Below are 41,121 nucleotides of genomic sequence, written 5' to 3'. Positions count from 1 at the left end.
CTCTTGCGAAAGTCCCTAAAAACCGCTTTTGTTCAACACAAAAACAAGATAAAAAACACTTTCGCAAGAAGTCTAATATACAGGATGCTTCTAAAGTCAGGAGTACTAAAGGGCTTTATGTACATGTTTTTGGGAGGTTAGCAGCAGCCTGCATATCGTTAGTTTTCGATGTTTTTAACTAGAGATTCACATTATTAATAATAACCTTGTTGCCTTTTACCTGGTCTTTTTGGGTGTTTTCTATATTGACATTTCCACTCACTTGGTTGTGATTCAATTGGGTTTTTACTTTCCCTTGGTTGTGAGTGTTTCCGTTGTTTTGTTCTTGGTTAGGATTATTTGTGTAAGTACTCATAGTAAAGTATTTGGCTGTGATAGCATCATCACCCTATAGAATGAATAGAGTTGCAATCTAACAGGAAAAGCGGATATAACCAATTAAAATTAACCAATCATTTTTTTACTTTTTTTGGCAAAGCATTACTTCTTTCTACAAATTTATAACCCCTGAGAGTAACATTTCTCCTCACTACTAAGGATATGTAAAATCATATTTTTTGAGGAGAAAAAAACACTTGTTTATTAACTATTTGCGGTCAATTAATTCACTATTAACATTTACTGCAATGACAATATCATCAGGTAAAATACCAAAAGCCCAGCCCAGCGGTTGCCCTACACTTATCATTGATGAAGCATACCAGATTTGGCTCTGTTACGAAGACACCAGAGTAGAAGTTAAAATGACTCCTTTGTGCAAAGCCCTTTATCTGTTGTTTTGGCAAAACCCTCAAGGCATTATTTTGTATGAGTTACATACTTATGAAAGCGAATTGCTAGAAATCTATAAGCACTTGAGTCCGCACCATAGCTATTGGTTGATGCAAGCCAACATCAACCGTTTGGTCAATAGGTACAACAACTCTATCCACGAAAAACTGTCGCGAGTAAAGCAAGCCTTTCTGAAGTTGCTACCTGCCGATCAAGCAAAATATTTCTATATTGTAGGCAAACGAAGAGAGGTGAAAAAAATAGTGTTTTGTAGTTTGTCTCCAGGTACATCTATTTGAGAAGTGCATTATCATCTTTCAGTAAATAAATTAGGTTTTTAAAATACTGATCGTTATTTTAGTGCTATGGGCAAGAGTAAAAAGTTTTCGGACAGAGAAAAAACCAGGGCAGATATTATTCAAAAATCGGCAATCTTATTCAATAAAAAAGGTTATTTAAGCACCTCTATTGGCGATATTGAAAAATGTACTGGGTTTAGTAGAGGGAGCATTTATGGAAACTTCGACAGCAAAGAAGAAGTAGCATTGGAAGCCTTTAGGTATAACTTTCGTCAAATGTTTTCGGGTATCAAGGCAATGGTAGACATTGCCACAACTGCCAAAGACAAATTATTGGCTTACCCACGTTACCATAGGCAACACCACCCATATTACATCAACAGAGGTGGTTGTGTAGTGCTTAATACCTCTATAGATGCTGACGATACCAACCCTGCCCTTAGTGCCAAAGCTGTGCAGTATATTGGAGTATGGGAAAAGTCAATCAATTATATACTTGACTTGGGCGAAACCCAAGATGAATGGAAAGCCCCCATCAACCGAAAGGCTTTTTTTGCGCGCTTTGTTGGTTTGATTCAAGGCGGAATTTTTTTGACCAAAACCACTGGTGATGATGAGTATTTATTGAGTAACCTTGCCTTGCTTGAAGAGTACATTGAAGATATGAGTAAATAATTTTTTTTACATTTTAAAATACTGAATGGTATTTTAAAATAAAGCAAATGCATAATATTTTTTTATGCTTTAAAATAACGATTGGTATTTTAAATATTAACACATTACAAACCTTAAAAAAATAACAATGAGCAATTTAAAATTACAATTAATCAAAACCAGCCTAACTTTTGGCGCCTTGTTTACACCTCACCGAGTAATGAATTACTTTTGGGACAAAATGTTTACTACCCGTAAACGAAGCCTTAAACCACCACATACACAAATACTGGATACTGCCAAAAAAGGACGTTTTGAAACAACCTTGTTCAACAACAAACCAGCCACCATTCAGACTTATAGCTGGGGTACAGGCAAACAAACTATACTTCTGTTGCATGGTTGGGAGTCAAAGGCAGCCGATTATTATAAGTTTATTCCTTTGTTGCTTCAGCAAGGATACAAAGTGTTGAGTCTTGATTTTCCAGCGCATGGTAACTCTGACCAAATACAAACCAGTTTGCCTGAGTTTATCAAAGTTGTACGCCAGTATATGCAGGTTCATCCAGAAATAGAAGCTATAGTTGCTCACTCGTTGGGAGGAACAGCTGCTGCTACCTGGTTAGGCGAACAAACGAATGCCAAAGTAAAACAGTTGATAATGGTGGGTAGCCCCATTATACCTAAAAACTTTTTTGAAGGAGCGTTTAATTTTTTTGGAGTGCGTCATAAAGTCAGAACATTATTTTATGCCAAAGCCCGCAGTACTTTTGGTAAAGGAATAGAAGATTTTGCCCTTGCCAACGCTTTGACCACCACAAACAAAGCTACACAAGTGCACGGGGTATATGATATAAAAGATCAGGTGGTGTCAATTGATGAAGTAAAAATATACGCCAATCAAAACCCCGCAATACACATGCAGTATTTTGATGGAGTAGGGCATCATCAAATGATTAAGCACCCAGAAGTTTTACAGGCTTGTTTGGATATCCTGGCACAAGCTTAGGAATGGTGAGAAATTAAATTACCATTCTTGAGGTAGAGGTTTTGTTTTGAGACGAGGCTATTTTTTGCGCTCATAGCAGCGCTACGGGCAATAAAAATAACGAAGTATCAAGGCGAAAAATCACCCCTCAGAATGTAAATTTATTTTGGTACCGTTCCTTAGGCATAAAATACGATGTAAAGTCAAGATTGCTTTACCAATTCTTAAAATTTAATCGTTATTTTGACATTGCATTTTTACCTTGACTTTACTTTTATGAAAAAAACTTTTCTACTAGCCCTGATTTCTTTTCTGTGGTGCTTCCACCAATCTTGTCAAGCTCAGACAGGCACTCAATTGGTAGCTGCCAATCAAAACGGATTTTATTACCATGGCCGGATCAATTTTGCCAACCCTAAGGCACCAGAGTTTTATTGGCCAGGTACTTCAGTTGATTTTATTTTTCGTGGAAGTAAACTACTTAAAATCTTATTGGAAGATGAAAAGGGAAAGAATTACTTCAATGTCATTTTGAATAACCAATATGCCAAGCCTTATCTACTTAAGTGCCAAAAAGGAAAAAAGAAATATGCAGTGTATAATAACCTGGATGCTGGTAAAAGCTATTCGGTGAGCATCTTTAAGCGTACCGAAACCGATGAAGGCTACACAAAGTTTATGGGAATTGAGTTGGACAACGGGGCAGACCTTGCAATGGTGAAACGAGCGTACTCGCCTCGGATCGAGTTTTTTGGTAATTCGATTACTGTAGGCATGGGCAACGAAGACCCCACCGGGCGAGACAATATGAATCCGGCAAAAAAGAACAACTATTTATCGTATGCAGCCATTACTGCACGAGACCTGGGGCTTGACTATAGATGCACTGCCAAAAGTGGGATAGGAGTTATGGTAAGTTGGTATGATTTGATTATGCCCGAAATGTATGACCGTGTACACCCTGATAAGCCAGCATTAAAACATGACTTTAAGAGTTGGATACCCGACATTGTAGTAGTGAATCTTTTTCAGAACGATAGCTGGTTGGTAAATATGACCAGAGACCCTAACCACAAAAAACGTTTCAAGCAGGGAAAACCCACTGCACAGCAAATTGTAAAGGCATACATGAACTTTATTAGCAACTTACGCAAGGTGTATCCCAAAGCTAAAATTGTGTGTACTTTGGGGTCAATGAATGCTGTAAGCCCAGGTAAGCCTTGGAAAGGCTATATTCAACAGGCAGTAAACCTAATGAAGAAATACTATAAAGATCAGCAATTGTACACCTTATTTTTTGCTTATAATAACCGCAAAATTGGACACCCTACTGTGACAGATCATATTAAAATGGCAGATCAGCTCAAAAAATTTTTGAAACAAAACATATTAAAATAAAACTGTATGTAAGCCAATGGTAATAAGTCTATCAGCCATTAGTCTACATACAACCAGTTACTTTTGGTATACTCTTTTAGCCAAGGTGCCTCTACTACTTCTAGGTGCAATGGCTGGTCGACTTCTACCGTCAGCAACAGCATTGCTCCATAAGCCAAAGTCTCTTGTCTTTTGTACTCTAGTTCGGCTACCTTCACCGATTGAGTTACTTGGTTATTGTCTGGTTCTTGGTGAAAAGGTTTGCCAGTGTGCCCATAAAAATGGTATGATGGACGCAATGCATCCAAGGCTGGGCGTAGTTCTTTCATTCCATAGCCAGGGTCGGTCATATCAGTAGGCACATCATGCGAAATAAGTATATCTATAGTTGGCTTGGCACTAATGGTTTGTCTCAGTTGACGACGTTCGTAAGGTTGAATAAAAGTAGCATTGTCGCGATTTTTACGATCGCCAGCTCGCCCAACCCCCAATACATTCAGGGTGGCATCTTCGTGGGTAAACTGTTGGATGTGCCCCGATTTACACACAAAAACCCGTTTGTAACAATCCACCGGAAACAGTGTTTGATCAGGGTTTAATTGCTCCAACCCATCCAAAAACTCATGGTCTTCGTGGTTACCCCTTACACATACCATCTGGCAATCAGTCTTTTCTAATACCTCTTGGGCTTTTCGATGAGGAATGGTGAAATAATCGTGAAAACCCAGCTCGCTTCTGTCTCTTCTGGCAAAACGCAGGGTAGCAGTATCTAAGTGATCTAGTTCTGGAAATATACCCACATCGCCACATTGTAAAATCAAGTCAATGTTTTGCCCGGTTTCTCTTTGGTACCGTTCTACCAGCTTGAAGGCAAGTAAAAGGCGACCATGTAAATCGGCAAAAATAGCTACTTTCATAATAATTGTATTTTGTGAAGTTAATTATTTATGTGTGTTCAAATGTTATTTGCACAGCTTGGGTCTTAGAGCTTGTTTAAAAATCATTAATTAGGTCTTTTACGTACCTTTCCTGATTATATATTGTCAAATTTAGCCGTTGGCAGAGCCCCGAAACAAGTTCGGGATTTATAAACTCGGCACAGCAAAGCTGTAGCCATCGGTTATCAGCAATAGCGCTGCCCCGAATCAAGTTCGGGATTCCAGAACTATTACTTCAAAATTTGACGCATCTAATCTGAAAAGGCACGTAAAATCTCCTTAAACGACCGCTTTAAACAAGCTCTTATTAATATAAAGTGACTCAGAAAAAAAGCGCAAAATTATCATTAAAGATACCTTTGTTTGATTTAAATTAAGATTATTGTCTCATTTTAACTGTTGTAAACGTAAAGGTTTAAATAAAATGTAGTGTAAAACTGGGCAGAACAAATTGCCAAAATTTACCCTTCGGTAAAACAGTTTGAGCGAATTATGGTGAACTTATGTATAAAAAGTCCCTACTTTAGTAGTCAATCCTGCGTTTAGAATAATTGAAAAAACTCTTATTAAACCCTATACATTAGCTAATTAATTGATATATAATATGAAAAAATTTGTAGCACTAGTAGTTTTTATCGGTGTAATTAGTGGCTTTATTACGCCAACTTACGATGGCTACCGTACCATAAAAAACGATGTGTTTAATCCTGGTGAACACCTAGAGTACATAGCACACTATGGACCTATTAATGCAGGAGTAGGCATCGTTGATGTAAGTAAAAAACTGTTTTACCTGAATGGCAGACTTTGTTATAGAGTAGATGTTTTGGGTAAATCGGTAGGAGCCTTTGACGCCATTACCCGGATACGTGACACTTGGCGTTCTTATATAGACACGTCGGCTTTTGTAAGCCATCGTTTTTATCGTCATATCGAAGAAACCGATTATCGTCGAGATGAACTTACTCATATAGAACCTTCCAAAAACAGAGCTACTATGCGTTATGAGCAATGGAAGGAAAAAAGAAATGGAGCCAAGTCTAAACTTGAAAAGGGGAACAAAGTTGTTGTGATGCCAAGAAACGCCCAAGACATGATTAGTGGGTATTATTACCTGCGTATGTTAGATTTCAATTCTTTAAAACCAGGTCAGATTATCACAATTCCAGGATTTTTAGAAGACAAAATTTATGACCTTAAAATAAGGTATATAGGAAAAAGCATAGCAAAAACTAAATTTGGGAAAATTCATGCCCATAAACTAGTACCTATTATGCCTAAAAACGGGCTGTTTTCTGGTGAAAACTCAATTCGTTTTTGGGTATCAGACGATGGCAATAAAATACCTGTAAGAATAGAAGCCGATATGTTTATAGGCAAAGTAGTGGTAGAAGTAAAGAGCTTCCGCAACTTGCGTCACAAATTTAACTTTAAAAAGAAGAAGTAATATTTTACCTTGTTTTGCAAAAGCCCGGATGTTTATGATTAAACATTCGGGCTTTTTTTGTGTAGCTACAATTAAATATAAACAAAGTACCTCTGGTTTGGCAATTCCCCTGTCTTTATGATTTTACCCACAAAAGTAACCTGAGATTATGCTTGAGTTTTTGTAAGTTTGCTTGCCTTAAAATTAAGCTATAACGCTAAAACTAGAAAAAATGCAAGGATTAAAATATACCGTAGACATTGTAATGTGCATTGATGCTACTGGAAGCATGCAACCCATCATTGATAAAGTAAAAAATAATGCCCTGAAGTTTTATGAAGACCTCAACCAGGTAATGGAAGAAAAAGGCAAGGCTATAGATACCTTGCGGGTAAGGTTGGTTGCTTTTAAAGATTACTATTACGACGGAGAGGAGTCCATGAAGGCTTCAGATTTTTTTGTTTTGCCTGATCAAAAAGAGGCATTTAAAAACTTTGTTGATGGCATTGAAGCCGATGGGGGAGGAGATGAGCCCGAAACTGGCTTGGAAGCAATAGCCCTTGCTATAAAGTCGCCTTGGAATAAAGTTGGTGATAAAAAACGACAAATTGTAGTAATGTGGACAGATGCCAGTGTACATCCACTTGAAAAAGATGCAGGGGCTAAGCCCACTCACTATCCGTCAGATATGCCTGGTAATTTTGATGATTTAACTGACTTGTGGGACGGGCAGTATATGAACCGGGCAGCAAAAAGGCTGATTGTTTATGCACCAGACGCCTATGCCTGGACAGATATTGCTAATCATTGGGAAAACACAATTCAGTATCCCTCGAAAGCTGGTGAGGGGTTGAATGAAGTAGATTACCAAACAATTTTGGATGCTATAGCCAGCAGTGTATAATATGATTAAAAATGAGTACAAAACAGTAGGAGGTGTCTTTATAATTGTATAATACATCGTTGCGGTAACTCTTCTGGTGGTGATCTGTGATAACTTATAAAGTAAAAAAAGCTTTTTAAGTTTAAAAAAAACAGATTAGACACAGTTTTTGCATGTAGTAAATGGTGCAAAATTGAAGAGTTATATACAAGTATTAGTTTTTTGCTAATTTTAACCCGTAAATTCTTTTTTTTGTGGTAAATTTGCCAATGCTATTTTAAAACTGACCAAAAGTTTTCTTTTTCTTGTACATAATAAAATCAGGTACATCAAAGTAACTAACAGATCAAATAAGTAAGTTTATTATCATGTCTGAACAAGCCATTACCCAATCCAGCAATTCTATCAACACAGTTGACAGACGAAACCCGTTTCCGGGATTGCGTTCATTTAAGTATGAAGAAAGCCACCTCTATTTTGGACGCGACAACCAAATAGAAATGGTGCTGAATAAGTTAATTAAACACCGTTTTGTTGCCGTTGTCGGAACATCAGGAATCGGTAAATCATCTTTTCTCTATTGTGGATTGTTTCCCACACTTTTTGGCGATTACCAAACCGATTATAGTAACAAATGGGAAGTATGCACTTTTCGCCCTGGAGAGTCTCCTATTAAAAACCTGGCACAGTCCATCACTGACGAAGCAGTAAAAAATAACCCCGAACTAGATGCTGAAATGACATTTAATGTAGAGTATTCTACACTCATGAGTAGCTCTACTGGGTTGGTTGATGCCTTCAAAGGCAAATATGAAAAGCATCAAAAAAACTACCTCATATTTGTTGATCAGTTTGAAGAACTTTTCAGATTCAAAGATATTGATTCTAGTACTACAGAAGAAACGTTAGCATTCATAAAATTGTTGCTTACTGCCACAGAACAGAATGATGTACCTATATATGTAGCACTTACAATGCGTTCTGATTTTGTGGGAGATTGCTCTCAATATCCTAACCTTACCAACGCGATTAATAATAGTCAGTTCTTGATTCCACAAATGACCCGGAATGAGAAAAAGGCTGCAATCGAAGGACCTATTCAGGTAATGGGAGCCAGCATTGACGACCGCTTGGTACAACAAATCTTAAATGATGTAGGCGACAATGCTGATCAGTTGCCTATTATGCAACACGCACTGATGCGTACTTGGGATTACTGGGAACAAAGCTCTATTCATGGCGAACCTATCAACACTGGTCATTATGAAGCTATTGGAGGAATGAAAACTGCGTTGGAAGTCCACGCAAACGAGGCTTTCAATGAGTTGAGCGATGAGCAAAAAAGGACTTGTGAGCTTATTTTTAAGGCAATCACCCAAAAAGGAGACGATGGTAGGCGTGTACGTCGTCCAACCCAGTTGAGTGAAATAGCAGCAGTAGCTGAAAAGTCTATCGAAGATTGTATTGTAGTGATTGATAACTTTCGTCGTGCTGACCGCACCTTATTAATGCCCCCTCAGGAAGTTCCATTAGATGAAAACAGCGTGATTGACATTTCGCACGAGAGTTTGATGCGTATTTGGGGAATGTTGATTTTTTGGGTAGATGAAGAGGCTGAGTTTGTAAAAGAGTATTTGGGGTGGGCAATGGCTGCCGAAAATCACCAATCGGGACAGGGTGGTCTTTTGAAAGACGCTGACCTTAAACTAGCCCTTGCCAAAAGGGAAGAGAAAAAGCCCAACCTTGCTTGGGGTATGCGTTACCATCCGGCGTATGAGCGCACCATGTCTTTTCTCGATTTTAGTAAAAAATCTGATGAAGAGGCAATCGCCAACCGAAAGAAATTGGCAGAAAGGCGTAAGCAGATTTTCAGGGCAATATTTGCGTTTATCTGTGTAATTATGGTAGGGGCATTGATTGCTTCTTACTTTGCTTATGAAGCCAAGCAAGAAGCCAACAAAAACTTAGGAGAAGCTAAAGCCCAAAAAGAAAAGGCGGTAGCAAGTGCCAAAGCAGCAACCGTAGCTCAGAAAAAAGCAGTAAAAAGCGCTGAAACAGCAAAAAAAGCACAAGGAAAAGCATTGGCAGAAGCAGACAGAGCAACTAAAGCCCAAAAGGCTGCTTTGAGAAGTGCAAAACTTGCAAGGGCTGCCAAAATCAGGGCATTGCAAGAGAAAAAAGCAGCGGATGAACAACGACAGAGGGCAGTAGCCGCCAAGGCTTTGGCAGATACAGCCACCAAAAAAGCAGAGCAAAGTGCTATTGTGGCAACTAAAGCAAAAGGAGTAGCTGAACAAGCCAAACAAGCGGCCGATAATCTAAGTAAAAAGGTGATTGCCCAGAAAATGGGACTGCGTTCTATTCAATTAACTGATCATATAGAACAAGCCTTAGTAGCTCAACAAGCATATCATATTTTCAAAAAATCAAATGCCAGAGGTGAGACACAAGACCCTAACATTTATGATGGACTATACTATGCTATTAAAAGGTTGTCAGACCCTAACTATAATCAATTTAAAGGACACTTTTCTACCATTCGCTCACTAGAGCCCACATTTGGTAATGTGATATATTCTACAGGTAGTGATGGAACTATTCGTAAGTGTGATGTAGGAAACGATTTGTCTATTGGGGTAGATGTTCCTGCATTGGTGACTACTGGGCAAGTAAACCGTTCCTTATCATTGAGTCCTGGTAAAAAAGTAATGGCCTGTGCTGGAAACTCAGCTACTATCAGACTTTACAATGTTGCCAATGATGGAAGCCTTGGCATGGCAAGTAGAATTAATACAGGACAAAGCGAAATACGAAGGATTGTAATGGCTGGAAATAATGTATTGTATGCGCTAAGTGCCAATGGGGAAGTGACTTATTGGGAACAAAAAGGACGTAAATGGAAAAGTGAGGCTGTAGCACAAGATAAAGCTACTTTAATGGCTGCTAATAGTCAGAAAGTTGCGTGGAATAAGGCAAAAAATGTGATTGTTTATAACAACCGTGTGACAACTAAAAGTTATGAACTAACCATCAGTAATCAAGATAGAATCGTTTCTCTTGAGTTTAGTCAGGATGGAGTTTGGTTGGCAGCAGGTACTCAAGGTGGCTTCTTGTACTTGTGGAGTGTAGCCAATGGCAAGCCTGTTTCAATGGGCACAGAGCAATCACTGCCTCGTCACCTTGCCCGAATTAATAATATTGCATTTAATTATAACGATAGTGGTAAAGCAACCCTAATGGCTACTGGTAGTTGGGACAAGTCGGTACGTATTTATGAGCTAAAGAATTTGGGTAAGTCCCCCATTGTTTTAAATGACCACCGGGATTGGGTTTGGTCTATTTGTTTTAGTGGTGATGGCACCAAGTTACTCGCTGGTTGTAAAGATAACCTAATACGAGTATGGCCAACAACAGTAGAAGCTATGAAAGATGTAATAGCGTCTACTGGGAAAGTTAAAAGAAATATGAGTATCAAAGAATGGAATCGTCATGTGTCTAAAAACATCAACTATGCACGCACTTTTTCTGGTATAAAAGATGGAGCAGGAGTAAAACCTGAACATAAGCAGAGAGAAAAAGAGTAAGAACTTGTACTATATCTGCTCTGCAAAAGAAAATAACCAGGGTAAGTAAATGATATTTTTAAAATATTATTTACTTACCTTTATCTGGGTTTACCTAAGATAATAAATAACATAGTTTGGTATAATATGCTCGTATTTGATCAAGGATTGAATTGGGAATAAGGTTTATTAGAATAGTAAAAAAGAGTAGGTTGAGATGCTATAAATGATCAACGTTCGCTTTTGAATTCTGTGAACTGTATAGACTTTTAGCAATGAAGAAGAGCAGCGCTATTTTGCAAATATATCCTTAAACTTGGTCTTGACTAAATGCTAGTTTTACAGAAAAATTGAAAAAAGACTAACCAGATAATTTACAATGTTAAAACGAATTTATCTCTTACTGTTTGCCTGTTTGTTTGCTATAGCAGGATACGCCCAAAAAGAGAAAGCCTGCAAGGATAAACTGAAAGATGCCACTAGAGCCTATGATGAAGGGCGTGTAAGCGAAGTGGAAATTTTGATAAAAGATTGCTTAAAGGACTTAGATCGAGCAAAACAAAAAGAAGCCTATCGTTTGCTTACGCTTAGTGGCCTCTATCTTGACGATAGAGACATGGCCGAGCATAACATGCGTGAGTTTTTAAGAATAGAAAAAGAATACAAGCCTGTGAGAGGTACTGGTGAGAATGCTGATCAACCAGAGTTTGTAGAGCTTTTTGATAAGTTTCATACCAAACCTATTTACCTTTATGGTTTAAAACTAGGTGTATCATACAGCATTACACAATCTACTATGGCTTTTAGTGTAGATGATAACGCTAAAACTAGTACATTTAATCCACGTGTAGGTTTCTTGATAGGAGGAATGTTTGATATTCCTGTGACTGATAATCTACATTTGGGAGCAGAAGCCTATTATGCCACCCGCAACTATACACACACAGAGAGTTTACTTGGTTTTACTGATGTAGTTTTTCAAGAAAATCAATCAATGGTAGAGGTTCCTGTATATGCACGTTATTTATTTGGTAATACTGATAAGCGCTTCAGACCTTTTGTCACAGCAGGTGTTTTTGCCGATTTAGTTCTATCATCAACAGCTGAAGTTACCAGAACTGATTTAATAGGTGACACTAAGAAAGAGTTTAAACTATTGGGTGAAGACATGACACCTCAGCGTAAAAAACTGAACTTTGGAGCAATGGTTGGTGCTGGGTTTTTGCTTAAAACTAAAGGCGGCTTCTTCACAGTTGATTTTCGATATAATTTTGGTTTGACCAACATCGTAAAGACTTCGGAAAGAGGAGCAAACGTTCCACTGATTTATCGTTACGGTTATATAGACGATAATATGGTAATTAGCCCTTTTACATTTTCTCTAGGGTTTTTTATCCCAAAATACAACCCAAGGTTAAAGAAAGAATACAGGAGAGTAGTGCCTCAGAAAAGTGGAAATCGCAAGAGAAAGAGAAGGCGAAAGAAGTAGCAGTACAATGGCGTTGCTACGCTACTATTTGGTACTTGAAAAATAAGCATAAAGTCGTATAATAATCACTGTTATTTTTGGTATGACTAACAAAGTAAAAATCACAATAAGGATATGGCAGATACACCTAACAAACTAAAAATTCAGCGAAAGGCATATGTAGGGGCAACATTGAAGAAAGATAATACAATGACGGGTGGCACAATTCAGTCAGACGGTTCAATCACTGTAGCAATTAACCCTGCAAACCTAAGTTATTCTGTAAATGTCAAATATGATGAAATAGAGATTCCTGGTAGCACCCATCCAGTGGCAAGGTTTAAAAATGTTCAACCAGAAAGCGTAAGCTTTGACCTGATCTTTGATGGTACAAATATGATATACCAGAATGATGAAGGAGTGCTGGAAGAAATTGAAGCTTTTAAAAAGCTAACTTATGGTTATAGTGGTACGCATCACGACATTGGCTACTTAGAAATTTCCTGGGGTTCGTTTATTTTTGAGTGTAGACTAACTTCCTTATCTGTAAAGTATACATTGTTTGATGAAAAAGGAAATCCCATCAGAGCTACTGCATCTTGCCAATTTCGTAGTCATACTTCACCAGACGAGGAAACTAAAAAACAAAAACAAAGTTCACCTGATTTGACCCACGTAAAGGTTGTAAAAGCAGGGTATGGGTTAAGGCACATGTGCTATGAAATATATGGTGATACTAAACTAGATGTAGCAGTGGCAAAATTTAATGGTTTTACCACTCGCTATGTGTCTGAGGGTACAGAAGTAATATTACCACCTCTACAGTCAATCTAATTAAAAATGCAGCAAAAACAAGAAAGTGATGGTCAACTCATTCATTTCCAAATCACATTGGACGAAGCAAATGTCATATTCAAAGCTTTGGGACAAATGCCTTTTGCTGATGTGTATGCGTTAATAGGCAAATTAAATGAGCAAGCAAACCGACAACTTAACCATCCAAATTCTCAACAAAATCAAACACGTGACTAACCTGTAAGTTTTATGGCAGAGCCTCAATTCATAACCGACGATATATTAGAAAATAAAGGGTTTAACAGCGAATTATTATTCGAAGAAGGACTTAAAATTATCCAACAACTTACGGGTGGTTTTTGGACAGATTACAACGCGCACGACCCAGGTATCACTATACTGGAGTACCTTTGTGATGCTATAGTAGAGCTTAACAGCCGTGCTGATGCAGCAATTGAAGATCATCTCTACAATAAGGCAACAGATAAAAAAATATTTTATGAATCAAGCGAAATATTGTCTTGTAATTCATTGACAATTAGCGACTACAGAAAGCTGATTTTAGATGAATTACCAGAGGTGAAAAATATTTGGTTTTTTCCTACCGACCCATTAGAAAATTCGCTAAACGGCCTATATAAAGTATATGTAGATATTCATGACGAATTGGAAACAGAGGAGGTACAACAGAGAATAACTGTACAAATTAAAGATATATTTTGCGCAAACCGTAATATATGTGAAGATATAGATGAAGTTGTAATTGTAGATACGTTGCCTATTCATATTCAAGGTGATATTGAAGTTCGGCGTATGGATGAGGTGGAGAATATTCTGGCGCACATTTTATTTGATCTGAATGAGTACTTTAATCCTACAGTAAGTTTTTACTCTCTGAAAGAGATGGTAGAAAAAGGGTATAGCTTAGATGAAATATACAATGGCCCTTTGTTGAAACATGGCTTTATTCGCCAGGAAGAGTTGATCCCAAAGACTGAAAGAATACTTATCTCTGAAGTGATTAAGATCATCATGCAGATAGATGGCGTATCAAGTGTAAAAGATTTGTACTTGCAGATAGATGGCAAAACGCATGATAACCAAATAGAGGTAGGAAAAACGTTGATTCCAGTACTTGTTTTTGATACAAATTTAGAACAAGGGGGAAACAGCATTAACTTTTATAAAGGAGATGTTGTTTATAACTCTCTTGACTTAATGCTTACCAAGCGTAAGTACAATGAACTTGAGTCTGCCCACAAGAGAGTTTATCGTCAAAACGAAGAAAAAGTAGAGGTGCCAGAAGGACGCCCGTTAGATATACAAAGCTATAGCTCTTTGCAGTATTTATTTCCAGAAGTTTATGGTATTGGAGTACAGGGTGTCCCCAATGGAGGTGGTGAATTAAGGAAAGCCCAAGCAAAACAACTTAAGGGGTTTTTATTATTATTTGAGCAGTTATTATCTAACCACTTGGCTCAATTGGCCCATGTCAAAGACTTATTCTCAACAACTAATGGAATACAGCAGACATATTTCCATCAAAACTTAGATGTTGTTCCTGACGTAGAGCCTTTGTACAGAGAATCAGAAGGTGACTTTATAGACAATGGAGTCGATGGTGAAACCAAGATCCCATTGAATTATAAGCAAGGGTTGCCTAAACTAGTACAGGCTCGTGATAACTTTATCGACCGTCGTAACCGTATTTTAGACTTTTTACTTGCCATTCATGGCGAAGACTATATGAGGTATGCAACCTCTCAAAAAAACTATTATTTCCGCACTAAAGATTATCAAAATTACCTGATAAAAAATAAGAGTCGTTTCTTTGAACACTTGGTGAAGATGAATCAGCATCGCTCAAAAGCGTATGATTATCGCAAAGAGTTGATTGGAACGGAAAATGTTCCAGGTTTAGAAACAAAAATTAACATTTTATTAGGATTTGGGTTTACCCCAGAATCAAAACATCATGAATTGCCTAAAAAGCATCCTTTGCTAAAACCTTTTGACGATCGTAAACTACAATTATTGGATAACACTGCCCCTAACCGATTAAAGAGGCAATGGACAAATGAAACAAATATTGACCAGGTAGGGTTGAATGAAGCCATTATTGAGGAAAATTATGACTACATAGATACGAGTGATATTACTCTAGCAGAGAAAACGGTAGAGTATAGGCAGCAATTACTAGAAAAAGCCGTGTTTATGCGTACTAAAATCATAGATAGTACTTTTTTGGTGCATGGACTTAAGCTAAAAAATTATCAGGTAGGAGAACATCCAATAAATAATGAAAAGTATTGTACTGTTTTTGTGAAGCCTGATAGTCCTCAACCACTGTTAATTGGTGAGTATGATAATATAGAAGATGCTACTAATAATGTTCAGGTGGTGGTAGATTACCTGAGAAACTTAAACATACAAAGTGAAGGGTTCTATTTGTTTGAACATATATTATTACGCCCTGATGTTGAAGATAAAAAATTCGGTATATATCTGACAGATGAAAACGGAGATAACTTTCTGCGCTCATTTGAAAGGTATGAGTTTAAAGAGAGGATTACGAAGGTAAAAGAATTAGAGCCCCATTTAAATGTTTATGAACATTATTCAGTAGAAAGACGCGATGACGGTGATTTTGAAATTCATTTTCATACAGCTGATAAGAGCATGCAGTTTGTTAGTCTGAAAACGTATGAATCGGTGCAAGAGATTCACGAAAAAATGGAGCGTGTGTATAAGTTTCTTGCCAATAAAGAAGATATCAGGTCTTATGAAGAGAAAATAGCTTTTTATATTCAAAACTCTGACGATGATGATTTGGTGCCTGAAAGTTTCTTTGCTTATCAAGCTACTTTGCTTTTGCCTAGTTGGACAGCACGCTTTAGTGATTTAGAGTTTAGATCAATGTTTAGAGACACAGTAAATGAGTGTAAACCCGCAAATGTCAAAACTCAGTTGATGTGGTTGGATATTGATCAAATGAAAACCTATGAAGCCTTGTATTATAAATGGACAGATGCTAGGAGAAACGATAACAATAAGGCAGAAAATGATATTTTGAATAATCAAATGACACAATTATTGTTAGAACTTGCTAGTAAAAAATAGGTTTAATACCTAATAGATTAAAAATATTTCAGCAAGGGTGGATTATCTCCTCCCTTGCTTTTTTTATCGAGAAATTTATACCAACCATTCTACATTCATTACTTTAGGCATCCAAGGTAGTTTAATCATCCCTATCGACCAAGGTAGTTGTTGTAATAATACGTCTACTCCACTTTCTTCTATTTTCAAAAACCAGTTGCCTTCTTTTATTTCTAGTCTTCCTTCACGAATAAAGAACGAGCCACGAAGTGTGTCTGCGGGCGAATCTTTGAGGATACTCCAGTTTTGTACTACAGCCTCTAGCAATTCTTCACAAGTTTCTTTTTCTTCATCAGTAAGAATGACCTTGCCAGAAATAAAAGGTTCTGTAATTTCCATTCCACATAAGACCTTATTAAGCACCAACTCATGCTCTCCAGCTTCTTCTGTTTTTGTTGCCAAATATTGTAGTATGTATACGGCTCTTTCTTTTTCAGCATCACCTTTGAAGTTCACCTTACTTTTTTTTCTCTTTTTGTGTGGGTTTTGGGGTAAAGGTGTTTCCGTTACTGTAGTTTCAGTGAGTTTTAGCATTTCAAATAAACGCAGCAGGTAAGGGTGTAAAATTATAAGCCCTGCATTATTAACATACATTGGTTGGTCAACTACTTGCTTACGTTGTTCATTGGCAGATTTAAAGATTTCTTTTTTGATTCGCTCATAAGTTTCTTTCTCGATGGCTTCAGCTTTACTTTGTTCAACAGTATCACCTGTTTCTTGTTTCTTTTGTTTGGTTGTATGTATCCAAACATCATCTACCCATTGAATAATCTCTGGAGTTTGCTTAGCAAGTAAATCTATTTCAGCTGAAGAAAGTGAAAGAGCAAAGTGTTGAAAGTTGGTAGAATAGTTTGTTTTCAAGGCTTTCAGCCAAATGTTAATGTCTGCATTTACAATGTTTTTGGGAAGTTGTTTTTGTATTAAAAAGTAGCGTAGATAATAAATCAGTAAATCTATATCTTCTACTATTGATTCAGCATCAATAATTGGTAAAGAAGGATCAGTACTTTTACTTTGCTCCTGGTCAGTACCTTTCTTTTTTTCTTTATCATCAATGGTTTGGTCTGAGTCAGAGCTTTCCCTTTTTTCTTTACCATCAATGGTTTGGTCTGAGTCAGTACTTTCTCTTTTTTCTTTACCATTAATGGTTTGGTCTGAATCAGAGCTTTCCCTTTTTTCTTTATCATCAATGGTTTGGTCTGAGTCAGTACTTTCTCTTTTTCCTTTACCATTAATGGTTTGGTCTGAGTCAGAGCTTTCCCTTTTTTCTTTATCATCAATGGTTTGGTCTGAGTCAGTACTTTCCCTTTTTTCTTTACCATCAATGGTTTGACCCTGATCTACTTCTTGGGTTGTATCATCAGTAGTTTCCTCTTTTTGTTTAGCATCCTGTGCTTGCTGATCACTTTTTGTGTCATCATCTATTTCGTCTTTACCAGTGCTTGGTCTTTTATCATCAATTGTATGGGGCAGGGTTTTACTTTTAAACCCTAGACCTTCTGCGAAGTCCCAGTTTTCAAACGCTGGGATGCTTTGCAAAAATACGGCAAGGCGATCCGAAATATATACAGATGGGTCTATTTCAATGATTTGGGTGACCAATTTATACACAAACTCCTCTGATGTTTGTTCAATAAACCGTTGTAATATATGAACATTAAGTAGCTGAGACAAGCTATAGTATTGGTTGTTAAAAGCTGCTTCAACCAAGTTTGCAATGGTTTCTTCTAAAGAAACAACGGGTTGATTGGCAGTATGTGCCAGGCTTCTTTGTACTTGAGCTACTGCAGGTAGTATTCCTTTGGTAAAAAGCTTTTCTAGCACTTCTTGAACATCAGTAGTAATGTTTTGTTGTAAAAAAGCTTTTCTTATTTGATTAACATTTTGGTACAATGAGGCTAGTACTACGTCTTGGTCTGCTTTTACAAACTCAGGGTAATGACTCAGTACTTCTTGAATTTTTGTTTTTTTAAACTGCCAACGTTCATAAGTGTTTAGTGATGTGGTAACTTGATCTGTAATAGTAGCAAAACTATTGATAAGAAAAAGATTACGTTCAAAACCAGCTTGACGGGTTTCCCACAGGAAATCAATAATTTGTTCCCAGGCAACTTTCTCTTCAAGTTTGAACACACGAGTGATTATTTTTACATATTCCGACATCCAGCTACTTTGACCAGGTAAAACTTGCTCGATAAGCTCAATGATTTTCCCATCATCAAGTGCTTGGCTCATCTCAGTTTTTTTTATGTCTTGTGTGTTATATTTTTCCGAAGATGTTGAACTTGTCGCCTCATTGTTTGAGGGTGGTAAGTCTTCAGATGATGAAAATGCAGTTGATCCTTGTAATGTAGGCTGAGTTTTACCAGATACTACATCTTGTGTAAGTTCATTAGTTGACAGTGCTGTTGCCCAGTATTGAGCAGAAATATTTTTTACTTCTTCTATTTCTTGCGCCAGTTGTGCTAGAACAGGGGCAGGGGGGATAGTCCACATTTTTTGGCCTTGCAAAGTGGGGATACTACTAGGGATGGCAACTTTTGGAACAAGTTTTTTCCAAATTTGAGGAAAAGTCTTTTTTAAAAACCGTTGTCTAGTAAAAGTTTGCCTTCTTAGTTCCCATAAACTATCTAAAATAGTTTCCCAAACTTGAGTAGAAGTAGCATCTAATAAAGTGGTTAGAGTATTGCCGTATTTCCAAAACCACTCTACTTGATTCGTGTCTACTATTTGACTCAAAAGTTCTTTAATTCGTTCAGATGTATCAGCATTTTGAGTAGCCTCTATAATATCTTTTGAAAAATCTTTCAGAGTGAGTGTTTGGTGATCAAAAGTAATTTGTAACTGTTTAGCAGCTTGCTCCCAGTTATGGGTAAGTTGAGGCAATACTTTGGCAGAAAGCAGATTAATATTGAAAGCATTGTGTGTGCTCTCCCATAAATAGTCTAAAATACTTTCCCATATCTGTTGTTTCGACAAGTGCTTAAGTATTCCCTGAACGTTTTTAGCATAAGCCATTACAATTTCTGCTTCTTCCTCCGAAAGAAGTTGTAAAAGTAAATGGCGAATTTTTTCCTCAGAAGCATATACTTCTTTTTGTAACTTTTCTCTAGATACTGTGGTAGTGAGTTGCTGTAATGAAGATGCTAAGTAGGGATTAAGTGAGAGCTTGTCTATGCTTAATTGAAAAAAAAATGCTTCTACTTGTTGAATTGGTTGATTAGCTAAGGCCAATAATTTATCTAAAGTTTTTTGTATAATCACTTCCTCCTTGTTTGAATCCCAGTTTAGGAAAATTACTTGCCAAACTACAACCCTTACTTGCTCTTGGACTAGTGACAAAAACTTTGGAGAACTTATTTTTTCAAAGTCTTGAATAATTCGTTTTAATCTGGTACTTCTCTCAGGTGAAATAGCCTTTATTACTTCCAGTAGTTGGTAGTTAGGAATTTGGTCTGCCAGACGATATAAAACTTGCTGATCATTTTGAGACTTCTCGATGAGTTGTATAAGCAACTCTGGAGTCGATTGAAATACAATTTCAAATATTTTTGTGATCTCTAATTTTTCGTCTGTATATTCTTTATTTTGTGTTAGATAAGCTTGCCACGCATTTTTAGCCCACCAAGGCAGGGTTCCTGTTTTCAGAAAAATGCCCAATACTTTAGATAAACCTGCATCAGGAGAGCTAATTTCTGCATCATCTACAGCTGAGTAACTCACACCTTTTAATCTAAACAATAAAGCTCCCAGCGACTCACGCAATTGTCTTTCATATAATTCGGGCACGTCTCTTTCAAAGTGTTTGAGTGGAATAGTTTCCAAGTCAATAACCAGTGATTTAACTTGAATGAGTTGATGTGCAGGCACCAATTCATTTAACACTTTTTCAGTAATGTCTAATAATTTGTCTTTGATTAAATGGCTGAGGGTATATTGAAACCTAAAAGCTTCGTTTTCTGAATTAAACTGAACATCAAAAAGCATCTCTTGTATAGAATGATGTTGTTTATTTGGGTCACTCATAAGGGTTCAGTAGATTATATTTTAATTAGACAGACAAAGGTAAGGCATTTGAAATTAATAGAGACTCTTTGGCTTGACAAAAGTATGAATGGAAGAAGGTTAATTGGTTATAATTAGGTATAGCTTAGCTACATTTCAATGACATTAGTTTGTATAAATTTACTATTTTGATGTGTTATACAAATAAAAAAAAAGATATTGAGTTTTTGGTGTTATTTTTGTTAAAGTGTAGCTCGCAAAGCTGACACGATTTAGAATGTTTTTGCTAAAAAATATACATCTCATGCCTTATAAATGAAGTTAGATTTTACTAGTATATTTTATTGATTTTTGAATTAGTAAAAGTATGAATTAGCATAAGAATAAAAAAAAAAACTATTTTTGTGAGTACAAATAAATACCATCGGCCTTTAAGTAGTATAGAACAAAAAATAGTGTGAAGAACTGTAGAAAAACTGTCGAAAATTATCGTTTTTTTGCAGAAAATCTATTACCTTCACACCCAGTAAGAACAAAGCTTTAAAAACCTAAACGCAAAATGATTTTATCCACCCTTGATGCTGTTGCACAAGCGATGAGTGAATATTTTAGATCAAGCTATAGTGACAATGCTCCTGAAATAAATATTTCTAATTTGGTAAATTCTGATGGAAAATCAGCCATTGATGAAAACACTGATCAGATTGTAATCACACTTATCAATATTCAAGAAGAACGCAACGTAAATAATGGTCGTACCAGTAATCTTAGTGCTCCTTACTTTATAAACTTATATTTATTGATAACATCCTTTGCTGGTAAAGAATCAAAGTATACGGATTCTCTCCGTTATATATCAAGTGTGTTGAGCTTCTTTCAGCATAACCACGTACTTTCCCATCAAAATGCAAAGTTACCAGATGAAATTAGTCAGTTGGTTTTTGATTTTATAAATCATGAAACCCAACAAGTCCAATATATATTCTCTATGTTGGGGGCTAAGTATTCTCCATCATTGATTTTTAAAGCCCGTTTAATTCCTGTTGAAGAAAAAGCCAACATGGGTAGTTTCCCAAGGATAGGTGGTATTAATTTTTAGATGCTATATTTTAATTTTTTAATATATATAAGGCCTCAATAATTAAGGAGGTATATCGTAACAACTACTATTAAATAATCCTCACTACTACAAAATATATGCTAGAGGTAGAATTAAGATTTGGAACATTATTTACATTAGCAATAGAGCATAATTATCTTTCAAACAGGCTTGGAGGAAACTTTTCGCTTAAACCTAGTAATCATACCTTACACTTGATGAAAAAACTAGGTTTGCATTATAAAAAAAGTGCTCAAGCCATGGTTTTCAGTCACCATGAAATGGATGCATTTGAATACCTCGTGAGAAGGCATGCATCACTCAAGTTTTCTTTTTGGCTATACCAAAACGATCTACACTTTATTAATTATACATCACTATTACCCAAAAACATTAGCAAAGACATTGTTTACTTAAGCAATTCCTACTCAGAAAATCAAGGTTCATTGCTTCATGCACGTGACTTTGTGGCTAATGAAGACTGCCTACCAGTCTTTTATGGGCAAGTACCATTTCCTGTACAAAAAAAAGCAAGCAAAGTACAACTCCTTGATGAGTACGGAGGAATCGTGCATACACAAGAACTAGAGGCAGAACAAAGCTTTTCTTATCGTGACCGGAACCTTACCGAAGGCATGTATACATTGGTGGCTAATGGTGAACGAAAATCATTTCTGTTTTTTCATGAAAATTTAGTACCTAAACCACTGGCATGGATCGAGATAAACTGGAGCGAGAAAATGCTGGATAATATCTTAGGGCAAATAAATAAAAATCAGAAAAATGAGCCATACAACTTTATGGTTTCATTTGAAGAACGTAAAACTGTTTGGAGATATATCATTATTCCCAAATATGAAAATCCTTCTAACTTAGAGGTCAGAATGATTGAGGGGCAAGACAAAGTGACATTTTCGAAACCCGTAGAAGGTAAATTTTATAATCAACAAGCGTATATATTCGAGTCTAATCAACTCTTGAGTATGAAGGAACGACCTAATTGTTCTTTTGAACTGGTAAGCGGTTCAAAAATTATCAAAAAGTTACTTCCTGCACCATCTCCTGAGTTGATTAAACCATCATCAGATAATCTAAAGTTTTACTCTGAAATAATTGTCTATATCTAAACAAAAGCGTTATGGCTAAAAACGTAGCAACTCCCGGAGTATATATTGAGGAAAAGAATGCTTTTCCTAACTCCGTAGCTGCAGTGCCGACAGCAGTTCCTGCTTTCGTTGGTTACACTGCTAAAACTACTCGTAACGGGCATAGTATTGTAAATACTCCCGTTCGTATTAGTTCACTTACTGAATACCACAACATTTTTGGTGGTGGTTTTCAAGCTTCTTTCAACATTGTTGAGGCTAACCCACAGCAATTTGATTTTGAGGTAAGTGGTAAACAATACCAAGTAGTACCTGAGCGTGATTCACGTTTCTTACTTTATGATAGCATCCGTCTTTTCTTTGCAAATGGTGGAAGCACTTGTTACATCGTTAGTGCTGGTGGTTATTACCGCGATGCAGATGCTAAAGCTGCCCCAGCAGCAACTAAGCCTGGCGATAAAAATGCCAAGCCTGGTGACAAAAAAGTGCCTGAAAAACCACAAGGTGGTAGCAAGCAAGTAAATGCGATTTCTAAAAAAGCTTTAGAAGAAGCATTGAACACCCTTGTAGGTGAGCAAGAGCCTACTATTTTGGTTATCCCAGAAGCGGTAATGTGTGAGGCTAGCGACTGCTATGCTTTACAGCAGGCTATGCTGATGCAATGTGGTCAAAAGATGAAAAACCGTTTTGCTATCCTAGATGTTCATTCAGGATATGAGAAACGTTCTTATGATGCTAAAGATGTGATCACTAGATTCCGTGAAGGTATTGGTAACAACAACCTAAACTTTGGTGCTGCTTATTACCCTTGGCTCTACACTTCTATAGTTCAAAAAGACGAAATTAGTTTCAAAAACATTAGCAACGCAGATGTTTTAGAAAAACTATTGAGCGCAGAAGCGGGCGAAATCAATGCTGATTCAAAGCGTGCTGAAGAAGCTAAAAATGAAATCAAAAAAATTAGTGCTACTGATACTAATGAAGAAAGTTTAAATCAAACTTTAACTACTATCAGTCCTGCATTTAAGAAAGTTGCAAATAGCGTAAGAGCACAGTTAAACATTCTTCCTGCAAGTGCGGGGATGGCTGGTATTTACGCTTCGGTAGATGATGCTCGTGGTGTGTGGAAAGCTCCTGCAAACGTAGGATACAACAGTGTAATTGCTCCTGTAGTTAAATTAACTAATGCTGAGCAAGAAGACTTGAACATTACTGCTACTGGTAAATCTATAAATGCTATCCGTTCTTTCGTAGGTGAAGGAACAGTAGTATGGGGTGCCCGTACTTTGGATGGTAACAGCCAAGACTGGAGATATGTCAACGTTCGTCGTACAATGCTTTACATTGAAGAGTCTGTTAAAAATGCAGCTAAATCGTATGTATTTGAGCCAAACGATAACGGTACTTGGACTTTGATCCGTGGAATGATTAACTCATTCTTAAATGATGTATGGAGAGCAGGTGGGTTAGCAGGAGCTACTGCTGATCAAGCTTATAATGTAGAAGTAGGCTTAGGAAACACTATGACTCCACAAGATATCTTAGATGGTTTTATGCGTATTTCTGTAAAGGTGGCTGTTGTTCGCCCTGCGGAATTTATCGTAATTACCTTCCAGCAGAAAATGCAAGAATCTTAATCATTTTTAACCTACAACTATTATTTGCAATAATTTAAAATATTTATATCATGGCAGATGCTAATTCTAAATGGCCAATACCTAAGTTTCACTTTAAAGTAACCATTGGCGGTGAAGACATAGGTAGCTTTCAAGAAGTTTCTGGTCTGAAAAAAACTGTAGAAGTTATCGATTATCGTGGTGGTGATAGCGTGGAATTCTTTATGCAAAAAGTTCCTGGACTACAGAAGTTTGATAACCTTACTTTAAAGCGTGGTGTGTTCAAAGATGAGAAGCAGTTCTCTGAGTGGATGAAAGAAGTACGTGATAACTTGAGTAATGATGACTTAGGTGAAGCTCGTAAAGACATCACTATTGAACTACTAGACGCTGGCCAAGCTGCAGTAATGACTTGGACTATCGTTAGAGCGTTCCCTGTAAGTGTTACTTACCCTGACTTGAACTCTACTGCGAATGAAATCGCTGTTGAATCTATTGAGCTTGCGCACGAAGGAATCAACATTGAAGGCGTAGATAATTAATAGTCTAAAATAAGACAAATAAACCTGCCGAAAGTTTGTTTCGGCAGGTTCTTTTATAATACAAAGTTTTGCTTGCCAGTGATTCTCATAATATCATAAATTGTTATTATCAAACTTTTGGGTGCTTAAAGAATAAAATAAATTAGTATGTTCGGATTATATCAACCACCTCCTGGTTTTCATTTTACTCTAAAAATAGTAGATTCTCCCACAGGAAGTGGACTAACCCTTGGAGGTTTAGCAAAAGGAGCTTTAGCAGCCGCAGCCGCAGTTGCTTATGATAACAGTTTTATGGAAATATCTGGTCTATCGGGGTCAGTGCAAACTGAGACGATAGTAGAGGGGGGAGAGAATGAAAAAGTATATAAACTACCTAAAGGCAAAGACTTTTCTAACTTAGTACTTAAGCGTGGACTGGTTACTCTTACTTCTGTTCTTCAGAACTGGTGTGAGGAAGGTTTGACAAGTTTGGACTATAAATTTACGCTTAAAGATGTAACTGTAATGTTGCTGGATAACAAACATTCGCCTGTTAAAGCGTGGAAGCTGGAAAGAGCATACCCTGTAAAGTATGAAGTGTCAGGCTTTGATGCTATGACTGGTAAGTTGATGATTGAAAATATTGAATTATGCTACCAACGCATTACCAGAGATAAGGCTATTGAAATGTTAGTGAAAGCCAACCAAGCCGCTCAAATGGCTTCTATGGCTTCGGCTGCTTTAGGTGCTGTTGGAGGCGTAGCCAAAACTGCTACTAGTGCCGCCACTGCTGCGGCAAGTGATGTGGTAGATACTGCAGCTGTTGGAGGAGCGGCCGCCGCCGCAGTAGGTGGAACAGATGCAGTGGAAAAAGTCATAGATAAAGCAGACGAGGCAAAAGATGATATTAAAGATGCAAAAGATGACGCAGGTGATGCCATTGATAAAAATACATAATCAAATTTATATCTGCTCGTCTTGAAACTTAGATATTTTTGGGTGCTATTTTAAAACTTCACATTAGATACACTATATGCCTATTGAGATAAAAGAATTGATTATAAAGATAAATGTAGAAGAGCAAACAAATCACCTGCAGCAAGATACAAACCTGACATCCTTGGATAAAGAAGCTATTATAGAAGAATGCATTGACCGGGTAATAGCTGAAATTGAATACAGATTAAGTGATTAATCAATAGAAAAAACTTCTTACTTAGTACAAATTCTGATAACATGGCACAAGATACTCCAAAAACGCTTGTAAACGTACAAATTTTTGCAGGTAAAGATGGCTCCACACCAATGCCTGGAGAGTTTTTACTAACATCTGTAGAGATAAAAAAAAGTATCAATAAAATACCCCGAGCGGTTCTTACTTTTATTGATGGAGGAGTGGCTGAACACGAAAAGTTTGCAGTAATTGAGTCTGGGTTGTTTGACCAATGGAACAAGGTGGTGATCAAGGGTGGTTATAATAATGTAATTGATAAAAACCCTTTATTTGAAGGATATATTTTTGACCAAGATTTAAAGTTAGGCTCACCTAATAAATTTACTGTGACTTGCTATAATCAAGCAAAGTACTTGACTTTGACTAGTTTAAAAGATGTAGTAGAGAAAAAGAAACCAATTGAAGCGGTAGATTTTGTCTTGAAGAATAATGAGCATAAATCTAAAGTAAAAGGCAGCGTAAAAGACGCCTCCAAATCAAAAGCAGAAGCAAAAGATCAAATCATTTTAGACCCTCAAGTCAATTGCTGGAAATACATTTTGGATAATTTATCTAACTATATTGCTGTCCCTCATGATGATGAGCTCTCTATAGAGATTCCTGATTTTGCCCAAACACCTTCTGACTTTCAAATTAAATATGGTAAAAACCTTCGTAGTTTTGATGTAAAAGAAGCTTCCACAAGTTTGCGAGCCATTGAAATTAAAGGTTATGATGAAAAGAGCCCTGATAAACCATTAGAAGATACAAAAACTGCCAAACAATTATACGGATCCTTCTCAAAATACTTAAACTCTGATTCGGGGTCTGTCTTTGATGTGAATAAAATCCCAGAGTACATCTCAGGTACACATATACACACCAAAGCAGATATGGAAAATATATTAGAAACCCGTAAAACTCAAAACTTGCTGGGTTTTAAGTCGGGTAAAATTGTAATATCTGGAAGTAATGAAGTAGAATTGGCAACCATGGTGGAGGTAGAAGGGTTGCCAACAGAGTATAGCCAATCTTACTTTGTAGGTGGCATAGAGCATAAAATAGCCAGCGACTGGGTAACAACTCTCAAGATTGGTTTAGAAAGTAACGGTTTAGGTGCTACAGGTAGTGGGGCTTCAACAGGAGGCTCTCTGGGAAGTTCTGGCAAAAGCTCTTCTGGTGAAGGTGCTTCTGCTTCTGGTAATCTTACTTTGGGTGTAGTTCACTCTATCCATGAGGACGCTAACGGTACTTATAAAATTAAGGTAAATATTCATAAGCTTGGAGATAAAACCGTAGAGGCACGTATGGTGCAACCTTATGCAGGGAATGGGTTAGGTAAAGACGCACAGGATAAAGGAGAGGGTATGCTGTTTTTTCCAAATGTAGGATCAGAAGTAATACTCACACCTATAGAAGGAGATGAAAATTATTGGGTAATACTAGGGTGCTTATACAGCCCTATTAGTAAGCCCAGTGCTGAGGTTAAAGAAGGCGCTGCCCAACCTGATGAAAAGAATTTGCATAAGTCTATTGTTACCAAACACTTTGTGTTAGACTTTTTTGACGATGATGCTAAAACAAGAATGACCCTTGCTAGTCGTGATGATGGAAAAACGGCGTTAAATGCTAAAAAATACCAAATTTCAATGGATATTAAAGATAAGCCAAATATCCAGATTTTGTTTGATAAAACTTTTATCAAACTAGACGAAGAAGAAGGGGTAATGATTGACTCTGCTAAAAATATTACCTTAAAGGCTAAAGATGATATTTTGCTTGATGCAAACAAGATTACAATAAAAGCAAAAACTGATGTGGCTTTGGATGGGCAAAATGTAAGTGTGAAAGCAAAAACTGCATTAAATGCAGAAGGAGCACAAGTAGCCGTTAAAGGAAAAAGCCAAGTAAACGTCGAGTCTAGTGCTGTAGCTGCATTTAAAGGTGGAGCATCAACTGCAATAGGATAGAGATAAATAAAACTATAAGATACATTAAACTAAATAACTAAATATGCCGAATCCTGCTGTAATGGGAAGCCCAACCTCTGGTCCTATGCTAAATGGGTTTCCAGGGGCTGGTGTTGCTATATCTACTAATCCTACAATTACTTTTGGAGGAACACCTGTCTGTGTATTAGGAGATTCTACAGGACCTACAGGACCTTTAGCTTCACCCGCTTGTTCAGGAAAGGTAATGATTAAAGGAGCTAAACCTGTAATTTGTATGGGAGGAACAACTGGTACAGGTGCTGCTGTAACAGCAAGTGCCGCAGTTCTTGTGCAAGTGAAGTAGAACACTATTCGAAAAGGTGCAACAAAATGAAACATAAAAAAACATTCTTAGGTATAGGGTGGGCGTTTCCCCCCACTTTTGATAAACGTATTAAAAGTGTAAAGATGGTTTCTGAGGAGGAAGACATTCGCCAAAGTTTATTTGTGCTATTGTCAACCAAACAAGGCGAAAGAATCATATATCCAGATTATGGAAGCGATATTCAATCTATGATTTTTGAGCCTATTGATGTGAATACGACTACTTATTTGAAAGAAACTATTCGCCGGGCAGTGCTCAACTTTGAGCCTCGTATAAGTTTAGAAGAAGTAAATGTAGTACAAGATGCTGAAGAGGAAGGGTTGTTACTTGTGACGTTGGTATATACGATTCGAAAAACCAATACCCGAACCAATATGGTATATCCATATTATATAATAGAAGGAACTGATTTATAAATAGCTTACCTATAGTTGATAAATAAATACTGGTAATGGATACAATACAAAACGGTAGATATAGTACTAGCCAGGATTCACGCCTGTTTGATGGATTAGATTTTGATTATATAAAATTAGACGAAAGGTCATTAGAAGATTTACTGCTTTTTGTCTCAAGCTTTTCCAAGCTGGTCAATTTTTATGATACAAACAATAGAATTGATGGTGATTGGTCAGACTTTTTGAATGATGAAATTATAGTACTTGCTTCAATCAAGCAAGTGGATCCTATACGTGCAGAAAACCGTTTTCGTAAATTGTTGGATAAAGCCAACTACTTTAAACGCAAAGATAAAAAACTGCAATATTTGAGGCTTTGTTTTGAAGAAATCCACTATTTAGCATCTTTGTTTGAACACTGGTTAATGGAACTGAAGTCAGTTGAACACTTTGCAAATATTCAAGTAAATGTTCGTGACGACATTTTTAATGCTATCTCTACTAAGTTGGCTCCTGCTTTACAAAAACTAAAAGTGTATGATTTTTTGGCAGGTCATGAAGACGCTTTGGATACAAAGGTAGGGCTAGACTATAGTTCATTTAGTTTTTACTGGGAACTTGACAAAGAAGAGACACACAGTGTAGAAAGTGTATTTGCCGGAGCATCTATCAAAGAAAAAGTACAGTCTTTGTCATATAAGCTAGATGGAGTGTTTCAGGCTTTTTATGAAACTTTGATTTATTTTAAGAAAAAAGCGGATGATTATATTGCCCAATCGTTTGCCAATGACACTCATTATCCTGAAATAGCCCTTCTCATTTCTTTCCTTAAGTTATATGGAGTAGCACAAGATAACCTGAATAGTTTATCTAAAAAATATGTAGATTTTTATTATCGCACGGTGCTTCGCCAAGCTCCAAAGTCTCCAATACACGATAATGTATACTTAACGTTTGATATTGCTGACAATGCTTTATTTTCTAATATAGAGACAGGTGAGAAATTGATTGCAGGAGAGTATGAAAGTGGTGAAAGTATTTTGTATGAAGTAGACCTGCCGATGCAGGTAAACAGAGCCAAGGTTCATACCCTTAAAAACATATTTATAGACAAACGGTTTTTAAATATACGGGGTATTCCTAAGAAGTTAATTACCAACATACTATCGTCTGATATTCCGCGCAACGAAGTAATTCCTTCTGCTGAAACATTGATTCAAAAAAACTACCCTACTTTTGGTGAAAGCCAAATGTATAAAAGTGTTTATGAAAAAACAATGCAAGATGCGGAAGTAGGCTTTGTAATAGCATCACCCAGTTTTTTACTGAGCGAAGGTAAACGAGAAGTAAGCATTACTTTTGAATTTGACCAAGAGTCTTATAAAAACTTAAACCAGTACTTGGCGGATATTAGCCATACTACAGAAGATACAGAAGAAGAAGTTTTTATTAAAAGTTTTATTGATGCTTTTCTTATTTATATCACAGGCGAAGAAAAATGGCATCAAGTATCAAAGTATGTAGTTACCCGTGATAAAGAGAATGCCCAGCTTGTTTTACGTTTCGATCTGGAACCTTCTGAACCTGCCTGGGTACACTATAACCCTGAGCTACACGTTGGTAACTTTAAGGCTGAACTGCCTTTGGTTAAAGTGGTTCTAAACAGTAATTCGTATATATATGGCTACTCTTTACTCGATGCCTTGGCTTTAGATCAAATCAATATTGAAACTAAAGTAAGCGAAGTAAAGGATTTACTGATGTACAATCAGGAAGGTGCCATAAGCCCCGCAAACCCCTTTTACCCTTTTGGTGCCCAGCCAAATAGGGGGGCATATTTAATAGTGGGTAAGAGTGAAATATTTCAAAAACCTTTAGATGATCTAGCCATTACCTTTGAATGGTTCAACTTGCCAGAAGATAATGGTGGCTTTCATAGTTATTATGAAAATTATACTGGATTAGACATTGATAACAATGTTTTTGAAGCAAAACTATCCATATTGGACAATGGGCGATGGTATCCGGAGGAAGGTGAAAAACGCCAAATGTTTAAACTGTTTAGAACAGAAGAAGAAGGGGTGCATCCCAACGAGCCTCAGCCACAAGGTAAGTTAGCAGAAGAAACATCAATTGATTATATAGATATATCTAAAATTAAGTTACCGCCTAACTATAAGGATATAAATGACGACTTAGACTATGATAACACCACCAGTCGTGGTTTTATTAGGCTAGAACTTACTAACCCACCAGAAGCTTTTGGTCATAAGGTATACCCAGCCATAGTTTCTGATATTGCTATGCAAAATGCTAGTGGAGGCATTGTGGGTAACATTAAAAAAGGTATTGCGCAGTCGAAGCCTTTGCAAATGCCTAATATTCCAATGGCCCCACAAGTGCGTAAATTGACTTTGAGCTATTCATCTTCGTCGGCCATTACCCTGCATGAGCGTTCCCAGAAAAACGAGGATAATAGCCGTGGGCAGTTTTATCACATCTATCCTTTTGGAGATAAGTTGGTTTATCCAGATAGCTCTAAGCAGATTACTCCTTTATTACCAGAATTTAATTTTGAAGGAAGTTTATTAGTTGGTTTTACCAACTTAAACCCCCCACAAACGGTGTCATTAATGTTTGACATGGCAGAAGGTTTTACTATTTCTTCAGAGGAAGATCCTCCTGTAATTGAGTGGAGCTATTTAGTGAATGATGAGTGGCAAGTGCTATCTCCTTCAAAAATATTGAAAGATGAAACTAATGGTTTTATAAATACTGGGATTATACTCATAGAACTTCCTTATGGCATACAAAAAGGAAATACTATTCTGGATGGAAATTTGTTTTGGCTGAAAGTATCCGTAATTAAAAATATTGAAACTGTATCAAGGGTGCAAAATATATCTACTCAGGTAACTACTGCCAAGTTGATACCGAACGAAGATATGGGTAGCCACTTACAAAAACCTTTGCCTGCCTTTACAATTGACCGCCCTTATGGCAGTATTAATGGTATTCAGGACATTATACAACCTCTGGAGTCTTTTGGAGGACAGCCAACAGAAAAAGAGGAGAAATTTTATACACGTATTAGTGAGCGCCTAAACCATAAGCAAAGGGCTATTACAGCTTGGGACTATGAGCGTTTGATTCTTGAAAAGTTTCCTGCTGTATACAAAGCCACCTGTTTGCCCAATATGTCAAGTAAAAATTTGGATGCACCAGGTAGTGTACTATTGGTTGTTGTTCCTGAAACTAAAGGCAGTAAATCCTTAGAGCCTAAAGCCAGCAGTGATCTGCTATATGATATTAAAGCTTATTTACAAAAGTTTATTTCACCGTTTACTCAACTTGAGATCAGGAACCCTGCGTATGAAAGGTTGAAAATTATTTGTGAAATTAAGCTGGCAGAAGGATACAATTATGGCTTTTATATTCAAAAGCTGAACGAAGAATTAAATAAATACCTGATAGGTGGTTTGATGGCCAATCAAGGTACAGTAGAACTCGGTGGAAAGATCAATATATCTGATGTATTGAGTTTTATGAGAACATTGCCTTATGTAGATTTTATTACAAAGTTTTCAATGATTCAGGTTGCTCAAGACTTTTTGGGTAAGTTTGTACTACTTGATACTGCACGCGCAGGCGATGAACAATCTTTCCTCAAGGCTACTAAACCTTGGTCTGTATTGATTCCTTCTGAGGATCATCAGATTACTATATTGAATGAAAGAGTTGAATTTAAGCCTTCACAAGCAGGTATTGATGACCTGGAATTAGGCAGTGATTTTATTATACAAGAATAAAAATGATTAACAGCAATGTCGCTACAGAACAGAGATACACTTAAAAGCTTTTTCCGTAAAGGTCAAATGCCTTCAGAACGCCACTTTAATGATTTAATCGACTCCATGATTAACAAAGTGGATGATGGCTTGTCTAAAAATCTTGATGATGGTTTGACTTTATCACCTATTGGTAGTTCAAAAAAGTTAATGAGCTTTTTTAAGAGTATTGAAGATAAAAGCCCTGCCTGGAGTATAGAGATTGACAGTGGAACAGCCAACCTTGATATTAACAATAATCGGGGAGAAAGCGTAGTATCTCTAAAAAATGATGGAAGGGTAGGGGTAAATAACAATGATCCTGAGTATGAGTTGGATGTGAACGGCTCTATAGGCATGATAGGGCGTGTAGGTACTTTTCATCAAGGAGAAGTACTTGCCGATGGAAAGTGGCACCCTGTACTTACAGAACTGGATGGGTGTCATATATTAGAGGTAGCAGCTGGTGTTGGTAAGAAAAAGACCGGTAAGTATTCTGTAATACACGCGATGGCTTTGAGTACGTTTGGTAAATCTAAGAATAAGATTAACATTACACAGGCTTATTATGGCGTAAAGTGTAATAAAATACAGTTGAGATGGACTGGAACGACTTATAAGTACAATCTGGAAATGCGTACTCGTTGTAACTATGGTGGAGAGTTTTATGTGAAATACTACATTTCCAGTTTATGGTTTGACAAATGGATGGATGAAAGCCCTAAGTAAAGTGCAAAAATAAAGCATTCCAAAGAAGCAAAATACTTTATAGGACTACATTTTTGAAGCAGTACATCTGCTAAATATTCTGTTTAATGGAATAAGTTATGTTTGTCGTTTTATTAAAGTAAAAGATTACTAAGTTTTTTAACCAGCTACCTATTCCGTCTTCTCTAAAACTTTTGCTCCCAAAAAATCCAGGTTTGCTTTTTCCTCAGGATGTACAAGTTGAATATCCCTGTAAATAGGTTCTTGAGGCAATTGATCGATAGTTCGAGATAATACTACTTTAAATCTAAAATCTTTTTTCCTTCCCTTACTCTTTATCCTAAATATATCATTTACTTTGGCGCGAACCCAGCGTATATTATGCTCGTTATGAATAATTACTACTCCTTCACTTTGAAATAAAAAAGCTTCATTTTGTTCTTTTGCTTCTTGTTGAGTTTTAGTATTATTAAGGTAAACAGTACTAAAGCCGTGTTCTTCCAACAATGTTTTGAAAAGGTGCATATCACTAGTGGTGTTTACATCAGGCATCAGGTACACCTGACCCTCTATAAATTCCTGTGACAAATCAATAGTATCATCATCGTTATTAATAGTATTGTCATGTTTTAGCTTACCTAAAATAATATCTTTTAACTCTTCTATAGTACACCTATAAATATCTCCTCCTATATGAAGGTTTTCTTCTATCTTTAGGTTGTTAATATAGCGTTTATACTGTTCATTGTCTAATTTACTATTAGTTATCCAAATGATACGCTTTCGAACATTCTCATCATCTTCTTGCTGTTCTTTCGAATATTTGGCCGAAACTTCATTCTGAATAGCTTCAATTGTGTTATTTACTCCATCTTGGCGGTGGTCTATTTCTTCTCCAAACAAGTGAATTACAAGATCTGACTGTTTTAAGTCGTTGTATACAACACTTCTTATGTCTGTGGGTGGATGAATAGAATAATTAATACTTGGAATTACCCTAAACCCCTGGCTAATGAGTTCTTGCTTAAGTTTTTCTCTGAGAGGGCTCGATTGAGGGCTTACTTGGCTCAAAAAGACTGTTTGCTGAGTGTTGGTTGCTACATCAGGAGAATCAGATATTTGTTGAGTACTGCTACCGATTTGTTTTACCTGTAGTGCTATGTCTCTGGCTAGTTCAAAAGTTTTAAATAAAAACTGGTTAATTTTGCTTGAAAGCAATACTTCTTCTGAGATGAGTTCCCCTGATTTAGTATCGTGAGCATAAAAAGCGATTTGTTTTGCTGTCTCCGAATTTTCTGGAATAGTATCAACCTTTACTATCTCTCGCAAAATTTTATAAAAACGAGCACTGTTATATTGTTTACCCCAGTCGTTAAGCTGAGTGACTTGTTCTTGCCATTGTTGATCCTGTATATTTTGTGTAGAGTAAATGCCAAGAATAAGGGTAGGTGTCTCTTCACTTCTTGTATTATTTAGTACTTGCTCAATTGTTTGCCAAGATATGGTAATATTATGTTTTTCGCTTAAGGCATAGGTCAAATAGTTTTTGAAAGCTTTATGCCATTTATCGTTTTCGGAAGTATAATCAACTGTTACAATGTTAATCGTTGAGTTCATGAGATTCAATTTTTGGAAATTATATCAAGCCCTTTTAATAATTAACCGACAATGGTCTTAGTATAGTCTAAAATTGAGTTTGGAATTTCATCATGAAATGATTGCAACTCGTTAAAAAGCTCTTTAGATATTTTATAGACAGAAGTTGGTTGGGTAGTTACAAGCTCTACATTACTGATTGTTTCATTGATAAAATGCCAGTTATGTGCCATTTCTTTTGCTCCAAACCGGGCAAACTCTCCTTTTTCTTTATTTTTCAAAACAAATTCACCTGAGTAAATCACATAGTAGTCCATGTCTTCTATGTTATCGTAAATCATCACTATTTTCTGGGCATCAAATTCTTGTAACGTAGCAATTTTTGCTATTTCTGAGAGTACAAGTCCTGGAATATTTTTTAATTCGTTGATACTCGTAAAGAAGGTGATAATGTCAAACTTCATGTTAGGAGCAATGCTGCTAATGCTTTGCCCTGCTATTACTTCGTTACTATTTTCGCTTGCATCATTATTATTGGCTGCTACTACTTTAGATGCGGCTTCCTTGAGTGTAAGGTATTGGTTTTTAAATTGAAACCTTTGTGCATAGATTTCAAATTTTTCTCTGTCAAGTTGATACAAGGCTTCACAGGCAATTTCACTTAGGATAATGTCAGGGTTTACAATGTTGGATACCAAAAGTTCCACATTATCTTCGCTACCATCTTGCAATAATTCGCGAATTGCACAGGCTTTTGTCCACTTGTTTACCCATTTATAATCTCTTTGTACTAAAGCTATGAGGACCTCTTTTTTATCCATGGTTTCTTTGGTAGGAAGAACAAAGCGAGTACGGTTGATTTTTTCCTCGAAATCACTAATGCTCAAAATTGGAAGAATCATAGGTTTGATTTCTTCTTTTAGCATCATGTCTAATAACCCAAAAGCAAATTCAGCTTTTTCGGGGTCTCCACTGCTTAAGTTTTTCTTAATGAGTGCTACTTTGTTTGTATCATATAATAAAGATAGCAAGCTGTAGATTTTTTCGTAGTTATAATCAATTTCAGAAAGCAAAGCATTTTTGAGAATATCAGAACAGTTGGCATTGTCTAATACTTGTGATGCTACCATATTCCATATAATTACTCCACATACCTCTTCGAGTTCTATGATTACAGGAACTGCTTTTGAGTCTTCAATTGTATAACCACATCTACCTAACATTTCTAATGCCATAGAGGCAATATTTTGGTTAGAGTAGTTGATCTTTGGTAACAGCAAGTCTACTGCTTTTTGACTTCCTACCCAACCATAAGCTTGTACAATGCGCAACTGTACAATTTCTTTTTGTCCTGTGGCATAAAACGCAGAGTCCAATGAGGGGAATAGTTCTTCGCCAGTGGCTACAATTGCAGCAAAAGCAGCATTACTGTACTGAGGTTCGCCCAGCTTTTCTATCATAAAGTTATGCAGTTGTTTGTTGCTGGCATGTGCCGATGCTGCTACCGCATAATACCTTACCAGTGATACTGGATCACGGAATAGCTTATTGAGTAGTTTTGTTTTGATGCTATCATCAGCGTAGGTACATAAAATAGCTCCAAATACACGTTCGAGGAATAGTTTTGACTGGGTAAGTTGCTCGATATACTTAATTTTTGCCAGGCGAAACTTTGCTCCTTGAAGCGTATCGTAGGTTTGACGAATGAGTTCTGCGTTGTCCAATACTGAGAAATACCTTAACTCCATGATTTTTTCAAGAATAGGCAATGCGTCTAAAATACAAAACTTAGAAGCTTCTATAAGAGCTGTCTTTTGAATAACAGCATCTTCTGAAGTTAATAATTTTAATATGGCTTGCTTATATATAATAGGATCAAGTATGTTGAGAATATTTAAGAACGTTGGAATTTGAGGTGCATCTCGATGATCTATTTCTTGTACAATTTTTTCTGGTAGAGTAATAAAGCCTACTTCTTCACTTTCTTGCTCTTCTCCTAGTTTTTGTTGAATAATTCGCTGATACTCGCCGTGCATTAGTTTGATGATAAAAATCAATATGACCAGCAATCCTAGTGCAATGTATATATTATCCATGGCAGATATGCTGGTATAAATTGATAGCAAGTAAAGGGCTATGCCCGCCAGAAAAAAACCTAAATCTTGTGCAAACCCTTCCAGCTTAGCCTGGGTGTCAAACCTTAGCCTTACATCAATGGGGAGCAAATATAATCGATAAATAGGTGAAACAATGGCATTTCTTAGCACGTCGTGGATAAACTTACTGGTCATAAGCAGGATAAAAAAGAATATAAACCTTTTGGCGTCTAGTGTATAGCCTAATCCGTAAGCAGCAGCCAGCGTCAGGAAGATAAAAATAATAAGCAATATTGGGTGAAGACGAAGACTTTGGGCTAGTCCAAAACGGTTTACCACATACCGATACACATACCAGCTTACAACTAATGATGCTGATACTACAATTCCTCCAAATATTGATAAAAAGTCTACGAGTTCGCCAGAGCGTATGTATACTGTTTCGGCAACAGATAAGAACCAATAGTCTAAAAACAAAGCAACAAATATGGATAAAATAGCAAAAAAGACCAGGTATAGTACAAATCGGTTGCTAAGTAATTTAAATGCATTGTTGGTGCTTCTAATCAATTGTGCGCTATCGTTCAATACACTTAAAAAGCGGTAGCGGCGGCTTATGCCTATAATGGAATAGGTGGTGGCTATTGTAATAAAAAAAGCACTAAGAAATAACAGCAATACAGTAGAAAGGCCTGATATATTGAGAATTTGAGGAATGGCAAATAACGCAATGATTTGCCCGATAGCCAAGCCTGCACTTACTTTTCCTGCGAGTCGTTTACTTTCTTGTACATTAAATATACGCCCAAATGTGCCCCAGAATATCAATAACGCAATACTATTGAGAGGCCCCATGAATATAAGCGCAAAACGTATGGCGTTGGGGTGTAGGTTGAGGTAGACACTGGTAAATATAGCAAGTAATGTAAACGCTATGAGTATAAAAAAACCATTGGTTAGGCTCGAAAATGAGAAGTAAGGCTGAGAATAGATAAATATGGCGGATAGTACCATACTCGATATTCCGGAAATAATGAAAACTTCTGGTAACTGACTTGCGCTAAACTTTTGTAAAAACAAAGTGATAGCTCCAATATCATAAAAAGCCAATGCAGCTCCAATAAAACTACCAAAGATAGAGAGGTGCATTACTTCTTTATTTAGTTGCCTGATCTGACTCATAACATTAGGGAATGGGGATTGTTAAATAGGGGTTAAGGTTTTTATTTTTTTTGTTCTAGTTTTTTGGCTTGTTCTTCTTCAAGCTTTTTCATCTTTTTTAACAAGTCGTCTAGTTTTTTCTTTTTACTATCCAGCGCCTTCATTTTTTTATCAATACTATCTTTTTGTTTTTTGATTGTATCTACTTGTTTAAGTGCAGCCCCTTTTTTAGAAGCAAAAAGTTTTTGGAAAGGCTTTACAAATATAAAAGCAAGTCCTTTGACGGGTAACACTAGTACTCCAGCTACAGCATCCCAAAAACCTTTACCTGCACTAGGGTCATCCAGAGCAATCAGTGAATTGTAAAAGCGCCTACCTGCACGATTAAATTTGTAGTAGCAGGCCAAGTCTAGTTGAGCAATGGTTTTAGGTTTTATTTTTATATCTAATGTGTTGCTCGAAATTAGCTTACATATATTATCGTCAAATAACTTAGAGTTTCTAATAAGCTCATTTCCATCAGGTGATTTTTTGAAAGTATAGAAATTTTGTTTCTCATCAAGTACCACCAAAACCCAGTCTTTTTTGTACTTGATTGCAAACAATTTATAAGCGATCTGTTGTAGCGATGTACCCCGATAACTAACTGCCATTTCTTCAAGAGTTTTGGCACAAGGTGGAGGTGGCTGGGGGGGATTAGTTGGTAAATCTTGACTTTGACCACTCTCTAAAGCGAAAAATGATAGTATAATTAAGAAAAAAAACTTCTTCATAACACAAATTAATGTTTTTTTATTGGGAATTTTGTTACTCTATGGTTAGATTTATTTATTTTTGCACAAATATAAATTACAAGGTTTGAAATTGTATGAGATATGAATATAAAACATTACATCAAGCAAACATTTTTTTAAAAAAAGTAATTTATAGCTAAGGAAGCACGAATTTTGTATCAGGCATTATGCTTTTTTCAATTCCCTTGAATTTAGCACAGAAATTACTATTACAAAATCATTTCTTAAGACTTAGTTTATCAAACAACTAAAGTTATTAGAGTTTTCCCGTGAACAAATTAATAACGATAATCTTTAATTCAATTTATCTTTTCGAACCAAAAATATTATTTTGATGGCATTGAAGAAATTACTAACCATAATCTTTATCTCATTTGCTTGCCACAACTTTGTAGTTGCCCAAATAGTTGATAAAATAAACGAAACAGTTGATCAAAAAAACAAAGCAGCAAAACAGGCTAAAGCTGATAGTATAAAAAAAGCTCAAGAAGCACTGCAGAAAGCCAAGGCTGATGCAGAGAAGGCTAACGAAAAAAAACCAACCCAAACCGGAACATTTTACGATAAAAAGCAAACATTTGTACCTGGTGGTGTTGGCGAAACTGGAACCACGCAAAAACCAACCCCGGTATTTGATCCAAGCCATTTTATTGAGATGGAAAAGTTGTCAGATGATGGAAAACCTAAAGAAAAAAAGGATACCATTCGCTCTATAGACACTACTAACTTTGCTTCCAGGTACTTGTCTGTCAAGCAAGAAGTACTCAATTTTCTATATCAAGAGTCTAACAAAGATAAAAGTTTTCAGGCTGGCTTGCAGCGAAAGCTAAAATTTGGAAAGTCCAAGCATCCCCTGTATCAATATAAAAAGCATAAACTAAAAGATAAACTTAAAACTTTTGGTTGGCATCCACACTGGATGAAAGATGCTTATAAAAACTATAACTTCTCATTACTTTCTGCAGTAGCCTTTTTCTCTTATCAATTAGACCCTGGCAGTGGTACCTATACCAATCCGGCGGCTATCAAAGAGTGGAAAAGCACAAAGATGATTACTGAGGCTAAAAAATACAACACTAAAGTACTAATGAGTGTATACCTTGGTGGGGCTGAGAGTAACAAGGCCTTTTTAACCAACCAAGTGGCTCAAACCAATTTTATCAGAATTATTTTAGCCTTACTTAAAGAACGTGAAGCACATGGAGTTCATCTTGACTTTGAGGGATTGGGTAGCGATCAAAAACAAGCGTTTACTGAGTTTGTACTTGATTTATCGTCACAACTAAGAAAAGCAGTAAAAAACTCTTGGCTTACTATTTCTTTGCCTCCAATTAATTTTGATGATGCTTACGATGTAAGAGCACTTGATAAATACGTAAATCTTTTTGTACTGTCAGGGAATGAATTTTATGGCGAAAAAACACAAGATATTTCAGGCCCTTTAAGCATAATTAAGTCGGGTGGCAAATGGTGGGACTATGATATGGATCGTGCAGTGGATGAATACCTTGCTTCTGGTGTTACTGCTGAAAAATTACTGCTTACCGTAAATTATTATGGAGGAGAGTGGATCACAGATAAATTAGGTTCAGCGAGCGCCAGTGAGTTTGTGAAATACAGAACTTATTTTGATATTCAAAAGTTTTTGGGCAACGCAGAAGGGTACGAAGAACCCGAAAGCATGTCGATGTATTATCCATTCAAAATCGATGGAAAATATCACCAGATTTGGTATGAAGACAGCTTGTCTTTGGCTAAAAAATATGACTGGATCATTAGTAAAAAGATAGGAGGGGTAGGTATATGGGCACTTGGCTTTGACAATGGCAGTGTGAAATTATGGGAAGCATTGGCATCAAAAATAGCGAAACCTTTGCCTAAACTAGATGCCAAAAAAAAAGGGTCTAACATAAAAGCCAGAGGGTTTTTCTCCAGAATACGAAGTTCGATCATGCGCCTGATAAGAAACCCTGCAAAAGCTTTACAAAATCCCTCTTATTTTGCCTCAATGCTTGTATTATTATTAGGGCCTGCATTCGCTGGATTTTATGTAATATACAGGCATGGTTGTCGTTTGAAGCGTAGCTTAAACTTAATCTTAAAAGGAGGCATTATCTTGTTTTTAATTATGGCATTTGCCTTAATTACATTAGTGCTTACCAAGTTTAAACACACTACACCTATTATATTGGTAATGGCTGGATTTGTTATTGGTGCCATTGTATTTCTATTGCTTACACGACGATCTTTATCAGAAAGGGAACTACCCTAAGGAACGATGCAAAAATAAAGTTCTATAGTTTAAGGAAATATTTTTTGGTCAGGCGAGGTCAAAAAACGCGGC

Annotated in this window: 29 protein-coding genes; 23 read left to right on the top strand and 6 right to left on the bottom strand. The window is 36.6% G+C overall.

Features of this window, described 5'->3' with window-relative positions:
- Positions 1 to 178 precede the first annotated feature (178 nt).
- Positions 179 to 355 (bottom strand): hypothetical protein, encoded by a 177-nt coding sequence (locus Q0954_RS17825; protein WP_299458870.1) that lies wholly within the window; start codon positions 353 to 355, stop codon positions 179 to 181.
- Between the two features lie 271 nt (positions 356 to 626).
- Between Q0954_RS17825 and Q0954_RS17820 the strand changes: the two genes are divergently transcribed.
- The 4 genes from Q0954_RS17820 (at position 627) to Q0954_RS17805 (ending at position 4,110) form a co-directional block, all read left to right on the top strand.
- Positions 627 to 1,070: a hypothetical protein gene (locus Q0954_RS17820; protein ID WP_299458869.1), complete on the top strand. Its 444-nt coding sequence runs from the start codon at positions 627 to 629 to the stop codon at positions 1,068 to 1,070.
- Positions 1,071 to 1,136: 66 nt separating this feature from the next.
- On the top strand, positions 1,137 to 1,745 hold the full coding sequence (locus Q0954_RS17815; RefSeq protein WP_299458868.1) for a TetR/AcrR family transcriptional regulator: 609 nt from the start codon (positions 1,137 to 1,139) through the stop codon (positions 1,743 to 1,745).
- Positions 1,746 to 1,872: 127 nt separating this feature from the next.
- Positions 1,873 to 2,733, top strand: coding sequence for an alpha/beta hydrolase (locus Q0954_RS17810; RefSeq protein WP_299458867.1), 861 nt, complete (start codon positions 1,873 to 1,875; stop codon positions 2,731 to 2,733).
- A 255-nt stretch (positions 2,734 to 2,988) separates the two neighbouring features.
- On the top strand, positions 2,989 to 4,110 hold the full coding sequence (locus Q0954_RS17805) for an SGNH/GDSL hydrolase family protein (protein WP_299458866.1): 1,122 nt from the start codon (positions 2,989 to 2,991) through the stop codon (positions 4,108 to 4,110).
- Between the two features lie 38 nt (positions 4,111 to 4,148).
- Here the strand turns inward: Q0954_RS17805 and Q0954_RS17800 are convergent, their stop codons facing one another.
- Complete coding sequence (locus Q0954_RS17800; protein ID WP_299458865.1) at positions 4,149 to 5,006, bottom strand: metallophosphoesterase; 858 nt, start codon at positions 5,004 to 5,006, stop codon at positions 4,149 to 4,151.
- 625 nt (positions 5,007 to 5,631) lie between these two features.
- Here Q0954_RS17800 and Q0954_RS17795 point away from each other — a divergent pair.
- From Q0954_RS17795 to Q0954_RS17765, 7 genes are all read left to right on the top strand, one after another.
- Positions 5,632 to 6,474, top strand: coding sequence for a DUF3108 domain-containing protein (locus tag Q0954_RS17795; RefSeq protein WP_299458863.1), 843 nt, complete (start codon positions 5,632 to 5,634; stop codon positions 6,472 to 6,474).
- Positions 6,475 to 6,685: 211 nt separating this feature from the next.
- On the top strand, positions 6,686 to 7,357 hold the full coding sequence (locus Q0954_RS17790; protein ID WP_299458861.1) for a vWA domain-containing protein: 672 nt from the start codon (positions 6,686 to 6,688) through the stop codon (positions 7,355 to 7,357).
- Positions 7,358 to 7,704: 347 nt separating this feature from the next.
- On the top strand, positions 7,705 to 10,920 hold the full coding sequence (locus Q0954_RS17785) for a High-affnity carbon uptake protein Hat/HatR (RefSeq protein WP_299458860.1): 3,216 nt from the start codon (positions 7,705 to 7,707) through the stop codon (positions 10,918 to 10,920).
- A 358-nt stretch (positions 10,921 to 11,278) separates the two neighbouring features.
- Positions 11,279 to 12,388: a porin family protein gene (locus Q0954_RS17780; RefSeq protein WP_299458858.1), complete on the top strand. Its 1,110-nt coding sequence runs from the start codon at positions 11,279 to 11,281 to the stop codon at positions 12,386 to 12,388.
- 114 nt (positions 12,389 to 12,502) lie between these two features.
- A complete protein-coding gene (locus Q0954_RS17775) occupies positions 12,503 to 13,201 on the top strand; it encodes a hypothetical protein (protein WP_299458856.1) in 699 nt (232 codons plus the stop codon).
- Between the two features lie 6 nt (positions 13,202 to 13,207).
- Positions 13,208 to 13,399, top strand: coding sequence for a hypothetical protein (locus Q0954_RS17770; RefSeq protein ID WP_002703554.1), 192 nt, complete (start codon positions 13,208 to 13,210; stop codon positions 13,397 to 13,399).
- Between the two features lie 12 nt (positions 13,400 to 13,411).
- On the top strand, positions 13,412 to 16,282 hold the full coding sequence (locus Q0954_RS17765) for a hypothetical protein (RefSeq protein ID WP_299458854.1): 2,871 nt from the start codon (positions 13,412 to 13,414) through the stop codon (positions 16,280 to 16,282).
- A gap of 75 nt (positions 16,283 to 16,357) precedes the next feature.
- Here Q0954_RS17765 and Q0954_RS17760 read toward each other — a convergent pair whose 3' ends face one another.
- Positions 16,358 to 20,347, bottom strand: coding sequence for a contractile injection system tape measure protein (locus tag Q0954_RS17760; protein ID WP_299458853.1), 3,990 nt, complete (start codon positions 20,345 to 20,347; stop codon positions 16,358 to 16,360).
- Positions 20,348 to 20,885: 538 nt separating this feature from the next.
- On the opposite strand from Q0954_RS17760, the gene Q0954_RS17755 reads away from it, so the two are divergent.
- The 11 genes from Q0954_RS17755 to Q0954_RS17705 all read left to right on the top strand — a co-directional run bounded on the left by Q0954_RS17755 (position 20,886) and on the right by Q0954_RS17705 (position 33,151).
- Positions 20,886 to 21,425, top strand: coding sequence for a DUF4255 domain-containing protein (locus Q0954_RS17755; RefSeq protein WP_299458852.1), 540 nt, complete (start codon positions 20,886 to 20,888; stop codon positions 21,423 to 21,425).
- 218 nt (positions 21,426 to 21,643) lie between these two features.
- Entirely contained in the window at positions 21,644 to 22,552 is a 909-nt protein-coding gene (locus Q0954_RS17750; RefSeq protein ID WP_299458851.1) for a hypothetical protein, read from the top strand.
- Between the two features lie 11 nt (positions 22,553 to 22,563).
- On the top strand, positions 22,564 to 24,168 hold the full coding sequence (locus Q0954_RS17745; protein WP_299458850.1) for a phage tail sheath C-terminal domain-containing protein: 1,605 nt from the start codon (positions 22,564 to 22,566) through the stop codon (positions 24,166 to 24,168).
- A 50-nt stretch (positions 24,169 to 24,218) separates the two neighbouring features.
- Positions 24,219 to 24,689 carry a phage tail protein gene (locus tag Q0954_RS17740; protein ID WP_299458848.1) on the top strand — a complete coding sequence of 157 codons (471 nt, stop codon included), beginning with the start codon at positions 24,219 to 24,221 and terminating at the stop codon, positions 24,687 to 24,689.
- Between the two features lie 147 nt (positions 24,690 to 24,836).
- On the top strand, positions 24,837 to 25,625 hold the full coding sequence (locus Q0954_RS17735; protein ID WP_299458846.1) for a phage tail protein: 789 nt from the start codon (positions 24,837 to 24,839) through the stop codon (positions 25,623 to 25,625).
- 76 nt (positions 25,626 to 25,701) lie between these two features.
- Entirely contained in the window at positions 25,702 to 25,863 is a 162-nt protein-coding gene (locus tag Q0954_RS17730; protein ID WP_299458844.1) for a DUF5908 family protein, read from the top strand.
- Between the two features lie 41 nt (positions 25,864 to 25,904).
- Positions 25,905 to 27,851, top strand: a complete 1,947-nt coding sequence (locus tag Q0954_RS17725; RefSeq protein ID WP_299458842.1) for a phage baseplate assembly protein V — start codon at positions 25,905 to 25,907, stop codon at positions 27,849 to 27,851.
- Between the two features lie 43 nt (positions 27,852 to 27,894).
- Positions 27,895 to 28,176: a hypothetical protein gene (locus Q0954_RS17720; protein ID WP_299458840.1), complete on the top strand. Its 282-nt coding sequence runs from the start codon at positions 27,895 to 27,897 to the stop codon at positions 28,174 to 28,176.
- Positions 28,177 to 28,202: 26 nt separating this feature from the next.
- Positions 28,203 to 28,613: a GPW/gp25 family protein gene (locus Q0954_RS17715; RefSeq protein ID WP_299458838.1), complete on the top strand. Its 411-nt coding sequence runs from the start codon at positions 28,203 to 28,205 to the stop codon at positions 28,611 to 28,613.
- Between the two features lie 35 nt (positions 28,614 to 28,648).
- A complete protein-coding gene (locus tag Q0954_RS17710; RefSeq protein ID WP_299458836.1) occupies positions 28,649 to 32,404 on the top strand; it encodes a baseplate J/gp47 family protein in 3,756 nt (1,251 codons plus the stop codon).
- A 15-nt stretch (positions 32,405 to 32,419) separates the two neighbouring features.
- Positions 32,420 to 33,151 carry a hypothetical protein gene (locus tag Q0954_RS17705; RefSeq protein ID WP_045114720.1) on the top strand — a complete coding sequence of 244 codons (732 nt, stop codon included), beginning with the start codon at positions 32,420 to 32,422 and terminating at the stop codon, positions 33,149 to 33,151.
- Positions 33,152 to 33,301: 150 nt separating this feature from the next.
- Here the strand turns inward: Q0954_RS17705 and Q0954_RS17700 are convergent, their stop codons facing one another.
- The 3 genes from Q0954_RS17700 to Q0954_RS17690 are packed head-to-tail and all read right to left on the bottom strand — an operon-like array spanning position 33,302 to position 38,756.
- Positions 33,302 to 34,747: a hypothetical protein gene (locus tag Q0954_RS17700; RefSeq protein WP_299458832.1), complete on the bottom strand. Its 1,446-nt coding sequence runs from the start codon at positions 34,745 to 34,747 to the stop codon at positions 33,302 to 33,304.
- Between the two features lie 41 nt (positions 34,748 to 34,788).
- The gene (locus Q0954_RS17695) at positions 34,789 to 38,004 is read right to left on the bottom strand and encodes an MFS transporter (RefSeq protein WP_299458831.1); all 3,216 of its coding nucleotides are present in this window, start codon (positions 38,002 to 38,004) and stop codon (positions 34,789 to 34,791) included.
- Positions 38,005 to 38,045: 41 nt separating this feature from the next.
- Complete coding sequence (locus Q0954_RS17690; protein WP_299458830.1) at positions 38,046 to 38,756, bottom strand: hypothetical protein; 711 nt, start codon at positions 38,754 to 38,756, stop codon at positions 38,046 to 38,048.
- Between the two features lie 355 nt (positions 38,757 to 39,111).
- Between Q0954_RS17690 and Q0954_RS17685 the strand changes: the two genes are divergently transcribed.
- Positions 39,112 to 41,049: a glycosyl hydrolase family 18 protein gene (locus tag Q0954_RS17685; RefSeq protein ID WP_299458829.1), complete on the top strand. Its 1,938-nt coding sequence runs from the start codon at positions 39,112 to 39,114 to the stop codon at positions 41,047 to 41,049.
- Positions 41,050 to 41,121 lie beyond the last annotated feature (72 nt).

Source organism: uncultured Microscilla sp. (genome assembly GCF_947493425.1).
GTDB lineage: Bacteria > Bacteroidota > Bacteroidia > Cytophagales > Microscillaceae > Microscilla.
The sequence above is the reverse complement of the archived record's forward strand: the minus strand, read 5'-3'. Positions and strand labels throughout refer to the sequence as shown.

Bases quoted from the DNA above. Each gene is read 5' to 3' on its own strand.
- Q0954_RS17735 (WP_299458846.1), top strand. From the start codon at position 24,837: ATGTTCGGATTATATCAACCACCTCCTGGTTTTCATTTTACTCTAAAA.
- Q0954_RS17805 (WP_299458866.1), top strand. From the start codon at position 2,989: ATGAAAAAAACTTTTCTACTAGCCCTGATTTCTTTTCTGTGGTGCTTC.
- Q0954_RS17765 (WP_299458854.1), top strand. From the start codon at position 13,412: ATGGCAGAGCCTCAATTCATAACCGACGATATATTAGAAAATAAAGGG.
- Q0954_RS17760 (WP_299458853.1), bottom strand. From the start codon at position 20,347: ATGAGTGACCCAAATAAACAACATCATTCTATACAAGAGATGCTTTTT.
- Q0954_RS17755 (WP_299458852.1), top strand. From the start codon at position 20,886: ATGATTTTATCCACCCTTGATGCTGTTGCACAAGCGATGAGTGAATAT.
- Q0954_RS17775 (WP_299458856.1), top strand. From the start codon at position 12,503: ATGGCAGATACACCTAACAAACTAAAAATTCAGCGAAAGGCATATGTA.
- Q0954_RS17725 (WP_299458842.1), top strand. From the start codon at position 25,905: ATGGCACAAGATACTCCAAAAACGCTTGTAAACGTACAAATTTTTGCA.
- Q0954_RS17720 (WP_299458840.1), top strand. From the start codon at position 27,895: ATGCCGAATCCTGCTGTAATGGGAAGCCCAACCTCTGGTCCTATGCTA.
- Q0954_RS17715 (WP_299458838.1), top strand. From the start codon at position 28,203: ATGAAACATAAAAAAACATTCTTAGGTATAGGGTGGGCGTTTCCCCCC.
- Q0954_RS17740 (WP_299458848.1), top strand. From the start codon at position 24,219: ATGGCAGATGCTAATTCTAAATGGCCAATACCTAAGTTTCACTTTAAA.
- Q0954_RS17800 (WP_299458865.1), bottom strand. From the start codon at position 5,006: ATGAAAGTAGCTATTTTTGCCGATTTACATGGTCGCCTTTTACTTGCC.
- Q0954_RS17780 (WP_299458858.1), top strand. From the start codon at position 11,279: ATGTTAAAACGAATTTATCTCTTACTGTTTGCCTGTTTGTTTGCTATA.
- Q0954_RS17695 (WP_299458831.1), bottom strand. From the start codon at position 38,004: ATGAGTCAGATCAGGCAACTAAATAAAGAAGTAATGCACCTCTCTATC.
- Q0954_RS17705 (WP_045114720.1), top strand. From the start codon at position 32,420: ATGTCGCTACAGAACAGAGATACACTTAAAAGCTTTTTCCGTAAAGGT.
- Q0954_RS17795 (WP_299458863.1), top strand. From the start codon at position 5,632: ATGAAAAAATTTGTAGCACTAGTAGTTTTTATCGGTGTAATTAGTGGC.
- Q0954_RS17825 (WP_299458870.1), bottom strand. From the start codon at position 355: ATGAGTACTTACACAAATAATCCTAACCAAGAACAAAACAACGGAAAC.
- Q0954_RS17690 (WP_299458830.1), bottom strand. From the start codon at position 38,756: ATGAAGAAGTTTTTTTTCTTAATTATACTATCATTTTTCGCTTTAGAG.
- Q0954_RS17820 (WP_299458869.1), top strand. From the start codon at position 627: ATGACAATATCATCAGGTAAAATACCAAAAGCCCAGCCCAGCGGTTGC.
- Q0954_RS17815 (WP_299458868.1), top strand. From the start codon at position 1,137: ATGGGCAAGAGTAAAAAGTTTTCGGACAGAGAAAAAACCAGGGCAGAT.
- Q0954_RS17750 (WP_299458851.1), top strand. From the start codon at position 21,644: ATGAAAAAACTAGGTTTGCATTATAAAAAAAGTGCTCAAGCCATGGTT.
- Q0954_RS17710 (WP_299458836.1), top strand. From the start codon at position 28,649: ATGGATACAATACAAAACGGTAGATATAGTACTAGCCAGGATTCACGC.
- Q0954_RS17785 (WP_299458860.1), top strand. From the start codon at position 7,705: ATGTCTGAACAAGCCATTACCCAATCCAGCAATTCTATCAACACAGTT.
- Q0954_RS17810 (WP_299458867.1), top strand. From the start codon at position 1,873: ATGAGCAATTTAAAATTACAATTAATCAAAACCAGCCTAACTTTTGGC.
- Q0954_RS17790 (WP_299458861.1), top strand. From the start codon at position 6,686: ATGCAAGGATTAAAATATACCGTAGACATTGTAATGTGCATTGATGCT.
- Q0954_RS17730 (WP_299458844.1), top strand. From the start codon at position 25,702: ATGCCTATTGAGATAAAAGAATTGATTATAAAGATAAATGTAGAAGAG.
- Q0954_RS17770 (WP_002703554.1), top strand. From the start codon at position 13,208: ATGCAGCAAAAACAAGAAAGTGATGGTCAACTCATTCATTTCCAAATC.
- Q0954_RS17685 (WP_299458829.1), top strand. From the start codon at position 39,112: ATGGCATTGAAGAAATTACTAACCATAATCTTTATCTCATTTGCTTGC.
- Q0954_RS17700 (WP_299458832.1), bottom strand. From the start codon at position 34,747: ATGAACTCAACGATTAACATTGTAACAGTTGATTATACTTCCGAAAAC.
- Q0954_RS17745 (WP_299458850.1), top strand. From the start codon at position 22,564: ATGGCTAAAAACGTAGCAACTCCCGGAGTATATATTGAGGAAAAGAAT.